64 protein-coding genes and 6 tRNA genes (2 of these 70 running past the window's edge) are annotated in these 56031 nt (G+C 50.3%); 52 read left to right on the top strand and 18 right to left on the bottom strand.

Annotated elements, in window-relative coordinates:
• The 7 genes from pcn to Pyrde_RS10370 form a co-directional block, all read left to right on the top strand.
• Positions 1–10 carry the 3' end of a proliferating cell nuclear antigen (pcna) gene (gene pcn / locus Pyrde_RS02620; protein WP_231656777.1) on the top strand. The gene continues 740 nt to the left of window position 1, outside the view, so 10 of the gene's 750 nt are visible here — the last part of the coding sequence; its start codon lies beyond the left edge, outside the window; it ends in the stop codon at positions 8–10.
• A 3-nt stretch (positions 11–13) separates the two neighbouring features.
• Positions 14–1171, top strand: coding sequence for a DNA primase small subunit domain-containing protein (locus Pyrde_RS02615; RefSeq protein ID WP_055407949.1), 1158 nt, complete (start codon positions 14–16; stop codon positions 1169–1171).
• Positions 1172–1193: 22 nt separating this feature from the next.
• Entirely contained in the window at positions 1194–1661 is a 468-nt protein-coding gene (locus Pyrde_RS02610) for a hypothetical protein (RefSeq protein WP_055407947.1), read from the top strand.
• A gap of 111 nt (positions 1662–1772) precedes the next feature.
• Complete coding sequence (locus Pyrde_RS02605) at positions 1773–2057, top strand: 50S ribosomal protein L44e (protein WP_055407945.1); 285 nt, start codon at positions 1773–1775, stop codon at positions 2055–2057.
• A gap of 4 nt (positions 2058–2061) precedes the next feature.
• Entirely contained in the window at positions 2062–2262 is a 201-nt protein-coding gene (locus Pyrde_RS02600) for a 30S ribosomal protein S27e (protein ID WP_055407943.1), read from the top strand.
• A gap of 225 nt (positions 2263–2487) precedes the next feature.
• Positions 2488–3291, top strand: coding sequence for a translation initiation factor IF-2 subunit alpha (locus tag Pyrde_RS02595; protein ID WP_055410655.1), 804 nt, complete (start codon positions 2488–2490; stop codon positions 3289–3291).
• An 80-nt stretch (positions 3292–3371) separates the two neighbouring features.
• Positions 3372–3572, top strand: a complete 201-nt coding sequence (locus Pyrde_RS10370) for an RNA-protein complex protein Nop10 (RefSeq protein WP_082419425.1) — start codon at positions 3372–3374, stop codon at positions 3570–3572.
• 18 nt (positions 3573–3590) lie between these two features.
• Here Pyrde_RS10370 and Pyrde_RS02590 read toward each other — a convergent pair whose 3' ends face one another.
• Both Pyrde_RS02590 and Pyrde_RS02585 read right to left on the bottom strand, forming a co-directional pair.
• On the bottom strand, positions 3591–4097 hold the full coding sequence (locus Pyrde_RS02590) for a CDP-2,3-bis-(O-geranylgeranyl)-sn-glycerol synthase (protein WP_055407941.1): 507 nt from the start codon (positions 4095–4097) through the stop codon (positions 3591–3593).
• Entirely contained in the window at positions 4082–4681 is a 600-nt protein-coding gene (locus Pyrde_RS02585; RefSeq protein WP_055407939.1) for an AAA family ATPase, read from the bottom strand. The genes Pyrde_RS02590 and Pyrde_RS02585 overlap by 16 nt, the downstream gene beginning before the upstream one ends.
• A gap of 59 nt (positions 4682–4740) precedes the next feature.
• Here Pyrde_RS02585 and Pyrde_RS02580 point away from each other — a divergent pair, with 59 nt between their 5' ends.
• Genes Pyrde_RS02580 through Pyrde_RS02560 form a run of 5 tightly spaced genes read left to right on the top strand, consistent with a single transcriptional unit; the run spans position 4741 to position 9609 of the window.
• Positions 4741–5379, top strand: coding sequence for a hypothetical protein (locus Pyrde_RS02580; protein ID WP_055407938.1), 639 nt, complete (start codon positions 4741–4743; stop codon positions 5377–5379).
• A gap of 34 nt (positions 5380–5413) precedes the next feature.
• Positions 5414–6697, top strand: a complete 1284-nt coding sequence (locus tag Pyrde_RS02575; protein WP_055407936.1) for a Clp1/GlmU family protein — start codon at positions 5414–5416, stop codon at positions 6695–6697.
• Entirely contained in the window at positions 6685–7989 is a 1305-nt protein-coding gene (locus Pyrde_RS02570; protein WP_055407934.1) for a UbiD family decarboxylase, read from the top strand. Before Pyrde_RS02575 ends, Pyrde_RS02570 begins: the two co-directional genes overlap by 13 nt.
• Positions 7990–7993: 4 nt before the next feature.
• Positions 7994–9178 carry an aconitase X gene (locus tag Pyrde_RS02565; protein ID WP_082419424.1) on the top strand — a complete coding sequence of 395 codons (1185 nt, stop codon included), beginning with the start codon at positions 7994–7996 and terminating at the stop codon, positions 9176–9178.
• Positions 9179–9192: 14 nt separating this feature from the next.
• Positions 9193–9609: an aconitase X swivel domain-containing protein gene (locus Pyrde_RS02560; protein WP_197272720.1), complete on the top strand. Its 417-nt coding sequence runs from the start codon at positions 9193–9195 to the stop codon at positions 9607–9609.
• Positions 9610–9624: 15 nt separating this feature from the next.
• Here Pyrde_RS02560 and Pyrde_RS02555 read toward each other — a convergent pair whose 3' ends face one another.
• Positions 9625–10035, bottom strand: a complete 411-nt coding sequence (locus tag Pyrde_RS02555; protein WP_055407928.1) for an Sjogren's syndrome/scleroderma autoantigen 1 family protein — start codon at positions 10033–10035, stop codon at positions 9625–9627.
• Positions 10036–10207: 172 nt separating this feature from the next.
• Here Pyrde_RS02555 and Pyrde_RS02550 point away from each other — a divergent pair, with 172 nt between their 5' ends.
• A complete protein-coding gene (locus Pyrde_RS02550; protein WP_055407926.1) occupies positions 10208–10480 on the top strand; it encodes a stationary phase-response protein in 273 nt (90 codons plus the stop codon).
• A 292-nt stretch (positions 10481–10772) separates the two neighbouring features.
• Here the strand turns inward: Pyrde_RS02550 and Pyrde_RS02545 are convergent, their stop codons facing one another.
• From Pyrde_RS02545 to Pyrde_RS02530, 4 genes are all read right to left on the bottom strand, one after another.
• Positions 10773–10976, bottom strand: coding sequence for an aCcr1 family cell cycle regulator (locus Pyrde_RS02545; RefSeq protein WP_055407924.1), 204 nt, complete (start codon positions 10974–10976; stop codon positions 10773–10775).
• A gap of 119 nt (positions 10977–11095) precedes the next feature.
• Positions 11096–11183, bottom strand: a tRNA-Leu gene (locus Pyrde_RS02540).
• Between the two features lie 55 nt (positions 11184–11238).
• Positions 11239–12654: a ribonuclease FAU-1 family protein gene (locus Pyrde_RS02535; RefSeq protein ID WP_231656821.1), complete on the bottom strand. Its 1416-nt coding sequence runs from the start codon at positions 12652–12654 to the stop codon at positions 11239–11241.
• A gap of 73 nt (positions 12655–12727) precedes the next feature.
• On the bottom strand, positions 12728–13513 hold the full coding sequence (locus Pyrde_RS02530; protein ID WP_156327982.1) for an SDR family oxidoreductase: 786 nt from the start codon (positions 13511–13513) through the stop codon (positions 12728–12730).
• Between the two features lie 286 nt (positions 13514–13799).
• Between Pyrde_RS02530 and Pyrde_RS02525 the strand changes: the two genes are divergently transcribed.
• The 15 genes from Pyrde_RS02525 to Pyrde_RS02455 all read left to right on the top strand — a co-directional run bounded on the left by Pyrde_RS02525 (position 13800) and on the right by Pyrde_RS02455 (position 34294).
• Positions 13800–16358 carry a multiheme c-type cytochrome gene (locus tag Pyrde_RS02525; RefSeq protein WP_231656776.1) on the top strand — a complete coding sequence of 853 codons (2559 nt, stop codon included), beginning with the start codon at positions 13800–13802 and terminating at the stop codon, positions 16356–16358.
• A 217-nt stretch (positions 16359–16575) separates the two neighbouring features.
• Complete coding sequence (locus Pyrde_RS02520; protein WP_055407920.1) at positions 16576–18132, top strand: hypothetical protein; 1557 nt, start codon at positions 16576–16578, stop codon at positions 18130–18132.
• Positions 18133–18727: 595 nt separating this feature from the next.
• On the top strand, positions 18728–19189 hold the full coding sequence (locus Pyrde_RS10590) for a helix-turn-helix domain-containing protein (RefSeq protein ID WP_055407918.1): 462 nt from the start codon (positions 18728–18730) through the stop codon (positions 19187–19189).
• 196 nt (positions 19190–19385) lie between these two features.
• Entirely contained in the window at positions 19386–20057 is a 672-nt protein-coding gene (locus tag Pyrde_RS02510; protein ID WP_143522220.1) for a heme exporter protein CcmB, read from the top strand.
• A gap of 143 nt (positions 20058–20200) precedes the next feature.
• Complete coding sequence (locus Pyrde_RS02505; protein ID WP_082419421.1) at positions 20201–21760, top strand: thioredoxin fold domain-containing protein; 1560 nt, start codon at positions 20201–20203, stop codon at positions 21758–21760.
• 56 nt (positions 21761–21816) lie between these two features.
• Positions 21817–24819, top strand: a complete 3003-nt coding sequence (gene ccsA, locus Pyrde_RS02500; protein WP_197272718.1) for a cytochrome c biogenesis protein CcsA — start codon at positions 21817–21819, stop codon at positions 24817–24819.
• Between the two features lie 72 nt (positions 24820–24891).
• Entirely contained in the window at positions 24892–25923 is a 1032-nt protein-coding gene (gene ccsA, locus Pyrde_RS02495) for a cytochrome c biogenesis protein CcsA (RefSeq protein WP_055407911.1), read from the top strand.
• Between the two features lie 54 nt (positions 25924–25977).
• On the top strand, positions 25978–26520 hold the full coding sequence (locus Pyrde_RS02490) for a hypothetical protein (protein ID WP_143522219.1): 543 nt from the start codon (positions 25978–25980) through the stop codon (positions 26518–26520).
• A 260-nt stretch (positions 26521–26780) separates the two neighbouring features.
• Positions 26781–27461 carry a hypothetical protein gene (locus tag Pyrde_RS02485; protein WP_055410650.1) on the top strand — a complete coding sequence of 227 codons (681 nt, stop codon included), beginning with the start codon at positions 26781–26783 and terminating at the stop codon, positions 27459–27461.
• Positions 27462–27477: 16 nt separating this feature from the next.
• Positions 27478–28509 (top strand): 4Fe-4S dicluster domain-containing protein, encoded by a 1032-nt coding sequence (locus tag Pyrde_RS02480; RefSeq protein ID WP_055407908.1) that lies wholly within the window; start codon positions 27478–27480, stop codon positions 28507–28509.
• Between the two features lie 23 nt (positions 28510–28532).
• Complete coding sequence (gene nrfD / locus Pyrde_RS02475) at positions 28533–29789, top strand: NrfD/PsrC family molybdoenzyme membrane anchor subunit (protein ID WP_055410648.1); 1257 nt, start codon at positions 28533–28535, stop codon at positions 29787–29789.
• Positions 29790–29927: 138 nt separating this feature from the next.
• The gene (locus Pyrde_RS02470) at positions 29928–30560 is read left to right on the top strand and encodes a hypothetical protein (protein ID WP_143522218.1); all 633 of its coding nucleotides are present in this window, start codon (positions 29928–29930) and stop codon (positions 30558–30560) included.
• 166 nt (positions 30561–30726) lie between these two features.
• Entirely contained in the window at positions 30727–31377 is a 651-nt protein-coding gene (locus Pyrde_RS02465; RefSeq protein WP_197272717.1) for an ABC transporter ATP-binding protein, read from the top strand.
• Between the two features lie 252 nt (positions 31378–31629).
• Positions 31630–32982, top strand: coding sequence for a TrpB-like pyridoxal phosphate-dependent enzyme (locus tag Pyrde_RS02460; RefSeq protein WP_055407902.1), 1353 nt, complete (start codon positions 31630–31632; stop codon positions 32980–32982).
• 193 nt (positions 32983–33175) lie between these two features.
• Positions 33176–34294 (top strand): NOG1 family protein, encoded by a 1119-nt coding sequence (locus Pyrde_RS02455; protein WP_231656775.1) that lies wholly within the window; start codon positions 33176–33178, stop codon positions 34292–34294.
• 7 nt (positions 34295–34301) lie between these two features.
• On the opposite strand, the gene rtcA is transcribed toward Pyrde_RS02455, so the two are convergent.
• Positions 34302–35381 carry an RNA 3'-terminal phosphate cyclase gene (gene rtcA / locus Pyrde_RS02450; RefSeq protein WP_055407899.1) on the bottom strand — a complete coding sequence of 360 codons (1080 nt, stop codon included), beginning with the start codon at positions 35379–35381 and terminating at the stop codon, positions 34302–34304.
• 6 nt (positions 35382–35387) lie between these two features.
• The gene (locus Pyrde_RS02445; RefSeq protein WP_055407897.1) at positions 35388–35906 is read right to left on the bottom strand and encodes a nicotinamide-nucleotide adenylyltransferase; all 519 of its coding nucleotides are present in this window, start codon (positions 35904–35906) and stop codon (positions 35388–35390) included.
• A gap of 85 nt (positions 35907–35991) precedes the next feature.
• Between Pyrde_RS02445 and Pyrde_RS02440 the strand changes: the two genes are divergently transcribed.
• Genes Pyrde_RS02440 through Pyrde_RS02430 form a run of 3 tightly spaced genes read left to right on the top strand, consistent with a single transcriptional unit; the run spans position 35992 to position 38371 of the window.
• Positions 35992–37029 (top strand): RsmB/NOP family class I SAM-dependent RNA methyltransferase, encoded by a 1038-nt coding sequence (locus Pyrde_RS02440; protein WP_055407895.1) that lies wholly within the window; start codon positions 35992–35994, stop codon positions 37027–37029.
• Positions 37005–37559, top strand: coding sequence for a PUA domain-containing protein (locus Pyrde_RS02435; RefSeq protein ID WP_055407893.1), 555 nt, complete (start codon positions 37005–37007; stop codon positions 37557–37559). Before Pyrde_RS02440 ends, Pyrde_RS02435 begins: the two co-directional genes overlap by 25 nt.
• Before the next feature lie 8 nt (positions 37560–37567).
• Positions 37568–38371 (top strand): FKBP-type peptidyl-prolyl cis-trans isomerase, encoded by an 804-nt coding sequence (locus Pyrde_RS02430; protein WP_088172089.1) that lies wholly within the window; start codon positions 37568–37570, stop codon positions 38369–38371.
• 98 nt (positions 38372–38469) lie between these two features.
• On the opposite strand, the gene Pyrde_RS02425 is transcribed toward Pyrde_RS02430, so the two are convergent.
• The 5 genes from Pyrde_RS02425 to Pyrde_RS02405 form a co-directional block, all read right to left on the bottom strand.
• On the bottom strand, positions 38470–38937 hold the full coding sequence (locus tag Pyrde_RS02425) for a peroxiredoxin (protein ID WP_055407888.1): 468 nt from the start codon (positions 38935–38937) through the stop codon (positions 38470–38472).
• Positions 38938–39349: 412 nt separating this feature from the next.
• Complete coding sequence (locus Pyrde_RS02420) at positions 39350–39652, bottom strand: ferritin family protein (protein ID WP_055410646.1); 303 nt, start codon at positions 39650–39652, stop codon at positions 39350–39352.
• A gap of 374 nt (positions 39653–40026) precedes the next feature.
• Positions 40027–40104 (bottom strand) — tRNA-Glu (locus Pyrde_RS02415).
• Between the two features lie 11 nt (positions 40105–40115).
• The gene (locus Pyrde_RS02410) at positions 40116–40523 is read right to left on the bottom strand and encodes a hypothetical protein (protein ID WP_055407886.1); all 408 of its coding nucleotides are present in this window, start codon (positions 40521–40523) and stop codon (positions 40116–40118) included.
• A 55-nt stretch (positions 40524–40578) separates the two neighbouring features.
• Positions 40579–41289 carry a 16S rRNA methyltransferase gene (locus Pyrde_RS02405; protein ID WP_055407884.1) on the bottom strand — a complete coding sequence of 237 codons (711 nt, stop codon included), beginning with the start codon at positions 41287–41289 and terminating at the stop codon, positions 40579–40581.
• Between the two features lie 34 nt (positions 41290–41323).
• Between Pyrde_RS02405 and Pyrde_RS02400 the strand changes: the two genes are divergently transcribed.
• The 18 genes from Pyrde_RS02400 (at position 41324) to Pyrde_RS02320 (ending at position 53137) form a co-directional block, all read left to right on the top strand.
• Positions 41324–41746 carry a ribonuclease P protein component 4 gene (locus tag Pyrde_RS02400; protein WP_231656774.1) on the top strand — a complete coding sequence of 141 codons (423 nt, stop codon included), beginning with the start codon at positions 41324–41326 and terminating at the stop codon, positions 41744–41746.
• Positions 41670–42032 (top strand): YhbY family RNA-binding protein, encoded by a 363-nt coding sequence (locus Pyrde_RS02395; protein WP_055407882.1) that lies wholly within the window; start codon positions 41670–41672, stop codon positions 42030–42032. Before Pyrde_RS02400 ends, Pyrde_RS02395 begins: the two co-directional genes overlap by 77 nt.
• Positions 42017–42478 carry a 30S ribosomal protein S19e gene (locus tag Pyrde_RS02390; RefSeq protein ID WP_055407880.1) on the top strand — a complete coding sequence of 154 codons (462 nt, stop codon included), beginning with the start codon at positions 42017–42019 and terminating at the stop codon, positions 42476–42478. Before Pyrde_RS02395 ends, Pyrde_RS02390 begins: the two co-directional genes overlap by 16 nt.
• Before the next feature lie 170 nt (positions 42479–42648).
• On the top strand, positions 42649–42999 hold the full coding sequence (locus Pyrde_RS02385; RefSeq protein ID WP_372435196.1) for a DNA-binding protein: 351 nt from the start codon (positions 42649–42651) through the stop codon (positions 42997–42999).
• A gap of 36 nt (positions 43000–43035) precedes the next feature.
• Positions 43036–43191, top strand: coding sequence for a 50S ribosomal protein L39e (locus Pyrde_RS02380; RefSeq protein WP_055407876.1), 156 nt, complete (start codon positions 43036–43038; stop codon positions 43189–43191).
• Between the two features lie 39 nt (positions 43192–43230).
• Positions 43231–43539, top strand: coding sequence for a 50S ribosomal protein L31e (locus Pyrde_RS02375; protein WP_055407874.1), 309 nt, complete (start codon positions 43231–43233; stop codon positions 43537–43539).
• 183 nt (positions 43540–43722) lie between these two features.
• Complete coding sequence (locus tag Pyrde_RS02370; protein WP_055407872.1) at positions 43723–44400, top strand: translation initiation factor IF-6; 678 nt, start codon at positions 43723–43725, stop codon at positions 44398–44400.
• A 28-nt stretch (positions 44401–44428) separates the two neighbouring features.
• Entirely contained in the window at positions 44429–44692 is a 264-nt protein-coding gene (rpl18a, locus tag Pyrde_RS02365; protein ID WP_055407870.1) for a 50S ribosomal protein L18Ae, read from the top strand.
• Positions 44689–45135: a prefoldin subunit alpha gene (gene pfdA / locus Pyrde_RS02360; protein WP_055407868.1), complete on the top strand. Its 447-nt coding sequence runs from the start codon at positions 44689–44691 to the stop codon at positions 45133–45135. Before rpl18a ends, pfdA begins: the two co-directional genes overlap by 4 nt.
• A 168-nt stretch (positions 45136–45303) precedes the next feature.
• On the top strand, positions 45304–46245 hold the full coding sequence (gene ftsY / locus Pyrde_RS02355; RefSeq protein WP_055410644.1) for a signal recognition particle-docking protein FtsY: 942 nt from the start codon (positions 45304–45306) through the stop codon (positions 46243–46245).
• A gap of 67 nt (positions 46246–46312) precedes the next feature.
• Positions 46313–46513, top strand: coding sequence for a protein translocase SEC61 complex subunit gamma (locus Pyrde_RS02350; protein ID WP_055407867.1), 201 nt, complete (start codon positions 46313–46315; stop codon positions 46511–46513).
• A gap of 15 nt (positions 46514–46528) precedes the next feature.
• Positions 46529–47023, top strand: coding sequence for a transcription elongation factor Spt5 (locus tag Pyrde_RS02345; protein ID WP_055407865.1), 495 nt, complete (start codon positions 46529–46531; stop codon positions 47021–47023).
• Between the two features lie 2 nt (positions 47024–47025).
• A complete protein-coding gene (locus Pyrde_RS02340; protein ID WP_055407863.1) occupies positions 47026–47535 on the top strand; it encodes a 50S ribosomal protein L11 in 510 nt (169 codons plus the stop codon).
• A gap of 40 nt (positions 47536–47575) precedes the next feature.
• Positions 47576–48229 (top strand): 50S ribosomal protein L1, encoded by a 654-nt coding sequence (locus tag Pyrde_RS02335; RefSeq protein WP_055407861.1) that lies wholly within the window; start codon positions 47576–47578, stop codon positions 48227–48229.
• 77 nt (positions 48230–48306) lie between these two features.
• Positions 48307–49338, top strand: a complete 1032-nt coding sequence (locus Pyrde_RS02330) for a 50S ribosomal protein L10 (protein ID WP_055407859.1) — start codon at positions 48307–48309, stop codon at positions 49336–49338.
• Between the two features lie 240 nt (positions 49339–49578).
• A complete protein-coding gene (gene alaS, locus Pyrde_RS02325; protein ID WP_082419418.1) occupies positions 49579–52332 on the top strand; it encodes an alanine--tRNA ligase in 2754 nt (917 codons plus the stop codon).
• Positions 52329–53069 (top strand): DUF434 domain-containing protein, encoded by a 741-nt coding sequence (locus Pyrde_RS10360; protein WP_082419417.1) that lies wholly within the window; start codon positions 52329–52331, stop codon positions 53067–53069. The genes alaS and Pyrde_RS10360 overlap by 4 nt, the downstream gene beginning before the upstream one ends.
• A tRNA-Arg gene (locus tag Pyrde_RS02320) sits at positions 53060–53137 on the top strand. The genes Pyrde_RS10360 and Pyrde_RS02320 overlap by 10 nt, the downstream gene beginning before the upstream one ends.
• A 63-nt stretch (positions 53138–53200) precedes the next feature.
• Here Pyrde_RS02320 and Pyrde_RS02315 read toward each other — a convergent pair.
• From Pyrde_RS02315 to Pyrde_RS02305, 3 genes are all read right to left on the bottom strand, one after another.
• On the bottom strand, positions 53201–53491 hold the full coding sequence (locus Pyrde_RS02315; RefSeq protein WP_180385517.1) for a lipoate protein ligase C-terminal domain-containing protein: 291 nt from the start codon (positions 53489–53491) through the stop codon (positions 53201–53203).
• A gap of 109 nt (positions 53492–53600) precedes the next feature.
• Positions 53601–53723, bottom strand: a tRNA-Met gene (locus Pyrde_RS02310).
• 35 nt (positions 53724–53758) lie between these two features.
• The gene (locus Pyrde_RS02305; protein ID WP_143522217.1) at positions 53759–54187 is read right to left on the bottom strand and encodes a hypothetical protein; all 429 of its coding nucleotides are present in this window, start codon (positions 54185–54187) and stop codon (positions 53759–53761) included.
• 186 nt (positions 54188–54373) lie between these two features.
• Between Pyrde_RS02305 and Pyrde_RS02300 the strand changes: the two genes are divergently transcribed.
• Positions 54374–54472, top strand: a tRNA-Gln gene (locus tag Pyrde_RS02300).
• 253 nt (positions 54473–54725) lie between these two features.
• Positions 54726–54843 (top strand) — tRNA-Pro (locus Pyrde_RS02295).
• Positions 54844–55042: 199 nt separating this feature from the next.
• On the opposite strand, the gene Pyrde_RS10355 is transcribed toward Pyrde_RS02295, so the two are convergent.
• Positions 55043–55618 (bottom strand): TFIIB-type zinc ribbon-containing protein, encoded by a 576-nt coding sequence (locus Pyrde_RS10355; protein ID WP_082419416.1) that lies wholly within the window; start codon positions 55616–55618, stop codon positions 55043–55045.
• A 176-nt stretch (positions 55619–55794) separates the two neighbouring features.
• Between Pyrde_RS10355 and psmB the strand changes: the two genes are divergently transcribed.
• A protein-coding gene (psmB, locus tag Pyrde_RS02285; RefSeq protein ID WP_055407849.1) for an archaeal proteasome endopeptidase complex subunit beta crosses the window boundary here: on the top strand, positions 55795–56031 show its 5' end (the start). 381 nt of this gene lie beyond the right edge of the window; the window shows 237 of its 618 coding nt (coding positions 1–237); its start codon is at positions 55795–55797; its stop codon lies off the right edge, out of view.

Raw genomic sequence — 56031 nt, 5'->3', positions numbered from 1 at the left:
GGTAGAGTAACCGATGCCATCCCAGCAAAACCTACAAGCACGTATAATGAAGACTAGAAGGTATCTCGAGAATATAACCCGTGATTACTATAGGAAGAGGCAACCCAGTGTACCTCCAGACTTTAGACTACGCGAGTTTGCTGCACAAACGTGGACGGGAAGGAGCTATATCCGCCACCTCTCTTTCCAGAGTACCACGGCTATCCATAAATTCCTTGTAGAAAAGGCTCCTCGGCACTTCTACTACTCTTCAGCTCGTTATGATCAGCCAGGAATAGACGATATGGATGCAAAGGGTTGGCGATCAGCCGACATAGTATTCGATATCGATGCAGACCATCTCCCGGAGTGTTCAAATATGGTTGTAGAGGTTGAGACGCCGCTAGGAGAGAAAGCATCTTTTATTGATGAGAAGTGTATAAGATATGCAGCTTTAAGGAGCATAATTTTGAGAGACATACTTGTTGAGGAGATAGGTATAGATGAAAAAAAGATTGTTGTCGAATTCTCAGGTAACCGTGGATTCCATGTAACAGTATATCTGCAGGATACGGATGAACTGGCTAGAGCGGGCCCGGATGTGAGACGCGAACTAGTAAACTACATCAAGGCCGTTGGCTTGCTAGACGAGATACTAGAACCCTGGAGGGGCCTCAACCTTCGAAAGGGGAGACCGTCTCCAGTACCCCCCAGCATAATACTCGCCGGTGCACGAGGTAGACTAGCTCGCATAATGTATAGACTTGCTGAAGCTAGTGGACGCCGTGACCTGGCACGGCTTCTAGCTGGTCGCGAGCCAATAGACTATGCAGTATATCAGAAGCAATTTGCTGAACTGGAAGTTAGGGCACGTGAACTGTTGGGGGTTGAAATAGACGAACAAGTGACTGTCGATACAAGGCGCTTGATAAGGGCGCCGTGGAGTATTAACGGGAAGACAGGGCTCTTAGTAGTTCCTGTCGAATACACTTCTCTCTATGAGTTCTCTATATCTGAACGCCTATCTCCCTTTACGGATCTAGACCCTATACGCATAGAAGTTATTGCTGACGTACCATCTAATATAACTGTGCTAGGTAACCGTATACGATTACGTAGAGGCGATAAGCCCAGACTGCCAGCACCTGTAGCGGTGTATCTCCTATCAAAGGGTGTAGCCGTAGTAGCCTAGAAGGTTGGGGGTGTTTCTTGTCATGTCCGTAAGCGAGGAATACGGGTTAGCGCTGCTCCTGGACGCGGTAAAGAAAGTTCTTGAAAATGGACGTATAGACGAGTTACTCAGCCAAGGCGCTAGGTTCCAGAGGATGTTATCGCAGACACTTCTAGATAGGAATGCTCTAAGGAGGAGTGCTATACTGGCCAACTACCTGGAGATAGTTAACGAGATGAAGACGCTTATATCAGATACCATAGTGTATGGAGCGGGCATAGGTGTAGCTGAGGCTGAGATATATTCTCGCCTAGTTGTAGGTGAGATTGTGTACAATAGCGTGTGTATGCCCGTAATCGTAAAGCGTCACCTTGGCCTACGGGGTGGTATAGCAAGGCCAGGTGCGGTGGTGTGTATTGAGCCGGAGAGGGCTGTTAAGCTGGTAGCTGCTGGCATAGCTGAACCTATAGGTACGGGATTAGAGCTCAGAGAGACGAATCATAATTCATGAGCTTTTACCCCCTAGGTAGTGGATTTTCCAGGGGATGTGAAGAGCATTTAAGCTAGGAAGCAGGGGAGACCCCTTTCGGGTATTCCCCGGTAGGAGTGGCGGTGCGGCGTCATGAGGGTTCCAAAGGTCATCAATACCTACTGTCCGCGGTGTAAGACACATACGCCACACTCGGTAGCCATCTACAAGCATGGTAAGAGGCGTAGTCTAGCTGAGGGTGAGCGTAGATACCGTAGAAAGCAGGAAGGTTACGGTAGCAAGAGGAAGCCTGAGCAGAAGCGCTTTGCTAAGGTAACTAAGAAGGTCGTACTGAAGCTTAAGTGTCAAAAATGTGGCTACATACTCCATCGCAGAGGTATTAGGCTAAAGAAGGTTGAGCTCGTGGAGGTGAGGTAACCCCATGGTCAAGAAGCTTAAGGTGTTAGTACCCCAGCCCCGGAGCAGGTTCCTCCTAGTACGCTGCCCTGTTTGCGGTAACGAGCAAGTAGTGTTCAGCCACGCTACCTTCCCAAGTCGCTGTCTTGTCTGCGGCGCGCAGCTCGTGGAGCCTACCGGCGGAAAATCAAAGATAACGGGCCAAGTAGTGCGCGTGCTAGGCTAAATAGCTCCTTAAACGTTTTTAAGTAATTATTGCATCTCGGACGTCCTCCAAGTTGAGTAGGGGGTAATATTCTTAAGCTAGATGTTCATAATTTTATGATATATTCTGTATGGTTTCATGTCTCTCATCTCCTTTGATTCCTTAGGTCTCTTAGCTATAAATTGGAGAAAGTGCTTTGAGTCATACACATGGCTACGCGAAGAGGGTGAGCGGAGGCGAGCAGAAGTGCCCATGAGAAGAAAGGAGCTACCAGATGTTGGCGAACTTGTGGTAGCAACAGTGCGTGAAGTATACGATTATGGCGCTTACCTCAACTTGGATGAGTATGGTGGCCTTGAAGCTTACCTGCCATGGAGCGAAGTAGCCTCTCGCTGGGTCCGCAGTATTCACGACGTAGTTAAGCCTGGGCAGAAGATAGTTGTCAAAGTTATCAGGGTTAATAGGCGTCGCAAACAAGTTGATGTATCGCTAAAACGTGTCAATGACAATGAGCGACGTCGTAAGATGATGGAGTGGAAGAGGGCTCAGAAGGCTGAGAAGATACTCGAGATAGTAGCTGAGAAGTTGGGGAAGACACTAGACCAAGCATACGAGGAGGTTGGATGGAAGCTAGAAGAAGCCTATGGTGAGCTTATGGCTGCCTTTGAAGAGGCAGCGATACGCGGCGAGAGTGTGCTACGTGAAGCGGGTGTGCCTGAGGAATGGATAGAACCGCTCCTCGAGGAGATTAGGCGCCACGTGGAAGTTAAGAGAGTTAAGATAGGCGGCGTCATAATGGCTAGGAGCTTTGCTGGTGATGGTGTTGAGCGAATCAAGGAGGTTCTCCTAAGTGTCAAGGAGGCTATCCTAGCTAGCTCTAAGGACATAAAGGTTAGGCTATACACAATTGGCGCGCCGCGCTACAAGCTGGAGCTGGACGCGTACGACTACAAGACGCTAGAGAAGGCTCTAGAAAAGGGCCTAGAGATTGGAGAGGCTAAAGCAAAGAAGCTTGGCGTAGAGTTTAACTTCACACGGGAGCGGCACTAACTCTGTAAGCCTCGCCAGCATCTATGGCAGTGATATTTTGTTGAAATTGTGGTTAAGAGTCGTCGCGGAGGCGATAATGTATGCGCTGGCTTATGAGACGGTGTGCGGTCTGTGGGAGATATACGCTTAGGCGTGACAAGTGTCCATTATGTGGTGGCGACGTGGCCGTTCCGCATCCGCCACGCTTCTCGCCTGAAGACAAGTATGTGGCATACCGGTATCGCATGAAGATGCTTGCCGGAATAATACATAGTGAGGAGAGCAGCTCGGAGCCAACATAGTGGGCTGACACCAACATATCACCAAGGAACAGGCTTTAGCTTCAATCGGTTTGCAGCCATATTAGTCAGTCTGTGAAGCGTAAGTACTATTGGTGCGAATACAGCTGCAACATATGGATCGACAATGATATCTACGATGTACAGCGATATCAGTGCGCCGGCGTAGAAGTCTAGCTGGTCAAGTACCGGGGCAGGGGCTCCCCTTTCTAGGCCTATCCTCCTCTTTATGAAGGCAGCAAACATATCCCCTAGAAGAGCACCGAGTGCGGCAGCGATTCCACCTTTTAGTAGTGTGTATGAGCACATAATAGATGCTAGGAACACCGCGAATATAGAGCCATAGAGTACACCTATACCAAGTCCTTCCCATGTCTTGCCAGCACCAAGCAGAGGTCTACCGTCTAGGAATTTCCGCCCGCCATCTATAGGTGTGCCTCCATAGCTCAATAAGACTGGAGAACCGTTGGCAACGAGTGCAGGAAGAAGCACAAGAACTGTATGGAGGGGACTCAGCAGTTCAACCATTCTATACCACCATCGCTAATACGTAGTTCCAATTCTAGCCTCGTGTCGCTTGGCTTCTCTACAAGTAGTCTCCGATGGCCTGGGGATAAGTAGTCCAAACGTATAACGTTATGGGTCCATAGGCTGAGCCCTCTGCCAGCTACCGGCTCGTACTGCTGCTCCCCGTTGCTATGTACTTGTGCTGTCTCAATTATGGGTACACCGTAGTCCTCGCTCACCTTGTATAGAGAAGCGGCTAACAGCAAGACTATACGGTAGGAGTTCTCAGCATCTATTCTGATAAACGAGTTTATGCTGTCAATAACCACTATGTCGTAGAGAGGTATGTCTTTACGCGTAAGGAGGTCAAGGAGGTCTGTGTACCAGAGCGCCTCGTATACAATCATTCTAGCAGTATTGATGCCCATTTGCTCGGCACGCCGGATAAATTCGAGCCCCTCTGTTGTTACGAAGAGACATCTAGTCCTGCAGTAGTCTCTCACAAACTCCAGTGAAAGTGTGGTTTTGCCAGCGCCAGCAATGCCATAGACTAGTACTACACCCGGCCAGGTGAGCGTCTCGATGAGACGGTGACAGATAGGCAAATATCCTCCCCGATGCACTGGCCAGCCACTATGGGTTGAAACAGACTCCAGCAGAAACCTTGGGACAACACATAGTTATATGGACTAGTAGGCCGGGCCTCGCGAGTAGACTTGTAGAGCTAGCCCGGCTCCTAGGTGTCAGCTACTCCATACCGCGTAGTTTGGCCGAGTGTAGAGACTATCTTGTTATAACAGACACCTATACGGCGGAGACTATAGGAAGCATTTGTAGCCGTGTCGTGGTAGTTGATGTAGAGGATACAGGTGTGCTTACAGCTATACTCGACTTCGTCAAGGCGGTGCGTGGGCGCCTCTACGAAGCCATACTAGGTATAGACGTAGGCTCATCGAGGCTTGCATATGTGCTCTTGTCTGCTGGTGCGATACTCTATAGCGGATTTGCGCCACTAGACTCGCATGAGCTTTTGCACTCTATATGCATGGCCTCTCAGAGGCATGGCGAGTTCGCTGTGGCCATAGGTTACTCGCCGGCAGTATCTCCTTACGCTAGCATGATTGCTGAAAGGCTTGAAAATTGTGGTGTGAGAGTCTACATTGTTGATGAATATAGGTCTAATAAAGCTCCTTTACTCGGTATCCGTGGAGTCGAGAAACTAGGTAGCGACGATCTCCGGGCGGCTGTGGCAATAGCGTTGCGCGCGTACATGAATGGCCGCAAACCGGAAGTTAACGAGTAAATCGCAAACTGCTATCTCATGGAGGGATTAATGTATGAAGGTACAGCTCGTACTAGAACCTGGTCACATTGTACGTGTTGAAGGGCCTCTAAGGGCCCGTGTAATCTATGGTCAAGTTCTGGTTCTCGGTGCAGTATTCAATGCTGGAGATGAGTTCGAGGTCCCTCAGTATCGCAGTTACGCTGTAAAAGCCTTGGTAGAGTCACGGATAGACTTCGAGGTAGGTCATGGAGGTATTATAGAGAGGCCACGGCTTGGTGAAGAAGTGATAGACACGTGGGTCTACAGCATTGATGAAGCTCTTCGTAAAGACTGTAGAACGTTTATAGTAATTGGTCCAGTAGATGCAGGTAAGTCGAGTGTAACAGCGCTTATAGCTAACCGCGCTCTTCTTCGTGGGCTGCGTGTGGGCGTCGTAGACGCAGATGTGGGTCAAGCAGATGTGGGTCCACCAGCTTGTGTATCGGCAGCAGAGGCTAGAAGATTCGTTCTCTGGCTTCGCGAGCTACGTGCCGAGTATATGCGGTTCGTAGGTAGCATCACACCGCAACGTGTAGAGCGCCGGATAGTGGCCAGTGTAGTAGAACTAGCCGCAAAGCTACGCTCGGCAGGAGTAGATGTCATAGTTGTTGACACAGATGGATGGATACAGGGTCTGAACTCTCTAGAGTACAAGGCAGAGATGGCTAGATACCTTGCAGCGGACACTGTGTACGTAGTTGGAGACGAGAAGCTATACAAAATGGCCAAGAACATGTTCGCGGGACAGCGCTGTGGCGTATTCTACCTTCCAAGCCCAAGAGTCAAGCACGAGAGAGATCGTGAAGAGAGGCGTAACCTACGTAGTCAGGCATACCGCCGGTATCTGGAACCCCTCTACGAGAGGATAGTCGAACTAGATAAGGTATCCATCTATGGAAGCTGCTTCTTCTCAGGAGAAATCCTCCCCGAAAACCATGCTAAGATGCTCCAAGAACTCTTTCGTGTTCCAGTGATAGCGGCTAGTGAGACATACGACACAGTGTATGTGGTTACAGTTGGTCAGCCTGAGCCAGCAGGCATAGAAAAGGCAGCATCAGTATACCAGAAGCAAGTGTACATACTTGATAAGAACCTGGCGGTAAACGCTCTAGTGTCGCTAATAGGTCCTGACGGCGAGGAGAAGGCGCTAGCTATACTCCGCGATATAGATCCGCGCCGGATGGTTGCAAAACTTGCCACACCATATACTGGCGAAGTTAAGGGATTAGTACTAGGAGGCATAAGGCTTAGCGAGGACTACGAAGAAGCAGGGAGGCCCTTGAGATGCGTAATATAGAGGCGTCGGTCGAGAATTACCTAGAAGCTATGAAGGAGCAGGGTGCTGCTATAGCAGAGGTGTCGGAAGAACTCGAACCTAGTTACGAGGCAGCTAGGATTATAAAGCAGTATGACGGTCAGCGCATTGTAGTGTTTAATGTTAGGGGCTATAACTGGCCCTTTGTATCCAACTTGATTGCCAACCGTGAAGTGCTCTACAAGGCGCTTGGCGCCTCGAGCGATCGGGAGGCCTACACTGTATTAGCTAAGGCGTCTTCCTCGCCAGCCCAGAGCTTCCGCGAAGAAGTCTTCAGCGAGTATTTTGAGCATGTCGGAGAAGATCTATCCCTTTTACCGGCGCTGCGGTTCTATGATAGAGATGGAGGATTATATATAACGTCGTCGATGTTCGTGGCTTGTCGCGAGGGTGTGTGCAATGCATCTATACACCGCATCATGGTGAGTGATGATAAGAGCTATGCGGCTGTCCGTGTAGTTCCTCGGCACCTCTACCGAATGCTCCGCGAGGCAGGTGAAAAGGGGCTCCCAGTGGCAGTAGTCATAGGCACTGATCCCCGTGTGCTGCTAGCAGCCTCCACGAGTCCGCCCTATGGTGTATTCGAGCTGGGCATGGCAGCTAGCATGCTAGGAGGGCTAGCGGTGTGTCGTACACCGCGCTATAACTTGCCAGTTCCGTGCGGTGCCTCTATGATAGTGGAAGCTAGGCTTGGTCCTGATCGGGCTCGAGAGGGACCCTTCGTAGATCTCCTACAGCTCTACGACGATGTCCGCCAGGAGCCGATTCTTCACGTCGAAGGAGTCTATGTTAACAAGATGTACAAGCCATACATGCACACGATATTGCCTGGTGGTTACGAGCACATGATATTGATGGGGTTCCCTCGCGAGGCGGCGATATACGAGGCAGTCTCGCGTGCAGTAGCACACGTTGTTAAAGTGAGACTTACACCGGCCGGTGGTATGTGGTTACATGCAGTTGTCTCTATTGAGAAACAACATGATGGTGATGGTAAATCTGCGGGATTGGCAGCGCTAGCAGCGCATCCAAGCCTCAAACACGTAGTAGTAGTAGACAGTGACATAGACCCTGACGATCCTAGACAGGTAGAATGGGCTATCGCTACGCGTCTCCAGGCAGACCGGGGACTAGTAGTCATACCTGCTGCACGCGGCTCCACACTCGACCCAAGTGCCCGGGATGGACTCACGTACAAACTCCTAGTGGATGCTACAATACCGATACACGAGCGAGGTAAGTACGTAAGGCCGACTATCGGGGGCAGGGGCTAGCACCTTGTACTTGACACGCGAAGAGGAGCGTATACTCAACGGCGAGGAGGGGCCAGCCCGCCAGCTAGCGATGAAGCTAATAGTGCGTGTAGGCGAAGCCCTCGGTGCCGAGCGCCTTGTGAAAGTAGCACATGTACATGCAAGCGGAATCTCCTACAGCAACATAGGAGACTATGGGTTAGAGTTCATAGAGACCCTTGCCAGGGATGGAAAGGTATCAGTCTACTCCACTTTCAATCCAGCAGGATTTCCCTTGGGTGAGAAGCCACCCTACCCGGTGCCTGAGACACATGTGGAGAAGCAGAGGCGAATCATAGGTGCGCTTCTCCGCATGGGGTTCGAGCTGAGCGCCACATGTATTCCCTACATGTTGCGTAAGCCGCGTCCGGGCGAGCACCTGGCATGGGGCGAGTCAAGCGCAGTAGCTGTGGCCAACACTCTCTACGGTGCCAGGACGAACAGAGAAGGTGGACCCGTAGCGCTCGCGGCAGCATTAGTGGGGAGAATATACCTCTGGGGCCTACACCTGGGCGAGAACCGGCGACCCACAGTACTCGTGAGAGTAAATACCGGTGTCGATGACGAGCTCGATGCCGGTGTGCTAGGCTACCTGGTGGGCAAGAACCTCTCCGGTGAGTTGCCCTACATCGACGTGAGGATGAAGGCTAGACGACAAGTAATCTCCCTATGTGCAGCGGCAGCTGCCGCAGGAAACACAGCCATGTGTATCGTTAGGGGTATCTCGCCGGAAGACCGTGGCGTGCCTACTGGTGTCGAGAAGATTGTAGTTGATGGAGATGCATTGAGGAGGGCACGGGAAGAGGTGGAGACAGCCAGTATAGAGGAGGCAGAGCTATTCTTCACAGGCTGCCCTCACCATAGCAGCGATGTTGTAGAGAAGGTTGTAGAGCTACTTGAGGCTCGTAGTGTAACTAGGCTTAGGCGCCCCGTCTGGATAGCAGTGCCTGGCAACATGGGGGAGTCTCTACGGAGATATGGAGAGTGGCTTAGGAGGCGCGGAGTCTACCTGCTTCCTGGTACGTGCCTAGTGGTCGGTACGCTCCGGAAGTCGGGCATAAGAGCTATAGCTACTGATTCCGTCAAGACAGCCTTCTATATGCCCAGGAGGCACGGCGTCAGAGTGGCGCTGGCCTCGCTCAAGGAGTTCATAGAGGCGCATGCCTCGTAGAAGAGGTGGCAACAATGAGCGGACAGCCTTGCGCCCAAAAGCTATGCTTGGAACTACGCGGTATCGTAGAGGGTAGGGCTATTGGGGAAACAGTAGTAGTTAAGAACAGACTCTCATTCTATGGCGAAGTAGACCCCGAGAAAGGAACACTAGTCGACGGCCGCAGTATCGCCGGGAAGATACTGGTCATGGAAGGCGGTCGAGGAAGCACGGTAGGTCCTTACATACTCTATGCTCTCTCAAGGCGAGGCTTAGCACCCTCAGCCATAGTAGTGGTAGAAGCAGAGCCTATCCTTGTAGCAGGAGCTGTAATGGCCTCTGTACCACTCGTAGCAGGTCTCCCTAGAGACCTTCTACATAAGCTCCACGACGGATGTCGGGTCGAACTAGAATCCGTCCCGCCGAAGGCGGTACTCGCTATAGAATGCTAGACAGAGAAAGCAGAGCTATCCTCCGGAGGAGGACTTCTTGTTAGTCTCCTTCCTTTCTTCTTCCCTCTTTGGGCTAGTGACCATGTTGAGTATCCTCTCGGTACGCTCGAGGATATCAAGCCAGCTCCTCAATGCCTCGGCAACATCGCTGCCAGGGCTCCTCTCTGCGTTCTGTATGACTTCGCTAATACGGTGCGCCACAAATTTCTCGAGCTCTTCGAGTACGCCTTGCACAGTTACTTTAGAAACCTCGCTCTCGTCACGTACAATGTAAACTCTACCATGGACAGGGCAGACAATCTCTCCGCTCTTTAGCCGGAAGAGTGGCAGCCCACAGAGAGGGCAACGCTCAGAAAGCATAGCAGCGCCGGCACGCAGCAAGTCAGCCATACGCCTAACAACTTCAGGGCTGCTCCTCCTCTCCACGATACATGCACCCACAGACTGCAATGAGCTAGCCAGGGCAGCATAATAAAGCTGAGTTTAAAGCATCCCGGCACCGAAGCGGTCTAAACCGCTAGGTGGTGTGCTAGGGGCCGCAGGCCCCAGCACAGGCAACGTCAACGCCCCGAAAGGGGTTGTGATGGGGTGATGAAGCATGGCAGCCCCCATATACGATAACGAGGCTAAGATAAGACAAGCAATAGTAATGCTAATGAGGATAATAAATGATACAGCTGTTCCGCGAAACATACGCCGTGCAGCAACTGAGGCGATAAAGCAGCTCCGCGACGAGAGTCTAAGCCCTGGTGTACGTGCTGCAAACGCGATAAGTATACTCGACGAGATAAGTCAAGATCCAAATATGCCGGTCTATGCCCGTACGATAATCTGGAACGTTATCTCTCTCCTCGAGACTGTCAGAGACTAGCCCAGCGAGTTTAAGCGAGTTTAACGATGCCAGAAGTGTCTGCGCCGAGCTAGGCAAGTTTTTCCTTTATAGCTTGCCTATAGATCCAGGAACATTGGCTACAGTACACATATAGTACTCTTACCCAGTTTACAATCTCATATCGAGAATTAGTCTGAGCCGTTAGTAACTATGACGCAGACACATATTGAGGATCAAAGCCAAGCAAGAAGCGCCGATTAGTATAAAATAAGGACTTAATTTGTAGGTAACATTAACTGTCTCATGTGGCAATCTCTGCGATGATGTAAAGTTATACTGGAATCTCTATTAATGGTGCGCGTGGGTCATACCTTGGTGGGGAAGGCCTCTTCGGAACCTCTATGCCCTCGCTCCGTAGCAGCCTCTCTATGGCTTCCCTTATTACTTCGCTCCTTGTGAGTCTGCGCATCCTTGCGTAGCGGTCTAGAATTGCTAGCATATCCTCCTCTATTTTGAATGTGACTATCCTCTGCATACCCAGAGTCCCGGGCTTAAACGGTGTTACCTGGAGGGGTGTATATGGCAGAACATGTAACCAGAGTCTCTAGGGAGGGAGAGAAGCGGAAGTATTACACATTTAGTGGGATGTTGTTGTGGTGCGGGGGGTGGGATTTGAACCCACGCAGGCCTACGCCAGCGGGTCCTGAGCCCGCCCCCTTTGACCTGGCTCGGGCACCCCCGCGCCCACGAGCTACTCCATGAAATGGAGGACTGTCTTTGTCAGGGCTTTATAATAGTTAACCTCCTAACGCCTTCTTAGCCTCCTCTAAAGCCTTCTCGTAAAGTCTATCAGTTATAATCCCGGCTTCTAGGGCTCTCTGTAGATCTTCCTCGTCTATTATGCGGGGCTTCTCTCCAGGTTTCTTGACCACGTCGACTTCTAGGTCAAGGTAGACTATAGCGTCCTCGGAGACCTCTGGGGGCGTGTTTATGTTGATGTATATGCCTTTCACAGTGCCATCGCGGGAGTAGTAGGTGTGTTTTATAATCCAGGAGCCAGTGTCTATTTCAGACACTATTCTGTCGCCAGGCTCCTTCTCTACCCCAAGTCCGTCGTAGACACCACGATTCCTCACCCTACGCTCAATCACTATTATAAGTCTATTCCGCTCCATGTAGACGTTTCTAACCTCGCCGCGCCCTAGTTCTATGATGCTGCCATCGGGCTTAACGTGTACCAGCTTTACAGTGCGCGAGGATGCAAGTTTCTCGCCGAGCATCTCTAGAAGGGTCTCGGATAACAGGTTTGAGTCTACGCTTCTAGCTTTTAGCTTCTCCGCGTAATCTACTACAGTTGAGAAGCTTGGCGCAGTACTCTTGACGCTATGGTGTAGGCTTATTGTTGGTACAACAGCATCGCGTATCTTATCGAGCATAAGCTTATCCACACTGCTAAGCCGGATAAGTACCACCGCCTCACCAACACTATAGACACCAGGCTCTCCCTTCTCTGCTGCCTCTCGTACCTCGAGAAGCCTCTCGCGAAGCTCCCTGAGATGCTGCTCAAGCACCTGCGGATCTGCGTGCTGGCTACTACTCCTCCAATGGACACTAAGTCCCTGCTCAGTATATGGTGATGCGAGCGCTATGAGTTCGGCTCGCTTCTCTGGATTGCGTATATGCTCGCTTACAGTCACGCGTGGCCGCTCAGATTCCATGAGTATAGCATAGTCTCCGAGAACCCGTGCCCCTAGAGCGAGACGCGGCCGCTCTCCCGGCTTTACGCCGGGTCTAACAACAGATGCCACTACATTTTTCCCGGATTCGCAATGCTCTCTGTCTATGATTAACTCGGCATCAATCCCGGCAACCTCGGCTATGCACACGCCATCGATTAGCCCCTTGACTCGTGCTTTCACTGTGGCATGGAGAGGGAGGCTAGAACGCCAGTAGAACGAATAGGGGAGCAGCTCCCGGAGCTTCTCGAGAACCTTGTCTACAGCCCACTCGTAGCCGACTATCAGCAGTTCCGAGGGGTCATTGTCACTATTCTTTATAGTAACGTCGGCTGGTAGTGGTAGCTGTGGTAGACTAAAACGATCAGCTATAACCCTAGAGGGCTGGACTACTTGAAAGCCTGCGTCCAGGACAAACTTGGTCAAGGCAGTAGCATAAATACCGCGTACCCTTATCCTCACAACACTACCAGGCACAGCGGTCAATGCCTGCCTACCCAGGCGTGCCTGGAAGAGATAGCTGGCCTTCTAAGCTCCATGTAGCCTTGAGCTAAAACACTGAGCGTAGGAGGCCGCCGTCGATAGGTATCGAGGCGCCGGTAATGTAGCTAGCATAGGGGCTGAGTAGGAACGCTACCAGGTAGCCAACTTCCCGGGGTTCTCCCAGCCGAGCCAGCGGAATGGCCTGGGCTATCTCGCCGAGAACCTCCTCGGGACTACGTCCCTCCTTTGCTGCCCGTGTCTCCGCTATCTGGCGCACCCGGTCGGTCATAATATAGCCAGGCATTATGGCGTTAACCCTCACCCCGTAGCGAGCAAGCTCCCGCGACAAGGTCTTCACGAGACCATGCACGGATATCCTCAAGGCATTGGATAGGGTAAGACCCTCAACAGGCTCCTTGGTGGCAACACTGGTAACGTAGACTAGACTTGGGTTCTTGCTCTGCTTCAAGTAGGGTAGAGCATAATAGGCAACCCAAATAGCACTCAGCACAAGCAGCCTCGACCCATACTCCCAGTCATCAAGCCCCAGTTCCTCGAAGACGCCAGGCCGTGGCGGTCCTGCCACGTAGACCACAGCATCAAGGCCTCCAAGTAGCTGGGCAGCCCCCTTCACGAGGCTCTCCACGTCCTCCCTCCGTGTCAAGTCGGCAGTGATGCCATGTACCTCGCCTCTCTGCTTTAGACGCTCTACAACATCCTTAACGGTCTCCGCGTAGCGACCGTTGATAACCACACGGGCCCCCTCGTCTAGCAGTACCTCTGCTATGCCACGGCCTATACCTCGCGTTGACGCAGTTACGAGTACACGGAGGCCCTGGAGCCCAAATACCATGTCAATAACCCCCAGCAGCCGAAGCCGATTCTATGTAGACCATATAGGTCTTGTGGTGATTCCCCTTTGGAAATTTGTACTTGACTAAATCTAGATGTCTACTCGGCGCAGATAATGCTGCGGTATACTTGAGTACAAGCGTAAGTAGCATGCTATATACTTCTGGTAGTTCCGGTAGTTATAGTTAATATATCGTAGTGTGCCGAAAAATTGGGGTTGCAAACATAACTAGTTGCACACTACGAATATTGACTATCACGGCTAAAAATAAGGGTGTGTGGAGGGTATGCCGATCATGAAGCGCTTCCTACTAGCCGGTATCCTAGTCCTATCCTTCCTCCTAGTAGCAGGCATAGCAGCACCTGCTCATGCAGCCCAGTTCGGCGACGACCTAGCAGCTAAGGTTCAAGAACTAATGAAGAGTGATGTCGTAAGCCCGCAGACCAAGGCATGTCTAAGCTGTCACATACAGTATACACCGGGCATAGTGTATGACTGGGCTAACAGCAAGCATGCCGAGATGACCCCTGCAGCGCTAGCAGACCTCTACAAGGCTATAGGCACCCCAGAATGGGCCGACAAGATAGCTGACAAGTTCAAGAACTACAACTACGTAATAGGCTGTTACGAGTGTCACGGTATGTTTAAGGAAGCTGACAGGCCTGACGTCATAGAAAACCACTTCGGCTACAAGATAGTAACCATAGTTACAAGGAAGGACTGTAGCCAGTGTCACCCCAAGGAGAGCGCAGAGATAAGCTGGACATGGCACGCAACAGGCAGCGTCATGTCACCATTTAAGCCATGGTATCTGGGCATACTAAAGTGGGCTAAGAGCCAGGGCGCAGACCCATTCGGCGATGCCCAGGCTAAGGCCCTCTACGAGAAGTACTTCCCACCATACCTAACTAAGCAGCGTGACGTAGATGACATAAACTGGAACTTCTACAAGGAGATAGCAAAGGCCATAATGCAGTACATGGAGACTGGCCAGGAGAATGACATAGTAAAGATGCTCAAAGAGGCAACTGGCATGGTAACGCCCTATGATTATGACTGGAAGACATTTATAAGCCCGCTATGGCCTGCAAGTGGTGTACTAAATACAACACTTCTTAACAAGATGGGTATAAAGATAGCAGTAACGTCCATAGATGGTAACAGTAAAGCAATAAGTAACGTGATGGAGCACCCATCGTTCAGAAACGGGTACATATATCATGCATGCTTCGAATGTCACGGTACAGTCGTAGTACCCTATAAGAAGGAGACTGTGACAATCAATGGTATGCAAGTCAATAGAGTAGCCCTATGGGGCTGGCCTAACAATGGTGCAGCTCGTCTAGACCCAGACGGCAGCCTTGGCACTTGTACTGCATGCCACCCAAGACATTTATTCAGCATAAAGCAGGCACGCGAGCCATGGACATGTGGTCAGTGCCACCTAGGTTACGACCATCCACACATAGAGATCTACGAGGAGAGCAAGCACGGCAACATATGGGACGTATACGGTAAGGACTGGAACTGGGATCAGATACCATGGCGTGTTGGTGTAGACTTCAATGCGCCAACATGTGCTACATGTCACATGAGTGCTCTAGCCGATGCTAACGGCAACATATTAGTGCCCGGTACCCACGACCTTGTGAAGAGGCTAGTATGGGACCAGATGCACTTCTTCAGCATACCTAAGGGCATAATACCCGACAAGATGCAGCAAGCACTATTCTACGGCTGGAGCCAGCTAAAGGGCAAGCTAGAGGACATAGAGGCTAAGAAGAACGACAAGGCACCAGAGCCATACAAGTACCCGGTATTCACCGGCATAAAGATAGTAGAGGATGGTGGCAAGATAGGCGAGACCAAGTTCCCGAGACTACTAAAGGTAGAGTACACTGGCGAGCTAGCCAAGCACCGTGCCGAGATGGAGGCAGTATGTAAGCTATGTCACAGCAGCCAGTGGACCGAGAACTTCTTCCGTACTGCCGACCAGAACATGATAGACTACGACATAGTAGCCAGGTTCGCGAACGCGCTACTACAGCTAGCGTGGAAGGAGGGCATACACGATAACAAGAACATACTTGACGAGTACATGGAGATAATGTGGTACTACATATGGCATCATGAGGGTCGCCGCTGGAGGAATGGCGTCTACATGATGGGTCCAGACTTCGCCCACTGGTTCGGTATAGTAGATACGGTAATGGACAAGCTAGGTAGAATGACCAGCTACCTCTACACGGCACTAAAGATAAAGCAGATAGAAACTGAGCTACAGGCACTAAAGCAGGCAGCTGCTGGTGCTCCGTACACGCCTGAGCTAGCTGCACAGATAGCACAACTACAGCGCGAACTAGAGAGCCTCAAGGCGCAGCTAGCAGCTCTAGAGGCCCAGGTACCGGTGCTAAAGAGCCAGCTACAGAGCCTAGAGACCGGCTATTCAGCTATAGAAGGTGACGTTGGCTCGCTAAAGACTGATGTTAACACACTATTGCAGCAGTTGCAAGAGCTGAGCAAACAGCTAGAGGCACTAAGTCCACAGGCCAAGGAGATACAGAAGCTAGTATCCGAGATACAGCAGGTGGCGGGACAGCTACAGACTATAGGACAGAAGGCTGAGACAGCAAATGCTAAGGCAGAAGAGGCGAGCATGAAGGCTGAAGAGGCAAGCAATAAGGCAGGCCAAGCTATAAGCATGATAGAGGAGATAAGCAAGAAGATCGATGAGTTAAGCAGCAAGATAGACAGTGTATCATCGACAGCTTACACGCTAGGCGCTATAGCGCTAGCTGCTGCAGTAATAGCCCTAGGCCTATCAATAGTCTACCGCCGGAGCTAATAGTTGTGAGCTTAACACTTAGGGTCAATTTCAAGCCTAACTATTTTTTACCTAAGAGTGTTTACCATAACCAATCCTTGCATGTATGGTTAATTTTGCCTGTGAACGGCCTCTACTCCTGCTGAAGTATTTGATACCATATTCGAGTGACAACAGAGGTTAGACTAGGCTCTAAAGAGGCTGGCAAAACATGGCTTCGTGTTGGCTATGCTATACTGTGACAAGTTTTGCGGCAATTATTATTCTTACGAGTTCCATTGCTATAGCTGGAGTATCCAATCTCACCGATAAGACGGATACAGTTCAGCAATATAACCTTATAATAGTATTTAAAGAGCCCGTAAGCAGCGATGTCTGGCGCGTTTCTATAACATTAGAGGGGCATGATTCCAGCATAAACTGTTCTGGTTTACTAGGCCCTAACGTGTATTATTTACAAACTAGGAGTGTATCTCGCGATCTTATAGTGGCCCCCCTCTACTATGTACTGGATAAAGTATGTCCGCAAATTATCTCTGAGATACAGATCCTTGCTGGCAGTAGTGGAAACAAAACTCTACTTATAACGATACATGTTCCTGATAACTATATGGTTAGAAGTAGTATGGACTGGCGCAGCTACGGGCCAGCCGGGGGCCCTTACAGAGTGGATCTCGAATCTTTCGCCAGATACTACATATTTGACGGAATAGTCTTGGCCAACAGAAGAATATATGATATTAATGACTATATAGAAGAAAACTTGACTGTGATTATGCAGCGCAATATACCAGAAAATGTTGTCAAGTATGCCGTGGAAAGCTTACTAATAGTGCGCTCCACCTTAACTAAATGGCTTGGTCCGAGTCCACGCTCGCCTTGCGTTCTCGTGATTGTAGGACCAGAAGAACATAGCTTTCTGCCACCAAATACAGCGCATAGCATGGGCAGTATAGTATACATGAAATTAAGCTCATATGCTGAGGATATACTTCCTTGGCTTGTCCATACGGCGGCGCACGAGACATCACATGGATGGTTTAACCATGGTATGTTGTATGGTGATTTTAGCTTTCAGGAAGCGGCTGCAGAGTTTCTGGCTATGAAAGCTCTCCACGATAATAATCCCCGCTTGTATAGACTAGCTGTTAATTATCTTAATGACATGTTGGATGTAGATGAACAATACAGTGTTTGGATGCGAGTTAATGCTGCATTATGGTATGCAGGTATACAGGCCTGTGATAGAGATGTTTATATTGATACTGTAAGGAGGTTATACAACCTATCAATTACGACTGGACTTAAGGATTCTATAAGCTTGTTGGACGTTATAAAAATGATGGTTGAAGAATTACAATCTCCTTGTAGAGAGACTCTAGAAGCTCTGGTTGGTCGTGTGCTTATAGCAGCTAGCACTAAAAGTAGTACATGGCCTTTAATAGATATAAGTAGTCTTAGCGTAGATATGAAGACTATGACTAACTTAACTGGATGTCCTTCTAGAGAGCTTGTCAATTACACAGTGCAACAACATGGAAAGTTAAATGTAACAGCCGGCATAGAAAATAAAGAATTTCCAGAAAATGGTGTTGCACAGCATGGTAAGTCAGATATATATTTAAATAAGTCAAGAATTAAACAAATAGCTATAAAAGATATTAATTCTTCTGGTTCTTATGGGAATGCGCAACTAATAGCAGATCGTTATGAGCAAATATTATGGTTTCTAATTGGCTTAGGTTTCGGCGCGATGTTTAGTATAGTGATTGTTAGTAAACGATATATAACTTAAAAAATAAAACATTTTTCTGTATTATTGCGTAGTGATTGTATGTTGTAGAGTTTTATGATATTTTCATTTTACAACTATTCATCGGGGTAGAATTTTTAACAGAAGTTTGACACCACCTACGCCGGAGTGTGGTGGTGTATTACTATGGCGGTTCCTCTTTGGGGTGTATAACTTGTCTCACAAATCATCTGTGGTATACTGTCTACGTGAATTGGATTGTCCGCTTTACGATGTAGTTAAGGCTGCCTATGTTTCGTCTAATGTGCGACGTCTGCATGGGAATGATGGCTCCAAGATGAGTGTCGATGGTATTTTAGGCGGGGATGGAGCAACGAGGCTAGCTCTGCGTATTCTAAGAGTCAACTTATATGACGATAATTATACGGAAATTTGGGTTAGAGTCAGTGGTGACAAAGTTCTCGTAGATAATTTTGATAAACAACTACGCTTAGCTAAGGAGATTTACTTCCAGCAAGTGTATTCGAACAAATTCAATAAGGTTGTGCGTATTATTATACCGAAAAGTAAATGCCATAGATGCTTATTATCTACGCCTTGTAATAAGTGTCCGCTTATATCTACACCACTTGGTTCAATGGCTAAATCTGTAGTAGTAACTCCGATGGGGGCCCTCTATGAATTCATTGTAGCTCGTGGTAGTACTTATGAAGAACTACGCCGTTGGGGTTGTAAGCCTATTCACAGCCATGGTATAGATGAGTATGATTATATGCTTACTGAGAAGCAGGAGCTTGCTATAATCTATGCTTATCTCATGGGCTACTATAGCTTTCCGCGCCGGATCAGTCTAAAAGGACTTGCATCAAAACTAGGGCTCTCGGTATCAACTCTTGCAGAACTCCTTCGTAGGGCTGAAGCTAAGATAATTGACGCATTTGTGCGTCACGAGCTGCCACACTACATAGTTGGAAGGGCATTGTATGGTAATCGGCAAACAAGTATTGTGGAGGAACGTCTCAGCTCTAGGCATCGTGTAGAGGAACGTGCTAAAACTGGGGCTGGAATCGAGGAGGCTGCTGAGGCAACTGTAACCTAGGACTTATCATCCTTCTTAGCCTTTTTGACTCTCTTGGTAGCGCGTCTTCGGTGTAACATGTTAGTCCTTGGTCCTAGTATTGATTATCAGTCTTTATGTGTAATGGTGTAGTGTGTTCGTAATTTGGCTGGCTTTTTGGCGATCTCGAGGCGTAGTGATTAAGGGGCTTAGAGACGCTGGAAGATTGGGGGAGGTCATGAGCGGTATAAGGGCAATAGCGGCTATTGTACGCAGAGATATCTTGCTAGATCTGCGTCGTAGAGTTGAAGCGGGGTCCATGCTAGTATTCTCGTTAGCTGCCGGTGTCCTCACAGCATATGTTATGAAAGGTGTTGCTGGAGTAAATGCTGCTGCTGCCAGTGTTTCTCTCGTTCTTGTTCTCATATTCCTTGCCGTATTTGGAAGTCTTTCTAGCTTTGTCAGAGAAGCTGATCGCGGTACACTTGATGGACTCCGATTGGCTCCAGTAGGTGCAGAGGTTATATTCCTTGCAAAGTTTGTCTATAGTTTTGCAGTTATAACAATGCAAGCACTTGTCTTTATAATGTCGTTGGGCTTCTTTGCCCAAATAGGGGTTATGTTTAGTCCAGTAGTACTTATGTTGATTATTGTGTCAAGTATGTATCTTGCAGCTGTATCTAGCTTTACTTCAGCTATATTAGTGTTTAGTGAGGCCCGTGCAGTATTGATGCCCGTAATGGTGCTTGTCCTCGTGCTTCCCTATGTGCAGTCCGCAGCACCTAGCATAGTGGCTGCACTTCTGGGTGGTAATATAGGGGTGTTAGAGGTTGTATGGCTTGTCTTAGCGGCCCTGGCATTTACTGGGGTGACTGTTTGGCTTTCTCGCTATATCCTGGAGGCTGTGTAATTGTACATTACATCAACAGCTGTTGAAGTTGGTTGCCGAACATTTATCTGAACACATAATTATAGGATAATTGATAACCGCTCTAATACAGGCGTGATAGAGGCATAGAGGATGGAGCTGCGAGGATATGTTGGTGCGGCATCATGCAGAACTCTAGTAGAATGCGCTTAGACATCCATGGCTTCCAAAAGACCAAGAGGGCTGGAGTACTGCTGGTGGCGTTACTAGTAGTCGGAGTGTTATTCTCGACTATCCTCTTCACTTGGGAGCAAAATTTGGCTACTTACTACATGAGGGTCGACGAATACGCTATATCAAGCTCGGCTATGTTAGAGAAGATACTTGATTCAAAAAAGCCTATAGCAATAATGTTTGAGTCTCCTACGTGTCCTACGTGTAAGCAGATGCACCCTTACTGGGCTATGCTGGAGTATCGAAGCGACAGCCTCCCTATCAGCTTCTTCCATATAGTCTATGGTCCTTCAACTGAAGAGGCTTTTAGAAAATATCATGTGACGGAGACGCCAACATTCATAGTATTCGTCGATGGTGAGCCTGTAGCAAGACACGTAGGTCCATTCGGTGGTGAGAATGTTACCGATACAATGCTTAACTGGGCATTGTTCTCTGTAGGTTTAAGCAGTGTGTCTGACCCCCAAAAGCTAGCAGAAGAAGGGCTGCGCATCTTTAACAGCCGCTGCTCTGCTTGTCATGGCAAGATAGGTGGGCTGGATAAAGCTTCGCTGCAGGCATGGCTCGAGTCCCGCGATACCAGGGCTGATCTCCTAGCGAGGAGACTAAACGAGGCTCTAGAGAAGAATATGACACTACGCGAGCTCTATGGGAGCTATGGAGGAATATCCGATACAGTCAAGTCTATGAGGAAATATGTCCCAGACCTATCATCTTATGAGATAGACAGATTAGCCTACCTTCTCGACTATGTTTCAGCGGTGCTTGAGGATAGAGAGCCGCCAGCGATAGCGGCGTTGACTAATGTTACTCTTGCGGCTAGTGTTCAGCAGAATTCTGGTAACGGCGATACTGCTCTGGACGTCGGTGGGGCAATAAGTACTAGCCTAGTTGGCGTCGTAGCAGCGCTAGTAGCCGGTATTATAGCTACATTTTCTCCGTGTGTTTTCCCTCTACTGGTGGCATATGTAAGCGCAGCAGGAACTTCTGGCAGAAAAATTTCCGCGTCCAGCTGTATAGTATGTGGTATTGCGGCCTTTACCGGCGTCATAGCCATAGGACTGTTGTTTGTCCTTGCTTCTAGCCTTGCATCATCGCTCCAGAGTATACTCCTTCCAGCGGTTGCGACGGCAATAGTTGCTGCAGGTGTTGCTAGTCTTCTCGGTATACCCATAGAGCTAGAAGGTGTTGTTGGTATCAAGCGTGGTGGTCTTGTCGGCTTTTGTGCCGTTTATGGTTTCTTAGCGGTTCAATGCAGTTTGCCGTTGGTGGCCGGAGCATTACTACTGGTAGTAGGAGTAGGAAGCTTGGTATCAAGTATAGCTGTGGCAGTCAGCTTTGCCCTTGGTGTGAGTGTTCCACTAGCTTTCGCAGTCTATGCTGCGAGCCGGCTTGGTAGTAGCATAGTAAACAAGGTGATGGGGCGTTATACATTACTTCAGCGGATTGGTGGCTTTGTATTAGTTGTTGCGGGTGTGTACTTGCTTTTATATACACTTCAACTCGTCTAGCGTCTAGGCTATGTAGCGATAAATTGTGGCGTTAAATGGATGGAGGATTGATGGTCTTGGCTCTGCCCATACATTACACAGGCATAGCTCCACTCGTGGCGGGTCTACTAGTAGCAGCTAGTGTTGCATCAGCAGTAGCGGGGAGAAGTAGAGAGCGCCTACTACGCTATGGACTCGCTGTGGCTGTAGCGGGCTGGTTTGTATATGTGATCCCCTTTGTGACTCTGGATTATAGTCTCCGTGAGGCTTTCTGGAATACAAGTCCCGGGCTCCCACTCTCGATGCGAATAGCATCAGCGTGGGCCGGGGGTGGCGGTAGTCTATACCTCTTCGCTGTGATAGCATCGGCAGCAGGTCTCTATCTACTCCGGATTCACCGGAGTCGCCTATTCCAAGCAATACTAGGCTCCTTGGTCCTAGCAGCTCTAGCTGGAGCCTTTCTAAATGGAGCATTCGCTCTGCTACCAGAACGCCCGGCTAGCGGTGCTGGGCTTAACCCGCTGCTTAAGAGTCCGTGGCTCTACCCGCACCCCCTCAGTACCTTCGGCGGCTACGCGCTACTCGCGGTAGCGGCTGCAGCTATGCTTACTGGCGAGAAGCGCCGGAGTCTCGTCGTCTACGAGCTTGGCTGGGCTCTCCTAACCCTCGGCATCATGATTGGCGGCTACTGGAGCTACGAGACCTTCGGCTGGGGAGGCTACTGGGCATGGGACCCCGTAGAGACAAGCGAACTAATGGTATGGCTAGTAGCTACTACATTGCCGCATTTTATGGTTGTTGTTCCCAGTTTTGTTAGATATAACGCTGCATGGCTGCTTAGTTCAGTGTTTATAGCCATGTATGTTACTAGGACAGGGCTTAGTCCACTACATAGTTTCGCAGCTCCTGGTATTGGTGCTCTGCTTCTCCTTAGTGCTGGTGTGACACCGCTAGTCTATGGTGTGTATGTGCTAGCCCGTAATGGTGAGAAAATAGTTTCTGAGACTGCTAGGACGCTGCGGGAGCGGAATTTATACAAAATGGGCTTGTTTATTGCGGGGATGGCGCTCCTGTTATCGGCTATATTCGTATATGGTACTCTCTTTCTGCCTTCGATACTCAGCGCTGTTGGCGTTGAGGCTAGTGTTCCTCAGATGCAGAGTGGTGTACGCTACTTCCACCCCGTACTCTACCCGCTACTAGTAGCGATGCTAGCAGCAATCCCGCTAGCATTCACAGGAGACAAACTAGGATGGAAAGGATACACAGCACTACTCCTAACAACAACAATAGTGTCCACAGTGTTCGCTTTAGCAGCTTATAAAGGCGTTTACATCCTGGCTCCTCTTAGTCCACCCGAGACCAACGCGCTGATGGCCTTTGGTGTACCGTGGGCGGTCATAGCAGCTGCATCCACACTGGTCTACATAGCGTATAGGTTGTGGCGTAGTCGTTCAGTACTCATCGTAGCCGATAGACTTACTGCTGTATCGCTACTGCATCTAGGTTTAGCCGTAACTGTGCTGGGTGTAATTCTCAGCGGCACTTATGCGTTTAACGATAAGTACACCTGGTATTATGAGCTTAAGCCCGGCGACTCCATAAGTTTACCTAGTGGTGCGAAATTAACATTTGAAGATTTCAGTTACGGTATAAGTAACTCCACTGTGGATATATACACTAACTATGTCGGTAGGAGTAGCACATATGTCCTAGCATGGAATGTGCTCAACTTCCTTAAAAACGACTTAGCTGAGTTTATAAAGCTCTACAACCAAGGCAAAGAATTGTTCAATAGTAATAAGACTGTAGAGTGGTTATTCAAGGTGGCCAAAAATAGTCCAATAGATCTGAACACAACTGTAATAGCGACCGGCAATGCTACAGTAACTCTATATGATCTTGAAAACAACGGCACCATGATACTGGCCAGAAATCAGCAAGTAAAAATAATACTAGATAAAGCGCTGCTCAGACTAGACTTAAACATGGATCCCAATACAGGCGTCATAAGTGTGGACTTACTTGTAGGGGCAGCAAACCTGACGGTAGAACTGCCGGCTGTTATTCCGATCGAACAAGACAAGATAGGATTCCACAAATACATAGAGATGCGGTTCACTACACCCCTAAGACTAAGGCTAGGAGACGTAGAAGTGATAGCAGAACGTATAGGCCTCCTACCGGAGGCGTTACTCCTAGCAGGTAAAGGCGCTCCTTTCATAGTAAACAATAGCACCATTACTGGTAGCAACGCGGCTCTCTATGTATACGGATACATAAAGTCCCCAGAAGCTGGCAAAGTAAAGGTGCCATCACAGCTTTCACCAGCAGTAGCAGCTTACCTAATAGCATCGCTAAACCCTACAACCCAGAAGATGTTCCAGAGCATAGAGCAGTCATCTCTATATCAACTGCTCGTAAACTCAACAGCAATAGACAGGCTAGTAGAATCCCCGACGTGCCTCAAAAGCCAGCATGGCTGTTTCGGCTATGTCGACGCACCGCGACTGGTACCGGAGACAGCGTGGCTCGAAGTAAGATTAAAGATAGAACACGGAGACTGGTCCAAGACCGTTAACGTTAGGATACGCTTCGAAGCTTATGGTGAGATACAAGGTATACATGGTCTCGTATCGAAAGTTATACCTATAGGGCTTGGACTGGATGATGTCTACGTCGTAGTTAGCCCTCCAGTAGTAGAAGGTTATATAGGTGGCAGGGTCGCCTATCATGAACTACTAGTCTATTACCTTCATGAAGCCTTTAAGCATTTGCCTCCAGAGAAGCGGCTTGCACTAGCAGCACTAATGGCTGCAGGGTATAATGTTGACGTGCTCAATGATGGTAGCTTATCAGTTGATGAACGGCAACAAGTAGAGGCCACTCTTGTAGACCTCTACCTTCTAGCCGAGAACTTCGGTCAGACAAACTCGACCATAGTAAAGGAGGGCTTGCATGTACAGGTTAAGATAATTCCGGGAATACGCCTAGTATGGATAGGTCCAATAATTATGGCCCTTGGTGCCGTATATATTGCCGTAGTCAGAATAATAGCAGTAAAACGGCATAGTCGTTAGCTTCTGTGAAGCTATCGGGCTAGATTATTAATACCTTTTAATTTTTCTATCAACATATGGTGAAGTTAGTCAATGGTAAAGCGTGGTCTGGAGAAAACGATTGTTCCCCTACTTCTAGTGTTATCGGCTATTGACGCGCTTCTAGTGGTCTATGCTGCTTTCAGAGCGCCATATCCGCTACGCGTCAACCTTGGCTCACCGACGGCATATCTCAACATATATATACATATACCAATGGCATGGGGAAGCTACCTTCTATACACGCTAGCATTTATCACAGCAATTGCGTATCTTGTCCGGGGCAGCGAGAAACTTGATGCGTATATACAGGCGTTCATAGCTACAGCTACCGCTTACGCTATATTTACACTCGTTAGTGGTATGGCATGGGCTAGCGAGTCCTGGGGTTCAGCATGGTCCTGGGATCCCCGAGAGACCGGGGTACTTCTTCTGCTCTTAGCATATCTCTTGTATTTTGTGCTGCGTTCAAGCATTCCTGACCCAGATCGTGCAAGTAGGTTAAGTGCAGCCTATGCAGTAGCGGCGTACTCTATGGTTCCGGTAAGCTTCCTTGCACCGCGGTTAGTAGCTTCGAGCCTTCACCCAACAATGGAGCAGTTTGGTAACTTTATGGCCCAGCCAGAGGTCATAAGGATATTTGTTACACGTATAGTAATGGCATCATTGATAGCTATTCTGCTGGCGTATATAATGGCAAAACGCTACGAGAATGCTAAGCCCCTTCATGTTGGAATATTACGCTATGCTGGAATAGTCTTTGTTATAGCTGGTATAGTCGTGGGACTGATTATGGTATATCCGTACCTTAGTGGCGGAGTCGAACGTGTAGTAGATGCGAAGCTAGCTAACGGCGAAGTTGTCGCGTTAATGCTATCTAAGAGTGGTTATGTAGAGCTAAGTAAGCCGCTCACTGTACCGATAGTTGAGGGTGAGCCTGCAATAATAGGACACCTCGTGAAGATAAGAGACTCTAGTGTTGAAATAGTTATACACTGGAGTGTAGCCCTCAATGTAGCGGCATATTTAATGTTGCTTGGAGTCCTAATGCTATATGCATCTCGCAGCCGTGGTAGAGGTGTGTGAGTTAAGCATAATATAATGCAGTAGTAAGTTAACTACTAACAATGGGGGTCTATAATGGCTAAAACTGGCAAATCATTAATGTTTGCGGGTATACTGTTCGCAGCACTATTGGCAATAGGGTTTATGAGTATAAAGTCGTCCGACTATAAGGATGTGTCTAGTCTAAAGAGCCTAGACTACGAAGCATATGTGACTGTTCGTGGTACGCCGGTAAATCTCGCTGGCAGTAGCTACCTGCTCCGGATAGGAGATACGGTATATTCAATGAAAGGTTTCGGCTCCTATGGGGTGGCGGAACGTGTAGATGGGCCTCCTTTTGGTAACGATGATAGCTATGCTGTATTCATATTAGAAGGGAAAGATGGATTTCGCGTAGTAGCACTCTATAGTGCTAATGAGTTCAAGAACCTTTATGGTGGTAGCCCGAGTGTCTCTAGTAGGGTCGTAGTAGAGGGACGTTATGAACCATCAGTGCATGTGGTTATAATGAATACAGCTACAGGTAAAGTGGAGGAGTACCCGCTGTTGATGGTGAATAAGATACTCGAAGGTTGTCATGAGAGTTACCAGGCGCCAGCTGGCAGGCTTGAAAGTTAAGTGTCTGGCCTCATTCTCGCGGAAGACTTTCGTATAAGCTCCGCAAATATTTACGTAATATACATAACTATTTTGTGCAATTAGGTGAATGGACTAGGGTTTGTCATGAATTGTAGACTTGGTCAGTGCTGGTCAAAGGGGAACTTTTCGGGCTAACGTTTAATTCTAAAGTAAGTACTAGCAGTACCTCAATCATGGTAAATAGTGTAGTGTTAGCGAAACATAGAATAATGACTACAACGGTTTTGGAGGTGCCTAGCATGCGTTGGAATCCGCGCATAGTATTGACTGCAGTAGCCCTAGCCCTTGCTATAATAGTTCCAGTACTTTCAGCTGTCACAGCGCATGCCCAGGACCCCGCCCAGTTCTATCCGTGTACAACCTGTCATCAAACGATGCAGCTAACTGGCGATAGGAAGACAGTACCTTTTCACGGTATCGACCTCACAAAGGGTGCTCACAGAGGCCTTTTCTGCTCAAACTGTCATATAGCACCGACAATGATAGATCTAGTGAATGGTGCTCAAGTCTACATACCTGGCTTACACAGTACACAAGAACTCAAGGAGACCAATAAGGTATGTGCTGTATGCCATCCACGCGAGGTCACCGACTATAACTACCTAGTACATGGCAACAAGACCTATGTTTGCCCCAACGGCAACGTGACAAAGGTTATAGGCTATAAGGGCGTCGGATACGACTTTCACCTCTGCACCGAGTATAAGAACCTCAAGACAATACCGGCTAAGGCATGTGTCGAATGTCATAACCCTCATGAACCGACTATGCCACCTGCGAGCATACTGCCGCCCCCATCTAATAGGCCTGCACCACCTGACGAGACCAGCGTGGCCTACGGTACCATAGCAGCAGTTATTGGCGGGTTAATCCTAGCTATAGGTGCTCTTGTTCTCCCTCTAGGGTATTCACGTGAGTAACAGGGGGTGAAGTGGAGTGGAGGGCCGCATAAACCAGTCTAGGAGGGACTTCCTCAAGGTTGCTGCTGTAGCGGCTGGCGTCTCTGCAGTATCATTTGTTGCTGTTAGCCGGGATGAGCTGAAGAAACTGCTAGTGCCAGTACGAGTAGAGGATCTCATAGCGGAGGCTGCTGAAGCAGGTAGCCCCCTTGAAAGAAGAGCCCAGGAAAGAGAAGCCAAGCTTAAGCAGTGGTGTCAAGCAGAGGCTGAAAAGATCTGTAGCAGTATGGGTGAGGACTCCGAGGCTTGTAAAGAGGCACGCAAGCGCTGTGCCATGATAAAGGTGAAGGCTACTGGTCCTCGCGAAGGCGTGCGTTTCGCGATGGCGCTTGATGTGAACAAGTGTATTGGCTGTCGCCGTTGCGCCTATGCATGCGTCATGGAGAACAATCAGGCAAGGAACCTGGGTATAGAGTGGATAAAGGTACTAGAAATACCCAGAGAGGAAATGGAGATAGTTTACGCTAACATGCACTACACTGATGCGCCAAAGCCGAACATGGTGTATGTACCAGTAGCATGTATGCACTGCGAAGATCCGCCATGTACTATGGTGTGTCCGGTTAAGGCTACATGGAAGGAGCCTGATGGCATAGTAGTAGTGGACTATGACCGTTGTATTGGTTGTCGTTACTGTATAACTGCTTGCCCCTACGGGGCACGGCGCTTCAACTGGGCTAAGCCATACGTACCTGTAACTGAACTGAACCCCAACATGCACATACTAGGCAATGTGCCGAGGCAAATACACGTTGTTGAGAAGTGCACCTGGTGTATACAGCGCACCCGCGACGGTGGCGTGCCGGCTTGTGTCGAGGTATGTCCTGTCGGTGCAAGAGTATTTGGTGACCTTCACGATCCCAGTAGCCCAATACGCCGCGTCATAGAGGAATACGGTGCTTTCGTATTGAAGCCGGAAGCCGGTACAAGACCCAGGTTCTTCTACTTCTTCGGGCCTAAGCGTACACCTCCACGTGAGCCTGGAACTGAGAGAGAAACTGGACATTGACAGGTAAGCCGGGGGTGACTCAGATGACTGCGGATGGGAGCTTCCTAGATACAATAAAATTCATCGTCAGAGAAGCACTACTAAACGGCGGCCGCCGCTACTACTTAGCATTAATAGGCTTGCTAATAGTGGCGCTCTATGGTATGTATCTATGGATATTTGTCCAGCATGCGCCAATATTTCTCGGTAAGGAAGAAGGCGGTCTAATACTAACTGACTTAAGTGATAGTGTGCCATGGGGTATTTACATAGCGTTCTTCGTATTCTGGGTTGGAGTAGCGGCTGCCGGTATAGTGTTTGGTATAGCGGCTTATGTGTTCGGCGACAAGGAATTCAAAAAAGTGGCAGTGCTTGGTGAAGTGCAAGCAGTAGCAGCAATCATAACAGTGCTGCTGCTCATAACTGTCGACATTGGCCGTCCATTCCGTGCTATGATATTGATGCCACAGCTGCCAAACCTACGCTCAATGCTTGACTGGGACTTCATTGTACTAACGGGTTACCTAACGCTAAACTTGATAGGTATGCTAGTAACCGTCCACTATTACAGACAGGACAAGCCATTGCCTAAGAAATTCATAGTACCTTTCATAACGATTGCAGCGCCCTTTGCCATAGGTATACATACTGTGACAGCATTCATATCCCAGGCGCTGACAGCGAGGCCTATATGGAACAGCCCGTTGCTTGCTCCCCGCTACGTTGCCACCGCGTTTGCAAGCGGTCCTGCAATACTGCTGCTGGCACTGTACCTAGCAGAGCGCTATATGAAGGGCTTCAAAGTGGACTTTAGCGTATACAAGAAGACCTTGTATGTGATCGTGGGCTCTCTGGTCGTAGGCTTATACTTCACACTCAGCGAAGTCCATGAGATATTCTGGTATACCACTGAGCCCATGAAGAAAGCGCAAGCCCAGGTGCTATTCCTGGGATACCACTTACCATATCTGGCGAAGATGATGTGGCTTTGGATAGGCCTAGGTATAGCAGCAGTGATATTGGGCATACTGCCGCGTGTACACAACTCAAAGAAAGGCATAATCCTGGTATCAGTTATCACAATAGTGGCAGTGGTTGCAGAGAAAACAATGACGATAATCATACCAGCGTTTGTGCCGGGTACACTCGGTGAAGTACACCCATACTATCCAACGGCGCTGGAGATAGGCATAACTGCTGGTGTACATGCGATCGGCATACTGATATACTTATTGCTAGCAAGACCTGCCCTTAAGGCTGTAATGACACATTACTTTAAGGGTAGCGGTGCACATCATTGAAGACAACGCTCACTATTTTTTAGATCATGTGATTCTTAGAACTAGAACATGTACGTATGTATATAGTCACCGGTGCTAGGCGCTCTAAATACTCTAAATACTCAAGTTAATACAGGCACGCATGAATGGGGGATGTCCATGAAGATGCGTGTATCGCTGGCAATAGTGATGTTCGCAATACTAGCAACTGTAGGTCTAGTGTCAGTAGCAGCCGCACTAACCACAGATGAGGCTAAGCAACTGTTTCAGTCTAAGGGCTGTACTGGCTGTCATAATGGGGCAATGGCGCCGGATTTCGAGGGTACTGTGGCGGTGATTAAGGAGTGGGCGTCAAAGTATGCGAGCCTTGACGAGGCTGTGGCAGCAGAGGCGCCTAACTTCAAGATGTTCAACAACGCTAAGACGTGGGACGAACTTATGAATGCCATGCCCGGGATAACACCTGAACTCAAGGACTACTTTGCCAAGGTGTTTGAGGAGGCTAAGAGTGGTGGAGCCGCCCCGGCACAGGAAGAGAAGCCAACCGAGGCGTCAACTACAGAGGCAGAGACACCTACCACTACGACCACTAAGCCAGTTCCTGTCCAGACGCAGCAACCGGTGAAGCCGAAGCCAACTGTAACCTACCAGAAGTTGCCGCAAGTGCCGGTGCCGAACCCCTCTGAGGAAGCTGAGCCGCTTGTACAGACAGGTCTACCAGTAGGTCTGGCACTATACCTAGCAGCAGTAGGCGTCCTAGTAATCGCTATGGCTGTTGCTAGCCGCCGTTAGCCCTCTAGGTCTAGTCTACGCTTTTTGTCGCTGCATCCTTTCTCTTCTCCTCGATGCTTGTGATTTGAGAGACGAGCCCTATGCCCCAGCTGTTTTAGGGAAGAGTCTCCTACGCAGTACACTGTGGAAAGATACCGTGGCTGCTTGCTCAGTGGTGGTGGATACCGTGGCTGCCTGTCTGCTTGAGGCCCGTGGTGTATGGAAACGGTACGACTGGAACCGTGGATGGGTATTATGTGATGTCGGTCTCTGCGTGGAGCCAGGAAGGGGTGTGCTGGTTACCGGGCCTAACGGCTCGGGCAAGACTACACTTCTGCGTATACTAGTCGGACTAGCCCGACCCAGCCGTGGAGAAGTACTCATCGCGGGACAGTCGCCCTACACCCCCGGAGCGCGCCGGGTGCTGGGAGTAGTCCTTCATCATAGTCTACTCTATGACGAGCTTACCGTCCGGGAGAACCTTGAGTACTATGCCCGCCTCTATGGTATAGAATACCGTCCCGAGGAGGACGAGGTTGTGGAAATTCTAGGGCTTGGACGTTACCTGGACACCCGTGCAGGGGAACTGAGTTTCGGCTGGAAGAAGCGGGCTAACATAGCGCGTGCACTCCTCCACCGTCCCAGGGTACTAGCTATAGATGAACCGTTTACTGGACTCGACGATGACGCGGTTGAAGCGCTTCGTGGCTTATTAGAGGAGTTGTTGCACCGTGGTATGGCGGTTGTAGCGACGTCTCCGCAAAAGAGTGCCGAAGAACTCCTCGAGGGCTTTAACGCCTATAGAATAGAGTCAGGGAAGCTTGTCAGAATAAGGTAGCTGTGGGTTTGTGCTTTTGTTTACGCTTTATCCTCCTAGTGACTGACGTGAGGCATAGTCCTCTGCGTTCTGTACTCCCTGGATGGTATCTGCATCTTTGTTGAAGTAGCTCTTGGTCCTCGGCTTAGCCGTCTGCATCATTGTAGGTGTGTTGAGCTGTTTAATGGCTGGGGAGAGTATGTGGCTATAATGAAACGTTTAAATACAGGTTTTCTAGTGGCTTTATAGTTCACTTTTGGTGACGATGCGGTAATGGTGATTCAAGGCCTAAGGGCTCCACAGACAGAGGATATTCTCCCCGATAAGTGGTACAACATTCTACCAGACCTCCCTGAGCCACTCCCGCCGCCGAGAAATCCGGACGGTAGCATAGTTTCTCCGAAGGAGCTTGAAGCCATATTCCCGCGTAGCCTGGTCGAGCAGGAGATCTCAACAGAACGATGGATCGAGATCCCCGAGGAGCTCCGTACAATATACCTAGAGCTTGGCCGGCCTACCCCGCTCCTTAGGGCTCGTAGGCTCGAGGAAGCGCTAGGCACGCCTGCCAAGATATACTTCAAGTATGAAGGCGTACTCCCTACGGGCAGCCACAAGATAAACACTGCACTGGCGCAGGCGTATTACAACAAGCTCGAAGGCACAAAGAGGCTGACGACCGAGACAGGTGCTGGCCAGTGGGGCTCTGCACTAGCCCTGGCGGGTGCGATGTTCGGGCTAAAGGTTAGAGTCTACATGGTCAGAGTGAGCTATGAGCAAAAGCCATACCGCCGAATAGTAATGCAGACCTATGGGGCAGAAGTGGTGCCGAGTCCTAGCCCCTACACTGAAGCGGGGAGGAGGATACTCGAACAGGACCCGGACAACCCTGGCAGCCTCGGTATAGCGATAAGCGAGGCTATAGAGGATGCTCTAAAGAACCCGGACACCAAATACAGCCTAGGCAGTGTGTTGAACCACGTGCTGCTGCACCAGACGATAATCGGCTTGGAGGCCAAGCGGCAGCTCGAAGCGCTCGGTGAGTATCCCGACGTGGTTATAGGCGCTGTTGGTGGTGGCAGTAACTACGCAGGCCTAGCCTATCCATTCATATACGACCGGCTACGCGGTAAGAGCGAGACGCGGTTCATAGCAGTAGAGCCCCGCGCAGCGCCCAGCATGACGCGGGGCGAGTACCGCTACGACTTCGGCGATACGGCGGGGATGACGCCTCTACTCAAGATGCATACGATAGGTCACAGATTCGTACCGCCACCGATACACGCTGGTGGTCTCCGCTACCACGGCGTCGCTCCAACACTAAGCATCCTAGTGAATAATGGCATCGTGGAGCCGGTAGCCTACCGGCAGACCGAGATATTCGAGGCAGCAACATTCTTTGCTCGTACAGAGGGCATTATACCGGCGCCGGAAAGCGCCCATGCAGTGAAGGCTGCGATAGATGCTGCCCTGGAGGCAAAGAAGCGCAACGAGAAAATCACGATACTGTTCAACCTCAGTGGTCATGGCCTGCTGGATCTCAAGGGCTATCAGGACTACCTAGAAGGCAAGCTACGTGACGCTGAACCCGAGAAGATAGACTTAAGTTACCTACCCAAGCTAGAGTGACCCCAATCCTTCGTTAACAAACCGTACCAGTTCATGAACGTTTTTAGAGTCGACTTAGTGCTTGTGTCCTCCTATCTTGTGATAGTGGTTATTGTTGCGTCGACTTGTACGTCTACTTCATGGTCTTTGGTGCTGGCTGTAGGAGGCGCTCTTGATAAGGGGGAGTAGGAGTTGCTTGAAGTATGGGGATGGTATGACAGCGCAACATGAGGAACTGCCATGGCTTAAGCGGCACAAAGAGATGCTAAAGCTCGCTGAGACGGTTAAGAAACTCAGGGAGACACATGTATACAGCTCTGAGGAGATAATCCGTGTTGTAGGAGAGCGCTATCGACGAGTCAAGCCGCGCCGTCGAGGCCTACCTGGTAGAATCGAGTTCGAGCTGAAGAGGCTAGAAGTGGTGTTCAACGTCTCCTACTCTAGACTCTTGCGTGTAGCTCGATTACCTTCGACCCGTGAGATGAGCGAGTTCCACCGCGCGCTCGTACTCGGATTCGTGGGAGACGAGTACGACGAGGCACTCCGTGCTGTACGTAGATCCCTCCGCCTGATAAGGGAGTTCTGGAACCAGTACCGGCTCTTAATAGTGTCAGCAGCTGATGCACGTGAAGCGGCTAGGCTGCGCAAGGAAGGTAGTGGATGTATATTGTCCGTGGTGCGGCGGCTCCGCAAACGACTCGAACTCCTCGATCGCGTCCGGAGAGAGCTGCTACAGACGCATATAGTGTCCGAGGGGCTCCCGATAGTAGTTGTAGCAGGTATACCTAGTACGGGCAAGTCCACGCTCGTGCGGAGGGTGTCTACAGCCGAGCCGGAGGTGGCGTCGTACCCGTTCACCACCAAGACCGTTATAGTTGGTAAGGCGAAGGTTAGAGACATAGCATTCTACATGGTGGATACGCCTGGTATACTTGAGAGGCCTATAGAGCAGCATAACGAGATAGAACGTAAAGCGTTTGCAGCTCTCCAGTCGCTCCCAGATATTGTTGTGTTCCTCGTGGATCCCTCGCCCGAGATGGTGCAGGATATTGAGCACCAAATGCGGCTACTCCAAGACATATACTCGGAAATAATAGCGCAGCGTGGAGCAGGCCTCCTAGTAGCGGTAAACAAGGTAGACATAGCTCCGGAGGAGTCAATCTGGCGAGCAATTGACGCTGTAAACTCTATCCTCCAGAATGCCGGTAGAGAGAACCTATGCGCGGAGAAGCCGCTGTTAATATCTGCACTAAAAGGCGATGGCGTGGACAAGCTGCTCGGCGCGGTCTACGAGTGTCTACGGAGAAAGACACCTTGGATATTCGCGAGCTGAGCCCTCTCTACGCCTGGTAGCATACCCCCTCAACTCTTAGGGTGAAGGGCTTCCCTATTTCGCCGCCCTCGATGAACTCTAGCCGAGCCTCGGGCAGGATCCTCTTGACGAGTTCTACGTTTGTCCATGCATGCATGGTCAGCTTTGCTCCGCCCAATATCGACTCGCCGCAGGCAAGTGCAGCATACGGTATCAGCATGTCGGAGGCGTGTCGGTCCAGCGCTTTCCCGGCGGACAAATCCTCGAGGAGCTTCTCTGCGGCCTCGCGCCCAACCTTCTCTGCAGGCTTGCCCTTCGCTCCTATCGAGTCACCGCCTAGAATACTGTTCCCGGTGTGAGCCCATACAACTATGCCGCTGCCGGGGCCTAGGTGGGGATCCCGGCCAGGCTCGTACCATTCCAGCTCTATGTCGACCGGTAGCCCCGGGTACCTGGCGGTGATGAGCTCCTGGGCGGCTCTTGCCTGCCTCTCAGCTACGTGGCGTGGAAGCCGGACTGCATGGCTAAGCCCCTCGAACGCCTTGATGTCGCCGGCATTGCTGAGCCTTACAGCTTCGAGGCGCTTCGGGGGCTGGGGCACCTCTACGATCACTATCCCGCCGCCGCGGGGGTAGTGGCCACGCCTCCTCAGCGTGACGCGGAACACGTAGCCCATACGCTCGAGGAGCCTAGAGAGTACGAAGCGTACATAGTCTATGGGCGGGCTCCAAGGTACGTCTGTTCCACCCCTTACCTCGAGTTCGACCCTTCCGGGTGCGTAGACTAGGATGGGTAGCACTGCCTGCAGTACTAGGGTTATGCTGCCAGCAGTGCCTATGTCGAAGCGGAAGCGGCCACTCTGCAGCCTACCCGGCCAGAACGTTATCTCGGTAGAGCCGAGCCTGAGGCCTTCGACCCGCGCGCCAGCTATCTCTGCTACGGCCTTCACTGAGGTGAGGTGCTGGCGCTGGAGCCCTGGCCTCGGCCTCTTAGCGCGGATATTCACTATCCTTACAGGGCGGCCGAGTAGGGCTGAGAGGGCTAGCGTGGTTCGTAGTATCTGGCCGCCGCCTTCGCCGAAGCTTCCGTCTATGACTAGTGGCTCCAAGGCTCTCTAGTCCCTCCCGGAGATGGTGACGAGTCGTTCAACGCCTTTAATCTCTTCAATGAATCGAGCGACGCTTGGTGGTACCAGCCTCTTCCAGGACTCGTCGCCGCGAAGCATGAGGCTGCGTATCCGGGTTGCACTGTACTCGCCCCGGCTGAAGGCCGGTGGACTCTCCACCCGGTAGCCGTACTCGGTGAAGAGTCTTGTCACGAGCGGGTTCCGGGAGAAGACTACGTGGAAGCGTGGGAGCAGCATCTCGAGATACCGGGGCCATACATGGTTCATGGCGATATCGGGCACCGGTACTATCATGACCCGTGAGGTGTCTACGGCTGCGTCGCGGAGGCCAAGCAGGAGCATCTCTATCCGCTCGCCTGCTGTGAAAGGGTTTTTCAGCGTGTGGCTCTCCTGGGCAGAGCCTACAACTATTATCAGCTCGTCGACGCGGTCTAGGCACCACTTTATAACCTCTATATGGCCCCAGTGTGGTGGCTGGAAACGCCCCACGAAAACACCGCGGCTCATGCTAACCCTCTACCCCCAGGTTTAGCAGCTCTCCTCGGGGCACAATAGCGGGTGTCGTGTCTAACCTTCCTAGGCTTCTGGGGGTGTGCCTCAGCTGTCTGGGAGGAAAACAGTCTATCGCAGTGCGGTAGAGACGCTGAGGGAACGGCTCGCTAGCCTAGAGCAGGACGAGGAACTAGCAGCTAGAGCAGAGCAGCTAGCCTCGAAATACGTCTTCATACATGTACACCAGGCTCTACGCTATCTCGCGCTCCTGGGCAGTGAGGCTGAGAAACTCCTAGAGACAAACGAGGACTCCATAATGAAGACTATACGCGTCAACACATTGCTCACTAGTGTCGAGGAGCTAGCAGAACGGCTAGAGGAGAAGGGCGTCAAGACCCGGAGCCACCCCTACATATGGTACGGGCTAGTAGTCGAGGAGACCCCCTATCCCATAGGAGCTCTACACGAGTACATGCAGGGGCTCTACACAGTCCAGGGCCCAGCCTCGATGATGGTCGTGCCCGCTCTCGCACCCGAAGGCGCAAAGAGGATAGCCGATATGTGTGCGGGGGCTGGCGTGAAGACTAGCCAGATAGCGCAACACAACACGGCAACAACGATAATAGCTACTGATATCAACCGTAGGAAGCTGCTAGCGCTCAAGAACAATATGAGCCGCCTCGCAGTATTCAACGTGACAGCGCTACACATGGATGCACGGTGGCTCCCCAAGCTAGGTACCTTCGACGCAATACTGCTAGACGCGCCGTGCAGCGGAGAAGGCCTTCTACCCTTCAAGCGTGGACGCTGGCCCCGCAGCTTCAACGACATACTCTCCAGGGTAGAGCTGCAACTGGAACTGCTCGATGCCGCACTAGACGCACTAGCCCCCGGCGGGGCAATGGTCTACGCTACTTGTAGTATATCTGTCGAGGAGAACGAGTATGTAGTATCGACGCTCCTCGAGAACCGGGGCGACTTCGAGGTGGAGGAGCCAGGCTACACAGCTGGAAGCCCGGGAATAACGAAATACCTGGACTTAGACCTTGACCCCTCTGTTGCCAAGTGTAGGCGCTTCTTCCCCCACCGTAACGCTACGGAGGGCTTTACGATATGCAGGCTAGTGAAGACTGGTTAATCGGCTGTAGCAGCGCCGAGGAAGAGGTAGCTAGACTGCTAAGCTGCCTTGGGATAAACCAGAGACTAGAAGATCTCGGGCTCCAATTGCTCTGCCGTACCAGCCCTGAAGGCGTATTAGACGTGTACGCGGCCACAGAGGCCACTGTCCGGACGGTGCTAGGCCTCCCCAAGGGGCTACGCTCCTCCGCGACCAGTATAGGTGTCCATATAGCACGGCTGCGGAGAGGCAGGCTCACACCCCTCCTAGGATTATGCTCGCTCCTGACCAGGTACCGGCTACGCCCCCGCCAGGGCTACGTCGTGGTAAAGGCTAGAGGCGAGAAGCTCTTCCTCTACGGCCGCGATGTGCTTTCAGAGTCTATAGCCACGTATCGGCCAATGCCAAGGGGGCGCTGTAGGCACTACCCTGTACTAGTAGTCAACGAGCTGATGGAGCCGCTTGGATGGGGTAGACCCAGACGCGGCCGCGACAGTATTTATATCGAGAACATTCTCGATGCTGGCTGGTACCTTAGAAGCGGGGTGTGAAGGCAGCAATGCCGCTAGAAGAGGGTGCATTCGCGCTAGTCGAGTACACTCTCCGAGTAAAAGACACCGGAGAGGTTGTTGACACTACTAGCGAAGAGGAGGCCCGTAAGGCTGGGATATACGATCCCAAGGATAGGTACGGCCCCCGTCTAGTGATAATCGGCGAGGGACGCCTGCTACCAGGCCTAGAGAAGGCAATCATAGAGATGAACGAGGGCGAGGAAAAGGAGGTAGAAATACCCCCAGAGGACGCGTTCGGTAAGCGTGACCCCCAGAAGATAAAGATAATACCAAAGAACCAGTTCATAAAGAGCGGTGTGGTGCCGGAGCCTGGCAAGATAGTGGAGATAAACAACCAGCTAGCAGTAATAAGAAGCGTCACGGGAGGCCGCGTAGTAGTAGACTTTAACCATCCCCTGGCAGGCAAGACAATGGTAGCGAAAGTAAAGCTTGTGAAGATCCTACAGACCCCTGAGGAAAAGATAATGCACCTAATACTAAGGCGTACACCAGCCTCGATAACCCCTGAAGATGTGAAGGTGCAATACGATAGCGCGACTGGGACTGTCCGAGTTGAGTTCAGCGAGAAGGTGTTCGGTATACAAGACTTCCAGGTGGTGAAACGTATAGTCATACTAGAGGCGTACCGATACATGAAGGACGAGATTAAAGCCATAGAGTTCATAGAGAGAATGAAGTTCCCAGAGCCTGAGGAGAAGAAGGGAGAACAAGAAGAGAAAGAGCAGACCACTCAGGAGCAGGAAAGCGGGGCCACAGAGAAGGAGACGGCAGAGACGGCTCAGGGACAGTAAAGAACCTAGTATCTAGGCATCTTTAGGCTTCCAGACCTAGAGGAGACATCTAGGCGTCGAAGCCCCCGGCTACTGTTTTAGGCTCCACATCCGAGGCGCTACTGTCTAGCAGAGAGCCCCCTTACAGCCTCGAGTGCCAAGTCTGCGTGTTTCTCTGCAGGCCTAACCTTTGCTATAACCTTGGCTATTCTACCATGCTGGTCTATTATGAAGGTGACACGCTCGGCGCCGACTCTTTTGGATCCCTGCTTTAGGACACCATAGAGGCGAGCTATCTCCCCATCCGGGTCGCTTAGGAGCGTAAAGCGGAGTCCAAGCTTCTCGGCAAATCGGCGGTTTCTTTCTGGAGGATCAGTGGATATGCCGAGCACTATAGCATTGTGCTTAGTGAACTCCTCGAGTAACTCGTTGAAGCGTTGAGCCTCTCTTGTGCAGCCACTTGTCATGGCGCGTGGATAAAAATACAATACAACTATTTGGCCTCTCAGCTCGTCGAGACGAAGTTTCGAGCCCAGATGCGTAACGGCTTCAAAGACGGGCGCCTTAGCACCAGGTTCAGGGGTCATAGGTTACCACCCATTTGGCATAGGTAACCCTGTCTTTAACACGGGTATAAAAGCTGGAGGGTAGCTGGTAGCAGCCACCGGCTCGCCTTGATGGAGAACATCGGGCCTCAGCTGGCTCCAGGCGGCGTCACATGGAGTAACATACAACGCACAGAAGAAGAGGACAGACCCGTAGCATGTATCATGGGGGTATAGAAGACTATAGGTATAGGGTAGCTTGAGAAGTAAGCATTCCATATGTCTCGGTGGCCAGTAGGCGTCGTACCTAGACGTAGAACACACATGAGCTGATGTCGGGGCAGGGCATCGACGGAGAATACACATAAATAAAAAGATGAGCATGGCCTAGCTCCTAGACATATCTTAGATAGAAGGCTAAAACCTCGACAGCCGCAGGATAACGACCTGAACTCTAGCTTTCGCTAGTCGCCTCGCCTAGAAGCTCCGATACTTCCCGGAAACCTCTCTCAAGTTCCCTTGCCTGCTCAGGGTCAAGGCGCTTCAGCAGAGCAAGAAATTCTCCCACGTGGGTCTTCTCCTCTCTAGCAACATCTTCAAACACCTTTCTCACAGCCTCGTCATTAACTCGCCTAGCGACCTGGAGGTAGAAGCTTATTGCGTCAAGCTCTGCGATTATGGCTAAACGGATCGCGTCAACAATGTCGCTACTGTTAAGCTTGTCCTTAGTTATGTCGAGAGGATGCCTCATAAACATGTTATATAGCACCTCATTGGTGTGGAGCTCTAGCAAGAGCATAGTGTTATACGAGTGCTTACAACCGTAACATGTAGTAGCTTGTATCCTACTTAGACCCTTTGCTGGGTAGATACAAAGGTAATAGATGATGGTTGAAACGGCGAGAGCGAGGGTAGCTATGCCCCTGTCTTGCTATAACACATGTGTTGGGTCATACCTAACTGTTAGCGAGGTCCTACCTGCTTTTGTCTTTGCTGCAAATATTAGGCAACTCCTAGAGGCTGTACGCTGTTATGCTATGGCATCGTTAGCCTTGCCTAGACATTAGGCTCGAGACTTCAAGCTTGTCATTGTGTCAAGAGAAGTGGGAGAGAAGGCGTGTTTGGAGGAATTGGTGCCGCGGCCGGGATTTGAACCCGGGTCACGGGCTCGAGAGGCCCGCATACTTGGCCGGGCTATACTACCGCGGCACGCCGCGCAGCTATTGGTTGTCCGTGTTGGTGGGACTCGTAGCTGTCGAGGGGGTTATATCTCTTTCCTGCTGTTTGGCTTGTACATGCTTCTCGTATATATAGCTCGCAATAATGTATATAACTACTATTTGGGTGAAGTCTATCATCGCTGATGCGTGACCTGATGAGTCTATGAATACATCGAGGAGCGGTGCTATGAGTACGTGTAAGTTGTACGTAGACGCATAGGTCTTGACGTATATAAGGTGTAATATTGCGATGCTAGCCAATAGTAGCTTGCGTAGCCCCGGCAGCACATCTATACTAGAGAGTACAAGGACAGTGACTATTGCTAGTAGTGTAGCGCCTTGTATGAGTGATAGCATCGGGTTAGGCGGTAGCATGCCACTGTATGCTGATGCTATCACGGTTGCCACCGCTAGCGCAAACCCCAATCCAAGGTTCCTTGCTGTGCTGCAGACATATCTGGGTCTAAATTATGTTAAGCATGTCGGCTGCCACAGCTAGTAGATGAGAGACTACGGTCCATGTCTCTAGCGGCTCACCGCGATAGATGCTATAGACCCGTGTTGCTAGCCTCCTAGTCTCCTCGTTGAAATCACCGTGTGGGAACGCGCCTACTACTACAGCAGTAGCAGGGGCATGCTGGAGGGCTTCTCCAGCTATGTCTCTAAGCCTGCGGTGTTCGCCATCCTCGGCTAGCAAGATGACATGGGTAGCACCAATCTCTTGGAGAAGCCGCTCGAGCGTCATGGGCCGGATCCATAGCAGTGGTTTACCCTCCGGCGGTACCTGTCCTTCATCGAATAGCTGTTCTATCAAGCCGACGAACCGGTTGTAGTTACGCGGAAGCCTTGTAGAGGGATCAATGAATATGACGTAATCGTTAAGGGTGTGTACGTAGACTTCTAGAAGGCCTTCCCTGTTCAGCGGACTACCTAAGGCTTCTAGCAGCGCTATGTGGACTATATCTGGCCTTCCACGCTTCTCCGCGTTTGGAAGCCTCTTCATTGCTTGATGGTGTATACTACGGTCTAGAAGTATGGAGGCTGATGGTTTGCCCCTCCTGCGGGCATGTTTGTAGACTGCGGGGTGTCCCCAGATCTCGCGTGGCACAGTTTCGAGGGCTGCCTCTGCCAGTACAAGTTTTAGTCTATGCTTCGTGTCTTGTTTAGTGGCCAACGCTGCGCATCCCTCTCAAGGGGAGGCTGGCTCTGTGGTGCCCAGGAGGCTAAAGTCCTCTAAGGAAGTTGCCCGCGACGTAGCAATCCAGGCTATATATAGACTGTACAGCCTCGCGGTAGAGGCTGTTAGGAGGGGTAAGCTGGACTATGCTCGATACCTCATCCGCGAGGCTGATGAGATAAGGCGGCTCACCCGCCTCCGTAAGCCTGTGGTGCTCCGCCGGGGCGTGTGCAAGAACTGTGGAGCGCCGCTCGTCCTGGGTGTTACTGCTAGGGTTAGGCTTGTACGTGATGGTAGGGTTACGCGGCGTGTGGTAACATGCCTTATATGCGGGTACAGACACCGCTACATTGTCAGGGTTAGGAGGCCGGAGGATCATGAGGAACCTCTCGAGGCTGAAGGAGATAGTACAGCAGGGTCCAGCCGACGTGATTATAGGCAAGAACGGGCTTAGTGAGGGGGTGTTGAAGGAGATAGATCGTAGGCTCAAGGAGAAGGGCGTCGTGAAGGTTAAGGCGCTTCGTACGGCTGTCAAGGTTACTGGGCTTGATCGGAGAGAGCTTGCGCGCCGGGTTGCAGAGAAGCTCGGCGCACGCCTCCTTGATGTGAGAGGGCGCACTTTTGTGCTCTATAGGCCTCAGCCGCGACGTGAAAGACCCCAGCCTGCTGGAAGGAATAAAATACGGTCTGTGAGGGAGCGGAATGTAGCGGGGAGGAGCGCAAGATGGTCACGGCGTTAGAGGTCCCAGCCGACCTACTCATAGAGCGTGTGGCACAGAAGCTCAAGCAGATGCCACAGATAAGGCCGCCGGCTTGGGCCTACTACGTCAAGACTGGTGTACACAAGGAGAGACCCCCAGAGGACCCTGACTGGTGGTACTACCGGGCAGCATCGATACTGCGTAAGCTCTACAAGCGTGGAACACCTGTCGGCATTGAGCGGCTACGCACCGCCTATGGTGGCCGTGTGAACAGGGGTGTAGCTCCAGAGCACTTTAGGAAGGGCTCTGGCTCGATCGTGAGGAAGATACTCCAGCAGCTCGAGCGTGCAGGGCTAGTAGTGAAGGTCCGCGGTAAGGGGCGTACACTAAGCCCTAGGGGGCGCAGCCTACTAGACAACACGGCGTATGAGATAATGAAGGAGCTCGCAGAGAAGAACCCTGCACTGAAGAAGTACCTAGCTTAACCGTTTACCCCATAGCACTCCTAGCTGCCTGACAGTTTTCGTCTTCTTGGCTAGAGGCCTTGTGTTGCTCAGCAGAAACTCCAGCAACATGTTTCTCAGCAACGATGCTTGGCAGCCCTAAACGCTAAGTAGAGCCCCTCTATCCCCCTCTCCACGCGGGGGTGTAGGATATAGTGGCGGAGTTCTACGACGAGGAGCTTGAGGCTATTAAGCGTAGGAAGCTAGCCGAGCTTCAGCGCCGTCTACAGATGGAGGAGGAGATTCGCCGCCGTCAACAAGAGGAGGCTGCTAAAAGGGAGGCACTCCTGCGCGCCATACTAACTCCTAAGGCTAGGGAGCGCCTTGCCAACGTGAAACTTGTGAGGCCAGAACTAGCTAAGATAGTTGAGGATAACATTATAGCTCTCGTGCAGGCTGGACAGCTACAGCCACCTGTTGACGAGGATATCGTCAAGCGGCTTTTGGAAACCATATACGAGCGGACACATCGGGAGCCACGTATAAGGATTAAAAGAAAGTAGACCCCCGAGGCAGCTGCGTGGGGGTGCGCTACAGGCATGGCGCATTTTAAGCCGCTCGGAAAGAAGCTCCGGCTCGCTAAGGCACTCAAGCAGAACCGTGCAGTACCCATATGGGTTATTATAAAGACTAACAGGAGGTTCCGTGACCACCCTAAGCGTCGGCACTGGAGGAGAGTTAAGCTAAAGGCCTAAACCTCGTGAGGCTAGTAGTGAGTGTGAGGTGTATAAGTTATGCCTAAGGAGAAGAAGGAGGCCATATACACTATCCCCCTTGCTCGAGTATACTGGGGGCGCCGTAGCAATCGTGCAGCACGTGCTGTGAGGCTAGTAAGGAAGTTCGTAGCAAGGCATTTCGGCGTTGATGTCGCAGATGTAGTTATACACAATAGTGTCAATGAATATATATGGTCTAGGAGCATAGAGAAGCCGCCTCGCCGTATAACAGTCAAGGCTGTCAAAGACCAAGAAACCGGTAAGGTCAAGGTTCTGCTCGTGAGGCAGAAGAAGGCTGTGAGGTCTGCTCAGGATCAACAGAGTTAGAAATTGATATTTAGATTGCTATTTTCCGATACACCCTTACAAGGCGAAAAGTACTCGTATGTAATGAACTCGGTTCCAGGACCCAAGGTTCTCTAGTTTCAGCCCCTCATACGGGATCCTCTTTAAGGTAGACAGTTCTAATTACCTCTCCACGTCTAGCCGGTGATATACTGGGGACGCTGATTGATAGAGTACATGAATGTCCATGGGAACCCCAATATAGGTGTCTACATATTTGCTAACAACAGCATAGCATTGGTGCCTCCAACGATTACTGAGAAGGATAAAAAGAAGATAGCCGACATTCTTGATGTAGAAGTCATAGACGTCAAGATAGCAGATATGATAATCAATGGTGTAATGGTGGCTGGTAATGATAAGGGGTTGTTGTTGCCAAGAATAGTAAAGCCTGAGGAATATGATAGCCTACGGGAGTATATAGGTGATAAGATACGGCTAGAGATCCTTGAAATACGTCAAACTGCTCTCGGAAACTTGATAGCTGCCAACAATTATGGAGCATTCGTATCACCAACGATAGATAAGTCAGCTATCGAGAAAATTAAACAAGTCCTGGGCGTAGAGACTGTATATCAGCGTCATTTGGCGGATATTCCCACAGTAGGCTCTATGATTGTTGTAACTAACCGTGGTGGTGTTGTGCATCCGGGCGTAAGTGACGAGGAGATCAAGGTCCTGGGCAACGTGTTTCGTGTAGAGTTCGCCACAGCTACTGTAAACTTTGGCCTTTACTTTGTAAAGGCAGGGCTTGTCGCGAACGATAAAGGTGCACTGGTAGGCGATGAAACTACTGGTCCCGAGCTTATGAGGATTCAGCAAGCCTTAAGACTCGGGGGCTGAGCCGGAGGGTCTAGATGGGGGCTGCGGTATGGGCGACGTGAAGTTCTACCTTGTTGAGGGTAAGATGCTGATACGTCCACATAAGATGCCGGAGTGGTGGAAGTTTAGGAAATATGTAAGAGCGCTAAAGCCAGAGCACGCTGTAGAGAAGGTGTTGTCGGAGCTGGGTAGCAACCATAAAATAAAGAGGTATCATATCAAGATAGAGCGTGTCGTTGAAGTACCAGCCGAGGAGGTGCCTGACCGCAGCCTAGTAGCCCTAGCCAGCCTCACTAGGTGGATTAAACCTTGAGTACACAGCAGACTATAACCCTTGAAGAGGCTATTGAGCAGCTGACTCTTCTCGAAAACCAGATAAAACAACTCCAAACTGCCACAGCGGAACTCGAAAGTAGACTAATCCAGCTCTCAGCGGTTGAAGAGGCGCTTATGAATATACGTAATGGTGCAGAAGATGCGCTAGTACCGCTGGACTCTAGGGGCGGAGTATTAGTACGTGCATCCATAAAGCCTCTTGAAAAGATATTGGTACATGTCGGTCTAGACTTGTTCGTAGAGGTTCCTCACGAGAAGGCATTGAAATTCATACGTGAGGAAAGAGCATCTACGTCAAAGCTGTTAGATGCGTACCAAAGGGAACTTGCAAAGCTTACCCAGTATTATGCTGCTCTCCGCTCTGCTGTGGAACAGTCTCTCCAGGCTGGCATGGCGCAGACACGCCAACGGCAACAGTAGCTATAGTGGGGCTCTCCCTTTCTACCGGTTGCTTGCATTCATTAACTAATTTAAACATCTTGGGCTCACTAAGTTTCCTTGTATCCAGCCCTTGTTTATCGCTCAGCCGGCCCGGCTATAGAGACGCTTAGCTATATACAATGTTAGATAAACCGGAGGTTGTACCGTATGGTATTTAACAAGCTTAAAAAGGCGTTGAAAAAGTTTGTAGATAACGTCGCCGAGGTCGTCGCTACCAAGGAGATAAAAGAGGAGGAATTGGAACCAATACTAGAAGAGCTCGTAATCAGTCTAGCTGAGAGTGATGTGGCGTTTGAGGTTGCTGAAGAGATAGCTGCAAAGCTTCGGGAGAAGCTTGTAGGTAGTAAAGTGCCGAGATTCAGCGATCTACGTAGCCACGTAGTTAAGACTTTAGAAGAAGCTATTGTGGAAGTACTTAGCCGGGGTTATAAGCGGTTGGATCTTGTTGCAGAGGCGTCTAGGCGTTCACCTGAAAACCCGCTGAGAATAGTATTCTTCGGCGTCAACGGTGTAGGCAAGACTACTACCATAGCTAAGTTTGCTTATATGTTTCGTAGCCAGGGTGTAACGCCAGTAATTGCGGCTGCTGATACATTTCGTGCTGGCGCTCAAGAGCAATTACGTAAACATGCTGAGAAGCTCGGTGTACCGTTTATTGGCGGGCGATATGGTGCTGATCCTGCAGCAGTAGTCTATGATGCCATAGAGTATGCACGGGCTCGCGGCTACCGTGTTGTATTGATAGATACTGCTGGACGCTTGCACACAGATAGAGACCTTATGGAGGAGCTGCGTAAGATAACTAGAGTGGCTAAACCAGATTATCGTGCTCTAGTGGTTGACGCCCTTACGGGTAACGATGCTGTTGAGCAGGCTCGCTTCTTTGACGAGGCGGTGGGCATAGATTTCATAGTAATGACTAAGGTTGATGCAGATGTTAAGGGTGGTACAGCACTTAGTGTTGCTGCTGTGACCGGTAAACCCATTCTCTTCATGGGCGTGGGACAGAGCTATGAAGACTTGGAGCCTTTTGAACCGCGTCGCTACGCGGAAAAGATACTAGCAGAGCTAAAGCAGGGAGAGACCTGATAGCCCCGAGGTGTGGCAAAGCTTACATTTCTAGCTCTGTATAGCCCTGCTACGTGGGGCCAGCGCTATGGCTGTAAAGGAGAAGGAGAGCATTATAGACTATATGAAGGCTACTCTGCACGAGTGGAAGCTTATCCTCCAGCGTGTAGAGAAGCCAGACAAGATAGAATATATACAAGCAGCCAAAGTAATATGGCTGGCCATACTTCTCGTAGGCTCCGTAGCCTATGTCATACACTTTGTAGCTACATCGCTTCTAACTGGATAATAGTGGGGGAGTGAAATGGAGCAGCAAGAAGATAGCGCGGTGCAGCGTAAGCCGTCTGTACAGCCACGTCTTTACGCCGTTAGGACTGTTGCCGGTAGAGAATTGGACGTGGCGCTTATTATAGAGCAGCGTGTCCGTGACGAGAACATACCAATATATTCCATCATAGTGCCGTCGCAGATACGAGGTTACGTCATAGTTGAAACTCCTGCAGCATTCCACGCTGCTAACGCTATACAAGGTATAAGGTATGCTAAGGGTGTGGTACCTGGAGTATTGCGTTATGATGACGTAGAGAGGCTGCTAAAGCCGGAAGCAGTAGTCGAAACTCTCAAGCCTGGAGACGTTGTGGAGATAATCTCTGGGCCGTTCCGCGGCATGAAGGCGCAGGTTGTTCGAGTGTTGCCGGGTAAAAATGAGGTAGTTTTAAATGTGCTAGAGGTTGAGTACCCGCTTCAAATCACGGTACCAGGTGACTCGGTGAGGCCCGCTAGGGAGCGAGGGAGCTAGCAATGGGCATGATTAGGGTCATCAACGTCAAGGTTAAGGGGGGCGAGGCTTCCCCAGCCCCACCTCTAAGCGACTCCTTGAAGAAGGTTGGGCTAGATGTAGAGAAGGTTGTAGAGGAAATCAACAAGCTTACTGAGAGATATAAGGGATTCGAGGTACAAGTGAAGATAATAGTTGACGAGGATACTAAGGAGTACGAGATTGAGGTAAAGCCGCCAACAACTACGGAGCTACTGCTGAAAGCGGTGGGTGCTAAGGAGCCTTCCGGTGATCCGATGCATCAGAAAATAGGTGATTTACCATTTGAGAAGATAGTTGAGATAGCCATAATGAAGAAGCCTGCACTCACAGCCAAGACCCTCAAGGCGGCTGTCAAGACCATATTGGGATCTGCTAGGAGCATAGGTATAACTGTCGACGGCAAGGATCCTAAACAGGTCACGCGGGAAGTCGAGGAGGGCGTTTACGACGCTGTCCTCTCAAAGTATGAGGAGGAGTGGGAGAAGGCTTAGACCCCTCCCCTGCTAAGCCGGGCTGCCTGGGGTGGCGAGAGTGTCGTTTATACCCCGTGATGCGGTAGAGAAGGCAGTTAGAGAAGCTATAGAGGCGAGTCCGCGGCGTAACTTTAAGCAGTCAGTGGATCTTATAGTCGTAATGCGTGATGTTGACCTCAAGAGTCCACAAGGACGCATAAGGGAGGTAGTCTTCCTGCCATATCCGCCAAATAAGAAAGTGAACATATGTGTGGCAGCTGATGGCGATATGGCGGTGAAGGCTCGCGAAGTTGCCGAAAGAGTTCTAACGAAGGAAGAGCTACAAGGGCTTGTGGGCAACCGTAAGGCTGCCAAGAAGATAGCTGAGTTCTGCGACTGGGTGCTCGTTCGTACAGACCTAATGCCCCTAGTTGGTAGGACCTTGGCTCCGGCTCTGGGTCCGCGTGGCAAGATACCCATACCTGTGCCACCTAATGCTAACATAGTAGACTTCGTTAAGAGGTACCGTGCAGCGGTAATGCTGAGGATGAAGGACCAGCCGCAGGTGATGTGCCGCGTCGGAACAGAGGATATGAAGGTTGAGGAGATAGTAGAAAACATATACAAGGTGCTTAATACGCTAGAGGGTAAGCTGCCGAACGCTAGGAACAACATAGCGAGAGTCATAGTCAAGACTACTATGGGTCCACCTGTCGAGGTCATGCTGCGCTAAATGCTTGCCTAGATGCTAGTCATTGTCTTTCCCATACCGTACTGTAGATGTCTCCCAATCAGGAGGTGTATCATAGGATGAGTGTTGTCCAGGCTCATATGCGGCGTATACCAGAGTGGAAGATAAAGGAGGTAGAGGAGCTAACCGAGCTGATCAAGAACCACAAGGTCGTAGCTATTGTCGACCTATCTAAGACGCCGACAGCTCAGCTGCAGCGTATACGCCGGAAGATAGAGCGTAAGTTCGGCGACAAGGTAGTACTTAGGGTAGCCAAGAATACACTCTTCAGGCTAGCCCTTAAGAGAGCTGGTATAGACCCTTCCCCGCTCGAGCCTTACCTGACTGGGACTAACATGTTCATATTCACTAACCTTAACCCGTTCGAACTCGCACTAGCCCTTGACAAGATATATGCGACCAAGCCTGCCAAGCCCGGCGACATAGCACCTACAGAGATAGTGCTTCCTGCGGGTGATACTGGCTTCAAGCCTGGCCCGATAATGAGCGTCTTCGGTAAGCTACGTGTACCGATACGTGTCCAGGGAGGCAGCATCTGGATAGCTAAGGATACTAAGGTTGCCAAGCCAGGCGATGAAATATCGCCAGAGCTAGCGTCCATACTTCAGAAGCTAGGTATTGAGCCAATAATAGTGAAACTCAAGATAAAGGCGGCCTATGAGGATGGTGTTGTAATTCCGGCTGACAAACTGATACTGGACCTAGAAGCATACCGCCGTGACGTGGCTCAAGCGCATCTAGCAGCGCTCATGGTGGGTGTTGAGATAGCGTACCCAGAGCCACAGGTGCTAGAGCTAGCTATACCTCTAGCAGTGAGGCGTGCGCTAGCAGTAGCTGCTGAAGCGGGCTACGTGACGCCAGACAACGCCGAGTATGTGATAGGCCTGGCTGTGGCTAAGGCTCTAGCAGTAGTAGCAGCACTCGGAGATACAGCCAAGGAGCTAGGAATAGATATCCAGGTGGCGGCACCAGCTGCTGCGCCTGCTGCCGAGGAGAAGAAGGAGGAAGAAGAGAAGGAAGAGGAGGAGAAGAAGGAGGAGGTAGGCGAAGAGCAGCTAGCAGCAGGCCTCGAGAGCCTCTTCGGCTTCTAGAGACCCCTATACCAATCAAGCATCTGGGAACTCTTTTCAATCCATACCCTATATTGCTTAGCAATCTCTTAGCCATCCATTATCCTGTTTCTTTATGTTGGATATCGCTTGGCTAAGCATGTGGCGCGCTTGTCTTGTGCTAGTTCTGGTGCTTACCCTCTACAGGCTAGAGTCTAGTCTTGCTTGAAGTCTAAATAGTAGCTATTCATGCCCGCTCTATCCCCTGGGGGTTTGGCGGTATTGCAGGCTGACCCGAAGGAATACCAGCTGGAGTTCTTCCGGGAAAAGGGCTTCACTAGGCGCCGGTGCCATGTAGGCGGCGAGTACTTCTGGACTCTTAATCCAGAGCAAGAACACTGCAATGATGCGCCATGTGTTGAGTACTATTTCTGGAACCTTCCGAAGAAGGTTAACGATCTCAGCGTAGCTGAGGCTAGGAGGAAGTTCATCCGGTTCTTTGAGAGAAACGGCCACGAGTTCATAGAGCCTAGGCCCGTAGTAGCTCGGTGGAGAGAAGATCTCTATCTAACTATTGCAAGTATTGTCGTCTTTCAGCCTCACGTGACCAGCGGTGTTGTACCGCCGCCTGCCAACCCTCTCGTGATAGTTCAGCCGAGTATAAGATTAGAAGACATAGACAATGTAGGACTCACTCTAGGTAGGCATCTCACCAGCTTCGAGATGGGCGGGCATCACGCCTTCAACTATCCAGACAAACATGTATATTGGAAGGAGGAGACAGTACGCCTGGCCTTCGAATTCTTCACAGAAGAGCTCGGCATACCGCCGGAGCACATAACGTTCAAGGAATCTTGGTGGGAAGGCGGTGGTAATGCCGGGCCAAGCTTCGAAGTAACAGTTGGCGGTCTCGAGCTAGCAACACTAGTATTTATGCAATACCGCGTAACCGATGGAGGATATGAGCCGATACCCCTTAGAGTAGTAGATACAGGGTATGGTATCGAGCGTTTAGCGTGGTTCACGCAGAAAGTACCTACAGCATTCCACGCTATATACGGCAGTTTACTAGACGAATTCTACAAGCTTCTCGGCATAGAGCCTGCTCCACGTAATCTGCTCTGGGCAGCTGCACGTGATGCTGGCAGACTAGATCCTGAGAACCCAGAGAGCATAAAGAGATTTTATGAGAGAGCTGCACGTGATGTAGGTCTCGAGCCTAGCGAGGCCGAGAAGCTGCTACGCCGTGAGGCAGCGGTATACGCGTTACTGGACCATAGTAAGACCATAGCATTAATGCTAGCCGATGGCATCGTGCCGAGTAATACTGGCGAGGGCTACTTAGCTCGGCTAGTGATTCGGCGAGCTATCCGGCTGATAAAGAAGCTCGGCAGTGATGTTAGCCTCGTAGAGCTTGTCGAGAGACAAGCCCGATTCTGGGGCAATGACTACTACCCACAAATGTTGCGTAACATAGACTACATACTGAAGGTCACTAGGATAGAGGAGGAACGGTATAGAAGAAGCCTAGAGAGGGGTCTACGCGAGGTCACAAGGCTTCTCCGACGTAAACGCAGCCTAAGCCTTGACGACCTCATAGTGCTCTATGACTCTCATGGTTTGCCACCCGACATGGTTGCCGAAGCAGCTGCAAAGCTCGGTGTAAAAGTGGATGTTCCGCATAACTTTTACGCAATAGTTGCCGAGCGTCATGGTGCTAGCGGTGGTATAGCTAGACGGGCTGAGCATCCCAGCCTCCCACAAGACGTAGTTGGGTGGCTCAAGGGATTCCCGGCGACGGAAAGACTGTTCCATCAGAATCCCTATCTGCGTGAATTCAACGCCAAAGTTCTTGGTGTAAAAGGTGTCTATCTGGTCTTAGACCGTACAGCATTCTATCCTACAGGCGGCGGACAACTGCATGACACTGGCGTTATACGTCTATGTGGCGAGGAATACCAGGTAAAACGTGTAGAGAAGGTTGGAGATGTTATAGTGCATGTGCTTGACCGTGAGCCCAGAAGTAACTGCTCCGAGGCTTGGGGCCGGATAGACTGGGAGCGCCGCTACCGGCTAATGAGACACCATACCGGTGTACATGTGATACTGGGTGCCGCTAGGCGTGTTCTAGGAGAACATGTATGGCAGGCAGGCGCCGAGAAGACACCAGAGAAAGCACGCCTTGATATAACTCACTATGAGACTCCTAGTCCCGAGGAAATACGAAGGATAGAAGAGCTAGCCAATAGAGCTATACTAGAACGCATTGACGTAGAGACAAAAATAATGGATAGAAATGAGGCCGAGAAACTCTACGGATTTAGGCTATATCAAGGTGGCGTTCCAATGACTCCTAAACTGCGTGTAGTAAAGATAGGCGATTGGGATGTAGAGGCGTGCTTTGGCACACACGTGGCCAATACTGCCGAGATAGGTGCAGTGAAGATAACACGCGTCGAAAAGCTACAGGATGGGGTCATACGTCTAGAACTTGTAGCTGGGAGCGAGGTTGCTCGTTATGCCTCAGAGCTTGAGGAGCGTGTAAACCGCGTAGCTAATATAGTGAGTGGAAGTGTCACGGAGCTCGAGAAGCGTGTAGAGAAGCTAATACGTGACTACAACAATACTCGGCAGAATCTCAACAAGCTTCGGAGATATATAGTCGAACAATTAGCCGAGAGGATCAAAAAGGAACCATTGACCATAGACGGTATTAGGATATATGTTGTTAAAGATAAACTGCCGCTCCATGATCTATACCAGGAGCTAACCAAATTACTAAGCCAAGAAGATCCTGATGGCATTACAATTGCGCTAATACCCGTGGAACAAGGATTAATGGTAGAGATTGGTGCAGGCTCCTCTGCATCAAGACGAGTTAATCTGCGTGAACTAGCCAGACTATTAAGCAACAAAGGCTTCCGGGGTGGAGGCAAGCCAACGCACATCAATATGCTAGCTAGGAATGTCGATGAGAATGAAGTACTAGAAGTAATTATATCGGCTCTACGTGAACTAATTAAGGAAAAACCATAGGGGGAGTCCGTATATCCCAGCTAGATATCCCGCTGGATGCATTCTATGATCTTTTCTTTCTACTGACTCGTGGATATCCGCGAGGCGAAGCACTAGAGTTAGTCAAGCGTAAGTATGGCCTCTCTAGGCGAGAGGCCATACTTTTGGCTAGATGTATACATTCCGAGAATGTCTCTAAACTAGTCAAAAATAAACTTGTAATACCCAGAGATCTATTTAATGCTAAACTTGTAGTTGATGGGTTTAATCAGCTAGCCACCATCTATGCAGCCCTTATGGGTGTTCCCGTGTTTGTCTGTAGTGATGGTCTAACACGTGATGCTTTACTTTCGGGACCCCGCCTTGTCATAGAGAATATTAGAACCCTGGCAGGTATTCTTGCGGATGTTTTACGTGCTATAAAACCAGGTAAGGTGGTCATTGTCCTAGATAGCCAGCCTAGTCATAGTGGTGACGCTGCAGCGTTTCTCCGTAGAAGCCTCAATGGTCTTAACGCTCTAGTCGAGGTATCAAGAACAGCAGACAAAAGAGTAATAGAATATGCGTTGGCCGGGTATGTTGCAGCGAGTAGTGATATAGCAATAGTAATGAAGGTTGGTAAGGTATTCGACTTAGCAGGTTTTGCGATCAGAAAGACACTATCACAGAGAGCTAAGGTAAACATTATACCCCAGCTGCTAGAGACTCTACACAGCCGGTGGTGCGTGAAGAGAGGCGGCGGGAAGAAGGGCCCGTAGCCTAGCCAGGATAGGGCGCCGGCCTTCTAAGCCGGTAGTCCGGGGTTCAAATCCCCGCGGGCCCGCCATCACGGGCCCTCAGCTCTCTCGCCCGCCGCCTCCCCATAATTATGTGGCAGCGCCTTGATTTGCTACAGTCTACATAGCTCATGGTATAATTCTATAAGTGAGCTAGTCAATTGTCCCCATGTAAAACCTAGAGCTTCTGTGCTCTCTGCTATACTCCTAATACGTTCTTCAATGCAAACAATGTTGTTGCAGCCCTTTAGCATGCTCTCGAGTTGTTCAAGCGCTTCAGACGGGTAGATGAAGAAGTCGCCGCTTATTGTAACTCGTATTATCTTACACTCTTTGTCAACGGTAATGCTCAGCTCCAGAGTTTTGCCGCCGGGTATTCGGAGAATTCTCTCTATGGTCTTCATAGCATCACCGGATCGCATCTCCGTGAAGAGGAGGAACGTAGAGGTGTACTATTGCGTTTCAAAGAATAGCAGGAGTATAGGAGGTAGTTGTGGGGTCCCGGGGGACTAGTGGTGCCGCCGCCGGGATTCGAACCCGGGACCGCCGGATCCCCCAGGGACCCCCGAGCGACTCCGGTGGACCGGGGCTGTCCCGTATGAGTCCGGCGCTCTAACCAGGCTGAGCTACGGCGGCACCCTCTTGCCTGCTCCGAGTCTTATAGCTGGATGCTACTTATTGGGGGTTATGACTCTTTCTCCGCCTTGAATTATACCCAGAGAAGATAGTATAGCGGCTATCCTCTTTACGAGGTTAGGGTTCACGCCTGGGTGTCTCTGTAGGTAGTAAGCTACTGGGTCCTTCGGCGGTGGGTAGAGCCTAGTATATGCGGCCAACATGGCTGCTACGATTAATTGTTTCCCACAGCCGTTGTCGTCTTGACATAGCCTGGCAACGAGTACCCGGAGTTGTCTCGCTATACTCCGTGGGGGTCTTGGGGCCCTTCCTCTAGCTAGGTCGTGTGCGAGTTTACTGCTAAAGGGTCCACGTTCTGTAAGCACGAACCTGTAGCCGTGCTGCCAGCCCATAAGCCCCGCTAGGAAGTATAACGAATGTATGGTAGTCAATGGCGCCATAACTCTAAGTTGTTGCGCAGCCACTCTACCGGCACCCGGTAACACATTATGCTGACGTGACACCAGCTTAACCACTAAACCAGCTCAACTACGCGATAACACAAACACCTTCATCTCATCAGTGATAATACTCGGGCGATACCAGCAAGACACAAAAACCCTGCTACACCCGTCATAAGATACACGGCTCGAATAGCAGGGAGGGTGGGTAGCCGGGTCGTCTAGCGGTCAAGGATGCGGGGCTCTGGCCCGAGACAGCCCTCGGGGAGAACCCCCGTGACCGGGGTTCGAATCCCCGCCCGGCTACCATGCACCCACCCTCCCACACATTCTCATGCTTAGAGCAACCTGAACGATGCTACTTTATTGAGAAATCTACTGAGGAGCCTAGGAGAGTATAGCTAGAGTATACCGACAAACATGTCTTAGACGTGTTGTATCCTATCATATACCGTCAAAACAATACGGTAGCTAATTACGGCAGTAAAGAAGTCGTGCGGCATTAGAGTAAATAACCCGGCAGAATATGCTCAGAGGCACAAACCTGGGATCGTCTCGGGGAGGGGCCGTCGTCTAGCTTGGCAGGATGCGGGGCTTGGGACCGCTCCTGGGAGAAGGCGTGGGTTCCCGAGCGGCAAGAGCCCCCGTGGTCCCGGGTTCAAATCCCGGCGGCCCCACCACTTTCTAGAACTAGAACAGATATCGTGGCTCATTCATACTATATGGCTTTGATGAGCTAATTTACTTTATTCTGCTGCACGTTTACATTATTAACGAACTAGGAGTAATATTCAGTCAGTAGAAATAGTACAAAGCCCTGCAATTAAATATCGGGTTTGGCTAATTATAAAATGGCGGATGTGTTTTCTTGAACTAGTTCTAGGTTGATGCTAGTGCTTCTATAGACATCTCTAGGCTTAGGCATTTCATTACCTTTCTTATTAGAAGTCTAAGCCTCTTTTTGCCTACTTCGTATTGATTAGAGAGCATGGATACAAGTGGATAGTCACCGTGCATTAATGTTATAGCAGCCTCTAGGACGGCTTTTTTCTCACCTGACGTTTTGCAGTATTTTAATAGATTTCTAAGGCATGCATTGTTGTATGCTTTGATAAGCTCTGGCGTGTTTGCTTTTACATAGTCTATTATGTCGTCTATCTCTGTGGTATTGAGTATTCGTGACAATCTTCTAGACAGGCTATTAGATAGTATAGATGCGTGTAGCCGGGTTTTCTCGGTCTTTGTTAATCTATTGTTAATGGATAATGTTGACAAGTTAGATGCTGTTGGAGGCGGCGAAGCGTCGAAGATAATGTCATCTATGACTGCTCCGCAGCTGCGACACACGAGGGCACCCCCATGTAGGTCTAGCACTACTTTAGCAGATCCGCAATAGGGGCATACTGGTGTACTGTATGTAACATAATAGCTGTAATAGTTCAAGATTTGTTGCACCTCAGCAAGTTATAGGCTGTAGCATTTCCATAAAGTGGTTGCAGTAACCAAGTACATGTATGGCCCCGTGTTAACCGAAAGTATTGTGGATGCGGTTGAAAGGAGGAGTAGAACACCTCCAGCGAATACCATTTAACCCATGTATGTATGATAGCTCACGGGGTGTTACGGGTAGTATGAGCTACCAGGAGTACGGTATCGGAGCAACGGCTGTCGGCGTACGTGGCAAGGAATTCGTGGTGCTGGCCGCAGAGAAGCGTGTAAGCTATGGCGGCTTTGTCGTAAGCAGGTCAGGCAAAAAGGTGTACAAGATCACTGACTATCTTGGACTAGCACTTGCGGGACTATTTGCGGACATGCAAGCTATAAGCAAGATTCTCAGAGCTGAGATGGAGTATCACAGTATCATGACT

Source organism: Pyrodictium delaneyi (genome assembly GCF_001412615.1).
GTDB classification, from domain to species: Archaea; Thermoproteota; Thermoprotei_A; order Sulfolobales; family Pyrodictiaceae; genus Pyrodictium; species Pyrodictium delaneyi.
Note: the sequence above shows the minus strand (reverse complement) of the source record. Positions and strands in the feature narration are given on the sequence as shown.

Excerpts from the sequence above, each read along its gene's own strand:
- Pyrde_RS02420 (WP_055410646.1), bottom strand. The coding sequence starts at position 39,652 with ATGTTTATGAGGCATCCTCTCGACATAACTAAGGACAAGCTTAACAGT.
- Pyrde_RS02510 (WP_143522220.1), top strand. The coding sequence starts at position 19,386 with ATGAGCGGTATAAGGGCAATAGCGGCTATTGTACGCAGAGATATCTTG.
- Pyrde_RS02545 (WP_055407924.1), bottom strand. The coding sequence starts at position 10,976 with ATGCAGAGGATAGTCACATTCAAAATAGAGGAGGATATGCTAGCAATT.
- Pyrde_RS02430 (WP_088172089.1), top strand. The coding sequence starts at position 37,568 with ATGCCGCTAGAAGAGGGTGCATTCGCGCTAGTCGAGTACACTCTCCGA.
- Pyrde_RS02505 (WP_082419421.1), top strand. The coding sequence starts at position 20,201 with ATGCAGAACTCTAGTAGAATGCGCTTAGACATCCATGGCTTCCAAAAG.
- Pyrde_RS02380 (WP_055407876.1), top strand. The coding sequence starts at position 43,036 with ATGGCGCATTTTAAGCCGCTCGGAAAGAAGCTCCGGCTCGCTAAGGCA.
- Pyrde_RS02560 (WP_197272720.1), top strand. The coding sequence starts at position 9,193 with ATGAGCGGACAGCCTTGCGCCCAAAAGCTATGCTTGGAACTACGCGGT.
- Pyrde_RS02610 (WP_055407947.1), top strand. The coding sequence starts at position 1,194 with ATGTCCGTAAGCGAGGAATACGGGTTAGCGCTGCTCCTGGACGCGGTA.
- Pyrde_RS02530 (WP_156327982.1), bottom strand. The coding sequence starts at position 13,513 with ATGGTATTTGGGCTCCAGGGCCTCCGTGTACTCGTAACTGCGTCAACG.
- ccsA (WP_055407911.1), top strand. The coding sequence starts at position 24,892 with ATGGTAAAGCGTGGTCTGGAGAAAACGATTGTTCCCCTACTTCTAGTG.
- Pyrde_RS02375 (WP_055407874.1), top strand. The coding sequence starts at position 43,231 with ATGCCTAAGGAGAAGAAGGAGGCCATATACACTATCCCCCTTGCTCGA.
- Pyrde_RS02425 (WP_055407888.1), bottom strand. The coding sequence starts at position 38,937 with ATGACCCCTGAACCTGGTGCTAAGGCGCCCGTCTTTGAAGCCGTTACG.
- Pyrde_RS02605 (WP_055407945.1), top strand. The coding sequence starts at position 1,773 with ATGAGGGTTCCAAAGGTCATCAATACCTACTGTCCGCGGTGTAAGACA.
- Pyrde_RS02575 (WP_055407936.1), top strand. The coding sequence starts at position 5,414 with ATGAAGGTACAGCTCGTACTAGAACCTGGTCACATTGTACGTGTTGAA.
- ftsY (WP_055410644.1), top strand. The coding sequence starts at position 45,304 with ATGGTATTTAACAAGCTTAAAAAGGCGTTGAAAAAGTTTGTAGATAAC.
- Pyrde_RS02315 (WP_180385517.1), bottom strand. The coding sequence starts at position 53,491 with ATGAAGACCATAGAGAGAATTCTCCGAATACCCGGCGGCAAAACTCTG.
- Pyrde_RS02455 (WP_231656775.1), top strand. The coding sequence starts at position 33,176 with ATGACAGCGCAACATGAGGAACTGCCATGGCTTAAGCGGCACAAAGAG.
- Pyrde_RS02490 (WP_143522219.1), top strand. The coding sequence starts at position 25,978 with ATGGCTAAAACTGGCAAATCATTAATGTTTGCGGGTATACTGTTCGCA.
- Pyrde_RS10590 (WP_055407918.1), top strand. The coding sequence starts at position 18,728 with ATGGCTAAATCTGTAGTAGTAACTCCGATGGGGGCCCTCTATGAATTC.
- Pyrde_RS02600 (WP_055407943.1), top strand. The coding sequence starts at position 2,062 with ATGGTCAAGAAGCTTAAGGTGTTAGTACCCCAGCCCCGGAGCAGGTTC.
- nrfD (WP_055410648.1), top strand. The coding sequence starts at position 28,533 with ATGACTGCGGATGGGAGCTTCCTAGATACAATAAAATTCATCGTCAGA.
- Pyrde_RS02590 (WP_055407941.1), bottom strand. The coding sequence starts at position 4,097 with ATGGTTGAACTGCTGAGTCCCCTCCATACAGTTCTTGTGCTTCTTCCT.
- Pyrde_RS02615 (WP_055407949.1), top strand. The coding sequence starts at position 14 with ATGCCATCCCAGCAAAACCTACAAGCACGTATAATGAAGACTAGAAGG.
- Pyrde_RS02525 (WP_231656776.1), top strand. The coding sequence starts at position 13,800 with ATGCCGATCATGAAGCGCTTCCTACTAGCCGGTATCCTAGTCCTATCC.
- Pyrde_RS02470 (WP_143522218.1), top strand. The coding sequence starts at position 29,928 with ATGAAGATGCGTGTATCGCTGGCAATAGTGATGTTCGCAATACTAGCA.
- Pyrde_RS02395 (WP_055407882.1), top strand. The coding sequence starts at position 41,670 with ATGAGGAACCTCTCGAGGCTGAAGGAGATAGTACAGCAGGGTCCAGCC.
- rpl18a (WP_055407870.1), top strand. The coding sequence starts at position 44,429 with ATGGGCGACGTGAAGTTCTACCTTGTTGAGGGTAAGATGCTGATACGT.
- Pyrde_RS02435 (WP_055407893.1), top strand. The coding sequence starts at position 37,005 with ATGCAGGCTAGTGAAGACTGGTTAATCGGCTGTAGCAGCGCCGAGGAA.
- Pyrde_RS02340 (WP_055407863.1), top strand. The coding sequence starts at position 47,026 with ATGGGCATGATTAGGGTCATCAACGTCAAGGTTAAGGGGGGCGAGGCT.
- Pyrde_RS02550 (WP_055407926.1), top strand. The coding sequence starts at position 10,208 with ATGGCAGCCCCCATATACGATAACGAGGCTAAGATAAGACAAGCAATA.
- Pyrde_RS02390 (WP_055407880.1), top strand. The coding sequence starts at position 42,017 with ATGGTCACGGCGTTAGAGGTCCCAGCCGACCTACTCATAGAGCGTGTG.
- Pyrde_RS02350 (WP_055407867.1), top strand. The coding sequence starts at position 46,313 with ATGGCTGTAAAGGAGAAGGAGAGCATTATAGACTATATGAAGGCTACT.
- Pyrde_RS02485 (WP_055410650.1), top strand. The coding sequence starts at position 26,781 with ATGCGTTGGAATCCGCGCATAGTATTGACTGCAGTAGCCCTAGCCCTT.
- Pyrde_RS02445 (WP_055407897.1), bottom strand. The coding sequence starts at position 35,906 with ATGAGCCGCGGTGTTTTCGTGGGGCGTTTCCAGCCACCACACTGGGGC.
- Pyrde_RS02330 (WP_055407859.1), top strand. The coding sequence starts at position 48,307 with ATGAGTGTTGTCCAGGCTCATATGCGGCGTATACCAGAGTGGAAGATA.
- Pyrde_RS10370 (WP_082419425.1), top strand. The coding sequence starts at position 3,372 with ATGCGCTGGCTTATGAGACGGTGTGCGGTCTGTGGGAGATATACGCTT.
- Pyrde_RS02460 (WP_055407902.1), top strand. The coding sequence starts at position 31,630 with ATGGTGATTCAAGGCCTAAGGGCTCCACAGACAGAGGATATTCTCCCC.
- Pyrde_RS02345 (WP_055407865.1), top strand. The coding sequence starts at position 46,529 with ATGGAGCAGCAAGAAGATAGCGCGGTGCAGCGTAAGCCGTCTGTACAG.
- Pyrde_RS02570 (WP_055407934.1), top strand. The coding sequence starts at position 6,685 with ATGCGTAATATAGAGGCGTCGGTCGAGAATTACCTAGAAGCTATGAAG.